This is a genomic window from Allomesorhizobium aridi (assembly GCF_043769475.1).
In the GTDB taxonomy this organism is placed as follows: Bacteria; Pseudomonadota; Alphaproteobacteria; order Rhizobiales; family Rhizobiaceae; genus Allomesorhizobium.
Map to the genome: position 1 here is coordinate 3400594 of NZ_CP171729.1, position 55638 is coordinate 3456231.

Annotated in this window: 61 protein-coding genes, 1 tRNA gene and 2 pseudogenes (2 of these 64 cut by a window edge); 51 read left to right on the plus strand and 13 right to left on the minus strand. The window is 63.4% G+C overall.

The window, feature by feature from the left end:
- Window positions 1-555, plus strand: partial view of a tRNA 2-thiouridine(34) synthase MnmA gene (gene mnmA / locus ACG873_RS18750; protein ID WP_394886624.1) — the final stretch only. Its footprint begins 636 nt before the window's first position; the window shows 555 of its 1191 coding nt (coding positions 637-1191); its start codon lies beyond the left edge, outside the window; it ends in the stop codon at window positions 553-555.
- Window positions 556-568: 13 nt separating this feature from the next.
- Window positions 569-949, plus strand: coding sequence for a YkvA family protein (locus tag ACG873_RS18755; RefSeq protein WP_394886626.1), 381 nt, complete (start codon window positions 569-571; stop codon window positions 947-949).
- Here the strand turns inward: ACG873_RS18755 and ACG873_RS18760 are convergent.
- On the minus strand, window positions 946-1899 hold the full coding sequence (locus ACG873_RS18760; protein ID WP_394886628.1) for a Gfo/Idh/MocA family protein: 954 nt from the start codon (window positions 1897-1899) through the stop codon (window positions 946-948). The two genes, ACG873_RS18755 and ACG873_RS18760, sit on opposite strands and share 4 nt — an antisense overlap.
- A gap of 217 nt (window positions 1900-2116) precedes the next feature.
- Here ACG873_RS18760 and ACG873_RS18765 point away from each other — a divergent pair.
- Window positions 2117-2193, plus strand: a tRNA-Met gene (locus tag ACG873_RS18765).
- A gap of 183 nt (window positions 2194-2376) precedes the next feature.
- On the opposite strand, the gene ACG873_RS18770 is transcribed toward ACG873_RS18765, so the two are convergent.
- The gene (locus ACG873_RS18770; protein ID WP_394886630.1) at window positions 2377-3312 is read right to left on the minus strand and encodes a phytanoyl-CoA dioxygenase family protein; all 936 of its coding nucleotides are present in this window, start codon (window positions 3310-3312) and stop codon (window positions 2377-2379) included.
- A 144-nt stretch (window positions 3313-3456) separates the two neighbouring features.
- On the opposite strand from ACG873_RS18770, the gene ACG873_RS18775 reads away from it, so the two are divergent.
- Window positions 3457-4836, plus strand: a complete 1380-nt coding sequence (locus tag ACG873_RS18775; protein WP_394886632.1) for an FAD-containing oxidoreductase — start codon at window positions 3457-3459, stop codon at window positions 4834-4836.
- A 19-nt stretch (window positions 4837-4855) separates the two neighbouring features.
- Here the strand turns inward: ACG873_RS18775 and ACG873_RS18780 are convergent, their stop codons facing one another.
- Window positions 4856-5545, minus strand: a complete 690-nt coding sequence (locus ACG873_RS18780) for a D-lyxose/D-mannose family sugar isomerase (protein WP_394886634.1) — start codon at window positions 5543-5545, stop codon at window positions 4856-4858.
- 387 nt (window positions 5546-5932) lie between these two features.
- Here ACG873_RS18780 and ACG873_RS18785 point away from each other — a divergent pair, with 387 nt between their 5' ends.
- From ACG873_RS18785 to ACG873_RS18805, 5 genes are all read left to right on the plus strand, one after another.
- Window positions 5933-6646, plus strand: coding sequence for a helix-turn-helix transcriptional regulator (locus ACG873_RS18785; protein ID WP_394886636.1), 714 nt, complete (start codon window positions 5933-5935; stop codon window positions 6644-6646).
- On the plus strand, window positions 6643-7413 hold the full coding sequence (locus ACG873_RS18790) for a helix-turn-helix transcriptional regulator (protein WP_394886638.1): 771 nt from the start codon (window positions 6643-6645) through the stop codon (window positions 7411-7413). Before ACG873_RS18785 ends, ACG873_RS18790 begins: the two co-directional genes overlap by 4 nt.
- Before the next feature lie 713 nt (window positions 7414-8126).
- The gene (locus ACG873_RS18795; RefSeq protein WP_394886640.1) at window positions 8127-9443 is read left to right on the plus strand and encodes a CmpA/NrtA family ABC transporter substrate-binding protein; all 1317 of its coding nucleotides are present in this window, start codon (window positions 8127-8129) and stop codon (window positions 9441-9443) included.
- 69 nt (window positions 9444-9512) lie between these two features.
- Window positions 9513-10409, plus strand: coding sequence for a nitrate ABC transporter permease (ntrB, locus tag ACG873_RS18800; RefSeq protein WP_394886642.1), 897 nt, complete (start codon window positions 9513-9515; stop codon window positions 10407-10409).
- Window positions 10410-10420: 11 nt separating this feature from the next.
- Window positions 10421-11218 carry an ABC transporter ATP-binding protein gene (locus tag ACG873_RS18805; RefSeq protein ID WP_394886644.1) on the plus strand — a complete coding sequence of 266 codons (798 nt, stop codon included), beginning with the start codon at window positions 10421-10423 and terminating at the stop codon, window positions 11216-11218.
- A gap of 317 nt (window positions 11219-11535) precedes the next feature.
- On the opposite strand, the gene ACG873_RS18810 is transcribed toward ACG873_RS18805, so the two are convergent.
- The 6 genes from ACG873_RS18810 to motA form a co-directional block, all read right to left on the minus strand.
- A complete protein-coding gene (locus ACG873_RS18810) occupies window positions 11536-11967 on the minus strand; it encodes a hypothetical protein (protein WP_394886646.1) in 432 nt (143 codons plus the stop codon).
- Window positions 11967-13040: a flagellar biosynthesis protein FlhB gene (gene flhB, locus ACG873_RS18815; protein WP_394886648.1), complete on the minus strand. Its 1074-nt coding sequence runs from the start codon at window positions 13038-13040 to the stop codon at window positions 11967-11969. Before flhB ends, ACG873_RS18810 begins: the two co-directional genes overlap by 1 nt.
- 24 nt (window positions 13041-13064) lie before the next feature.
- A complete protein-coding gene (locus tag ACG873_RS18820; RefSeq protein WP_394893601.1) occupies window positions 13065-14027 on the minus strand; it encodes a FliG C-terminal domain-containing protein in 963 nt (320 codons plus the stop codon).
- A gap of 106 nt (window positions 14028-14133) precedes the next feature.
- The gene (gene fliN / locus ACG873_RS18825; RefSeq protein ID WP_394886650.1) at window positions 14134-14517 is read right to left on the minus strand and encodes a flagellar motor switch protein FliN; all 384 of its coding nucleotides are present in this window, start codon (window positions 14515-14517) and stop codon (window positions 14134-14136) included.
- A 43-nt stretch (window positions 14518-14560) separates the two neighbouring features.
- Window positions 14561-15490, minus strand: coding sequence for a FliM/FliN family flagellar motor switch protein (locus tag ACG873_RS18830; RefSeq protein WP_394893603.1), 930 nt, complete (start codon window positions 15488-15490; stop codon window positions 14561-14563).
- A 31-nt stretch (window positions 15491-15521) separates the two neighbouring features.
- Window positions 15522-16409 carry a flagellar motor stator protein MotA gene (gene motA, locus ACG873_RS18835; protein WP_394886652.1) on the minus strand — a complete coding sequence of 296 codons (888 nt, stop codon included), beginning with the start codon at window positions 16407-16409 and terminating at the stop codon, window positions 15522-15524.
- A 145-nt stretch (window positions 16410-16554) separates the two neighbouring features.
- Between motA and ACG873_RS18840 the strand changes: the two genes are divergently transcribed.
- From ACG873_RS18840 to ACG873_RS18995, 32 genes are all read left to right on the plus strand, one after another.
- Window positions 16555-19008 carry a DUF1217 domain-containing protein gene (locus ACG873_RS18840; protein WP_394886654.1) on the plus strand — a complete coding sequence of 818 codons (2454 nt, stop codon included), beginning with the start codon at window positions 16555-16557 and terminating at the stop codon, window positions 19006-19008.
- 10 nt (window positions 19009-19018) lie between these two features.
- Window positions 19019-19744, plus strand: a complete 726-nt coding sequence (gene flgF / locus ACG873_RS18845; protein ID WP_394886655.1) for a flagellar basal-body rod protein FlgF — start codon at window positions 19019-19021, stop codon at window positions 19742-19744.
- On the plus strand, window positions 19744-21141 hold the full coding sequence (gene fliI / locus ACG873_RS18850; RefSeq protein ID WP_394886657.1) for a flagellar protein export ATPase FliI: 1398 nt from the start codon (window positions 19744-19746) through the stop codon (window positions 21139-21141). The genes flgF and fliI overlap by 1 nt, the downstream gene beginning before the upstream one ends.
- Window positions 21122-21760, plus strand: a complete 639-nt coding sequence (locus ACG873_RS18855) for a hypothetical protein (protein WP_394886659.1) — start codon at window positions 21122-21124, stop codon at window positions 21758-21760. Before fliI ends, ACG873_RS18855 begins: the two co-directional genes overlap by 20 nt.
- A 228-nt stretch (window positions 21761-21988) precedes the next feature.
- Window positions 21989-22369, plus strand: coding sequence for a flagellar basal body rod protein FlgB (flgB, locus tag ACG873_RS18860; RefSeq protein WP_394886660.1), 381 nt, complete (start codon window positions 21989-21991; stop codon window positions 22367-22369).
- A gap of 2 nt (window positions 22370-22371) precedes the next feature.
- The gene (gene flgC / locus ACG873_RS18865; protein WP_165033724.1) at window positions 22372-22788 is read left to right on the plus strand and encodes a flagellar basal body rod protein FlgC; all 417 of its coding nucleotides are present in this window, start codon (window positions 22372-22374) and stop codon (window positions 22786-22788) included.
- Window positions 22788-23111: a flagellar hook-basal body complex protein FliE gene (locus ACG873_RS18870; RefSeq protein WP_394886663.1), complete on the plus strand. Its 324-nt coding sequence runs from the start codon at window positions 22788-22790 to the stop codon at window positions 23109-23111. The genes flgC and ACG873_RS18870 overlap by 1 nt, the downstream gene beginning before the upstream one ends.
- A gap of 13 nt (window positions 23112-23124) precedes the next feature.
- Complete coding sequence (gene flgG, locus ACG873_RS18875; protein WP_394886665.1) at window positions 23125-23913, plus strand: flagellar basal-body rod protein FlgG; 789 nt, start codon at window positions 23125-23127, stop codon at window positions 23911-23913.
- Window positions 23914-23932: 19 nt separating this feature from the next.
- Entirely contained in the window at window positions 23933-24388 is a 456-nt protein-coding gene (flgA, locus tag ACG873_RS18880) for a flagellar basal body P-ring formation chaperone FlgA (RefSeq protein ID WP_394886667.1), read from the plus strand.
- Window positions 24385-25587 (plus strand): flagellar basal body P-ring protein FlgI, encoded by a 1203-nt coding sequence (locus ACG873_RS18885; protein ID WP_394886669.1) that lies wholly within the window; start codon window positions 24385-24387, stop codon window positions 25585-25587. The genes flgA and ACG873_RS18885 overlap by 4 nt, the downstream gene beginning before the upstream one ends.
- Before the next feature lie 8 nt (window positions 25588-25595).
- Window positions 25596-26135, plus strand: coding sequence for a MotE family protein (locus ACG873_RS18890; protein ID WP_394886671.1), 540 nt, complete (start codon window positions 25596-25598; stop codon window positions 26133-26135).
- Window positions 26132-26836 carry a flagellar basal body L-ring protein FlgH gene (gene flgH, locus ACG873_RS18895; RefSeq protein ID WP_394886673.1) on the plus strand — a complete coding sequence of 235 codons (705 nt, stop codon included), beginning with the start codon at window positions 26132-26134 and terminating at the stop codon, window positions 26834-26836. The genes ACG873_RS18890 and flgH overlap by 4 nt, the downstream gene beginning before the upstream one ends.
- A gap of 11 nt (window positions 26837-26847) precedes the next feature.
- The gene (locus tag ACG873_RS18900) at window positions 26848-27336 is read left to right on the plus strand and encodes a flagellar basal body-associated FliL family protein (protein ID WP_394886675.1); all 489 of its coding nucleotides are present in this window, start codon (window positions 26848-26850) and stop codon (window positions 27334-27336) included.
- Entirely contained in the window at window positions 27333-28064 is a 732-nt protein-coding gene (fliP, locus tag ACG873_RS18905; protein ID WP_394886676.1) for a flagellar type III secretion system pore protein FliP, read from the plus strand. Before ACG873_RS18900 ends, fliP begins: the two co-directional genes overlap by 4 nt.
- A gap of 185 nt (window positions 28065-28249) precedes the next feature.
- The gene (locus ACG873_RS18910) at window positions 28250-29236 is read left to right on the plus strand and encodes a flagellin (RefSeq protein WP_394886678.1); all 987 of its coding nucleotides are present in this window, start codon (window positions 28250-28252) and stop codon (window positions 29234-29236) included.
- Between the two features lie 272 nt (window positions 29237-29508).
- Complete coding sequence (locus tag ACG873_RS18915) at window positions 29509-30507, plus strand: flagellin (RefSeq protein WP_394886681.1); 999 nt, start codon at window positions 29509-29511, stop codon at window positions 30505-30507.
- Window positions 30508-30634: 127 nt separating this feature from the next.
- Window positions 30635-32281 (plus strand): flagellar basal-body MS-ring/collar protein FliF, encoded by a 1647-nt coding sequence (gene fliF / locus ACG873_RS18920; RefSeq protein ID WP_394886683.1) that lies wholly within the window; start codon window positions 30635-30637, stop codon window positions 32279-32281.
- Window positions 32281-32916 (plus strand): hypothetical protein, encoded by a 636-nt coding sequence (locus tag ACG873_RS18925; RefSeq protein WP_394886685.1) that lies wholly within the window; start codon window positions 32281-32283, stop codon window positions 32914-32916. Before fliF ends, ACG873_RS18925 begins: the two co-directional genes overlap by 1 nt.
- Entirely contained in the window at window positions 32913-34193 is a 1281-nt protein-coding gene (locus ACG873_RS18930; protein ID WP_394886687.1) for a MotB family protein, read from the plus strand. The genes ACG873_RS18925 and ACG873_RS18930 overlap by 4 nt, the downstream gene beginning before the upstream one ends.
- Entirely contained in the window at window positions 34190-35482 is a 1293-nt protein-coding gene (locus ACG873_RS18935) for a chemotaxis protein (protein WP_394886689.1), read from the plus strand. The genes ACG873_RS18930 and ACG873_RS18935 overlap by 4 nt, the downstream gene beginning before the upstream one ends.
- On the plus strand, window positions 35479-36129 hold the full coding sequence (locus ACG873_RS18940; RefSeq protein WP_394886690.1) for a hypothetical protein: 651 nt from the start codon (window positions 35479-35481) through the stop codon (window positions 36127-36129). The genes ACG873_RS18935 and ACG873_RS18940 overlap by 4 nt, the downstream gene beginning before the upstream one ends.
- Complete coding sequence (locus ACG873_RS18945; RefSeq protein WP_394886691.1) at window positions 36126-36872, plus strand: flagellar hook-length control protein FliK; 747 nt, start codon at window positions 36126-36128, stop codon at window positions 36870-36872. Before ACG873_RS18940 ends, ACG873_RS18945 begins: the two co-directional genes overlap by 4 nt.
- Entirely contained in the window at window positions 36802-37392 is a 591-nt protein-coding gene (locus ACG873_RS18950; RefSeq protein ID WP_394886692.1) for a transglycosylase SLT domain-containing protein, read from the plus strand. Before ACG873_RS18945 ends, ACG873_RS18950 begins: the two co-directional genes overlap by 71 nt.
- 177 nt (window positions 37393-37569) lie before the next feature.
- Window positions 37570-38238 (plus strand): winged helix-turn-helix domain-containing protein, encoded by a 669-nt coding sequence (locus tag ACG873_RS18955; protein ID WP_394886694.1) that lies wholly within the window; start codon window positions 37570-37572, stop codon window positions 38236-38238.
- A gap of 94 nt (window positions 38239-38332) precedes the next feature.
- Window positions 38333-39592, plus strand: a complete 1260-nt coding sequence (locus ACG873_RS18960; protein ID WP_394886696.1) for a flagellar hook protein FlgE — start codon at window positions 38333-38335, stop codon at window positions 39590-39592.
- A gap of 32 nt (window positions 39593-39624) precedes the next feature.
- Complete coding sequence (gene flgK, locus ACG873_RS18965) at window positions 39625-41088, plus strand: flagellar hook-associated protein FlgK (RefSeq protein WP_394886698.1); 1464 nt, start codon at window positions 39625-39627, stop codon at window positions 41086-41088.
- A 10-nt stretch (window positions 41089-41098) separates the two neighbouring features.
- Window positions 41099-42223 (plus strand): flagellar hook-associated family protein, encoded by a 1125-nt coding sequence (locus ACG873_RS18970; protein WP_394893605.1) that lies wholly within the window; start codon window positions 41099-41101, stop codon window positions 42221-42223.
- Window positions 42148-42495, plus strand: a complete 348-nt coding sequence (gene flaF, locus ACG873_RS18975) for a flagellar biosynthesis regulator FlaF (RefSeq protein ID WP_394886700.1) — start codon at window positions 42148-42150, stop codon at window positions 42493-42495. The genes ACG873_RS18970 and flaF overlap by 76 nt, the downstream gene beginning before the upstream one ends.
- Complete coding sequence (gene flbT / locus ACG873_RS18980; protein WP_394886702.1) at window positions 42492-42932, plus strand: flagellar biosynthesis repressor FlbT; 441 nt, start codon at window positions 42492-42494, stop codon at window positions 42930-42932. Before flaF ends, flbT begins: the two co-directional genes overlap by 4 nt.
- A complete protein-coding gene (gene flgD, locus ACG873_RS18985) occupies window positions 42932-43339 on the plus strand; it encodes a flagellar hook assembly protein FlgD (protein WP_394886703.1) in 408 nt (135 codons plus the stop codon). Before flbT ends, flgD begins: the two co-directional genes overlap by 1 nt.
- A 205-nt stretch (window positions 43340-43544) precedes the next feature.
- Window positions 43545-43811, plus strand: coding sequence for a flagellar biosynthesis protein FliQ (fliQ, locus tag ACG873_RS18990; protein WP_394886705.1), 267 nt, complete (start codon window positions 43545-43547; stop codon window positions 43809-43811).
- Between the two features lie 332 nt (window positions 43812-44143).
- Window positions 44144-44368, plus strand: a complete 225-nt coding sequence (locus ACG873_RS18995; RefSeq protein ID WP_394886707.1) for a hypothetical protein — start codon at window positions 44144-44146, stop codon at window positions 44366-44368.
- 70 nt (window positions 44369-44438) lie between these two features.
- Here ACG873_RS18995 and ACG873_RS19000 read toward each other — a convergent pair whose 3' ends face one another.
- Window positions 44439-44618, minus strand: a complete 180-nt coding sequence (locus ACG873_RS19000; RefSeq protein ID WP_394886709.1) for a hypothetical protein — start codon at window positions 44616-44618, stop codon at window positions 44439-44441.
- A 321-nt stretch (window positions 44619-44939) separates the two neighbouring features.
- Here ACG873_RS19000 and ACG873_RS19005 point away from each other — a divergent pair, with 321 nt between their 5' ends.
- The 6 genes and pseudogenes from ACG873_RS19005 (at window position 44940) to ACG873_RS19030 (ending at window position 51853) form a co-directional block, all read left to right on the plus strand.
- The gene (locus tag ACG873_RS19005) at window positions 44940-45248 is read left to right on the plus strand and encodes a DUF1236 domain-containing protein (RefSeq protein WP_394886711.1); all 309 of its coding nucleotides are present in this window, start codon (window positions 44940-44942) and stop codon (window positions 45246-45248) included.
- Window positions 45249-45483: 235 nt separating this feature from the next.
- A complete protein-coding gene (locus tag ACG873_RS19010) occupies window positions 45484-46035 on the plus strand; it encodes a hypothetical protein (RefSeq protein WP_394886713.1) in 552 nt (183 codons plus the stop codon).
- A 1618-nt stretch (window positions 46036-47653) separates the two neighbouring features.
- Window positions 47654-49741, plus strand: coding sequence for a flagellar biosynthesis protein FlhA (flhA, locus tag ACG873_RS19015; protein WP_394886714.1), 2088 nt, complete (start codon window positions 47654-47656; stop codon window positions 49739-49741).
- On the plus strand, window positions 49738-50490 hold the full coding sequence (gene fliR / locus ACG873_RS19020; protein WP_394886716.1) for a flagellar biosynthetic protein FliR: 753 nt from the start codon (window positions 49738-49740) through the stop codon (window positions 50488-50490). Before flhA ends, fliR begins: the two co-directional genes overlap by 4 nt.
- Before the next feature lie 2 nt (window positions 50491-50492).
- Window positions 50493-50876 carry a hypothetical protein gene (locus tag ACG873_RS19025; protein WP_394886718.1) on the plus strand — a complete coding sequence of 128 codons (384 nt, stop codon included), beginning with the start codon at window positions 50493-50495 and terminating at the stop codon, window positions 50874-50876.
- A 263-nt stretch (window positions 50877-51139) separates the two neighbouring features.
- Window positions 51140-51853, plus strand: a pseudogene (locus tag ACG873_RS19030) (DNA helicase).
- A 151-nt stretch (window positions 51854-52004) separates the two neighbouring features.
- Here ACG873_RS19030 and blaOXA read toward each other — a convergent pair.
- The gene (blaOXA, locus tag ACG873_RS19035) at window positions 52005-52811 is read right to left on the minus strand and encodes a class D beta-lactamase (protein ID WP_394893607.1); all 807 of its coding nucleotides are present in this window, start codon (window positions 52809-52811) and stop codon (window positions 52005-52007) included.
- A 179-nt stretch (window positions 52812-52990) separates the two neighbouring features.
- Window positions 52991-53362, minus strand: coding sequence for a VOC family protein (locus ACG873_RS19040; protein ID WP_394886719.1), 372 nt, complete (start codon window positions 53360-53362; stop codon window positions 52991-52993).
- Between the two features lie 150 nt (window positions 53363-53512).
- Here ACG873_RS19040 and ACG873_RS19045 point away from each other — a divergent pair, with 150 nt between their 5' ends.
- The 4 genes from ACG873_RS19045 to ACG873_RS19060 all read left to right on the plus strand — a co-directional run bounded on the left by ACG873_RS19045 (window position 53513) and on the right by ACG873_RS19060 (window position 55446).
- Window positions 53513-54061, plus strand: coding sequence for a rod-binding protein (locus tag ACG873_RS19045; RefSeq protein ID WP_394886721.1), 549 nt, complete (start codon window positions 53513-53515; stop codon window positions 54059-54061).
- A 14-nt stretch (window positions 54062-54075) separates the two neighbouring features.
- Window positions 54076-54492, plus strand: coding sequence for a hypothetical protein (locus ACG873_RS19050; protein WP_394886722.1), 417 nt, complete (start codon window positions 54076-54078; stop codon window positions 54490-54492).
- Window positions 54489-55010 (plus strand): hypothetical protein, encoded by a 522-nt coding sequence (locus tag ACG873_RS19055; RefSeq protein ID WP_394893609.1) that lies wholly within the window; start codon window positions 54489-54491, stop codon window positions 55008-55010. Before ACG873_RS19050 ends, ACG873_RS19055 begins: the two co-directional genes overlap by 4 nt.
- A 154-nt stretch (window positions 55011-55164) precedes the next feature.
- A complete protein-coding gene (locus ACG873_RS19060) occupies window positions 55165-55446 on the plus strand; it encodes an SCP2 sterol-binding domain-containing protein (protein WP_394893611.1) in 282 nt (93 codons plus the stop codon).
- A gap of 39 nt (window positions 55447-55485) precedes the next feature.
- Here the strand turns inward: ACG873_RS19060 and ACG873_RS19065 are convergent.
- Window positions 55486-55638: pseudogene (locus ACG873_RS19065) on the minus strand (GNAT family N-acetyltransferase); it runs 515 nt beyond the window's last position.

The following is a 55638-nucleotide window of genomic DNA, read 5'->3' on the forward strand; positions in this document are numbered from 1 at the left end:
GGCAAGTATTCCGACATCATCGCCAAGCTCAAGCCGACGGCAGCGACGCCGGGCGACATCGTCCACATAGACGGCCGCGTGCTCGGCCGCCATGAAGGCATACTGCGCTATACGGTCGGCCAGCGCCGCGGCCTCGGCGTCGCTTCCGGCGAACCGCTCTATGTGGTGCACCTCGACGCCGAGCGGGCGCGGGTAATTGTCGGTCCGCGCGAGGCGCTCGAAACCCACAAGATCTATCTGCGCAACGTGAACTGGCTCGGCGACGGGCCGATCGGCGCAATTCCCGCCGAGGGACTGGAGCTCTTCGCGAAAGTACGTTCGACGCGGCCGCCGCGCCCGGCAATGCTGCACCATCGCGGCGGCGCGAGCTGGGTGGAACTCGCCGATGGCGAGTCCGGCATCGCGCCCGGCCAGGCCTGCGTGCTCTATACAGACGACGGCAACGATGCGCGCGTTCTGGGCGGCGGCTTCATCGAACGCTCCGAGCGCGCCGCGGAAGCCGAGGCGATGTTGACCCGACTTGCTGCAAAGCCGGCGCACATCGCCGCGGAATAGAGGCGGGCGGCCGATGCTTGCCGCCCTCAAAAGCTGGGCGAAAGGCGTCAGGCGCGATGCGGTCGCTATCTTTCTCGCCGCCCGTGATCCCCGCACCCCTTGGTATGCGAAGGCCTTAGCTGCCCTGGTCGCGGCCTATGCGCTGAGCCCCATCGATCTCATTCCCGATTTCATCCCGGTTCTCGGCTATCTCGACGATCTGCTGATCGTTCCGGCCGGCATCTGGATCGCGGTCAGGCTTGTGCCAGCCGGGCTGATGGAAGAATTCCGTGCGACGGCGGCCAGGCTGGAAACGCAGCCGCGCAGCCGGGCGGGCGCGCTGCTCGTGGTCGCTGCCTGGATTGTCGCGGCCGGCCTGCTGACCTGGTGGTTTTGGCCGCGCAGCGCCAACTAATCGTGGATGACGGCGCCCGCGGTCAATATGCGCAGCACCGCGATCGCTTCCTCGCCGCTGGTGCGCGGCGCTGCCCGCGTCTCGATGCAGTGCAGGAAGTGCTCGAGTTCGCGCGTCAACGGCATGCCTTGCTTGACATGCACATAGGCCGGCTCGTTGGCGGTGAACGCCCACTGGCCGCTGTCCTGCCAGACGGCATGGCGATAGACCGCGAGCTTGCGCTCCCACGGTTCGACATCGTCGAACACCGCCATGGCCTTGGTGCCGACGACGGTCAGCCGGCGCTCGCGATAGGGGTTGAGCCGCGAGGTGAACAGATGGCTTCTCAAGCCATTCGGAAAGCGCATGTGCAGATGCGCGAAATCGGAGAGATGGTCGAGCAGCGCTGCGCCCTCGCCGCGCACCTCGATCGGCGCCGTCCCGGTTATCGCCAGGATCATCGACAGGTCATGCGGCGCTAGATCCCACAACGCGTCGTTCTCGGTGTGAAACTTGCCGAGGCCGAGGCGATGCGAATGGATATACTTCACGTCGCCGAGTTCGCCATTGTCGATCAACTCCTTCATCTTCTCGAAAGCCGGATGGAAGCGCAGCACATGCCCGGTCATGAAGATGCGGCCATGCTTTTCGGCGGCCCGCACGGAGCGCTCGGCGTCCGCCACGGTCAGCGCGATCGGCTTTTCGACCAGCACGTCCTTGCCGTTCTCGACCACGCGGATGGCGGTATCGGCGTGGTATTGCGGCGGCAGCGCTATGATGATCGCGTCGATGTCCTTGCGCGCAAAAAGCGCGTCCGGTTCGATCGCAAGGCAATCCTGCTCGCTGGCGAATCCTTCGGCGCGGGCGCGGTTGGCGTCCGAAACGGCATGGAGGGCGCCAAGCGCCTTGAGGGTGCGGATATGGTTCGAGCCCCAATATCCGCATCCAAGGACTGCAATACGCGGTGTCATCAATTTCATTATGCTCAAGAAATGCGTCGCGCGGAGACATAACGGCGTGACGGCACGAACTCAAGCCCGGCCTCCGACACGATTGATTGCAGGCAAAGGTCCATTTGCGAGGATGGATTGTCGCGCCCGACGCCGCGCTCCGTGCTTGACATGCCTGCCCCAGCGCCACTATATCCCGGCCGACCTTGGCGAACCCACCCTTCGGGCCTTCGCCTGTGGCGGGATAGCTCAGTTGGTTAGAGCACGGGAATCATAATCCTGGGGTCGGTGGTTCGAGTCCACTTCCCGCTACCATCATCTCGATTTCGGTCCTCGTGCGTTCCGGTTCCCTTGCTGGCGCAGCACCACTACCGATCAGCGTGCGGGTAGGACTTTAGGCCGTCAATTGGCCGGCTGGATGCGTCCGCACGGACCATGGCGGATCGAGTTCGGCACTTCCCCGACTGGCTGGGTGCCCCGGCCTGCTTTCGCGCCGATCTAGAGCATATCGTCGAGGGTCCAGTGATTGCTCCAGCGCGCATCTATTTCATCGTCTATGTTCTGGTAACGGATGTCCGTAGACAAGCGAATTCGCCCTTCGGCGCCTCGATTCGTGGTAGACGCATGGATCATGTACGGACTGTGCAGGACCACATCGCCTGCCTCATAGTCGGCCACCAGCCAGCGCGTATTGAAACGGTCGGCCATCTCCGGAAGGTCCTTGGAGACCCAGCCACCCTCGGTCATGTTGCGATTGAACGCGCTTATGCGCTCCTGCGGCGTCAGTTCCGCGTTCTGACGGTTGAACTCGGCTTCCATGGCCGTCCCAATGGCATGAGAGCTCTCGAGATAGCATAGCCCTCCCATGTCGACAGGAATGTCGCCGATCGGTATCCAGGCCGTGACAATCCGGCTCGTGCCGCCGCGGAGGTAGACGAGATCATAATGTGCGGGAGTGACCGCGTCGGTATTCGGCAATGTGAAGCGCATGATTTTGCGTTTGTGCAGATAGGACAGGCCCGACAGAAACTCGTCCATGAAGCCCGAAAGCGCCGGCTGTGCGCAAAATCCTTCGTAAGCGGCCGAACGAACTATGGACATCAAGCGCCTGTCCGCATGCCTGCGATCTGCGCCCTCCGAGGCAGCAATCCCCGCTCGCGGATCGCTGTCGGACTGGAGCAACCCGGCCTCGGCAAGATGCGAGAACACCCATCCGCGGAACTCGACAACGTCCGCACGCTTCAAAAGCCCTTTCAGCAGGACGTATCCCTGGGCTTCAAAGATCGCACGGATTCCTCTCGCACCGATGGCCGGATTGGTCGGCGCAAGATAGCCGAGCCGATTGGGCGCATTTGAGAGAAGCTTTCCGTTTGCTGCGAGATTGATGCCTGGCGCTCTATCCTTGCGGTGAGACGCGGAAGCAACGCTGGACATTTTCGGTCACCCGAGCACGTGAACTCCTCCTCAACCATAACGAGTTCCGGTCGTTTGACCATAGCCTGGACATTCGCTCATGATCGCGCTTCTCGAGGACGCCGTGGCCATCGTCGGCGCATTTCTGATAGTATCGGCAGTCGCATGACCCAAAAATTCGACGCCATCATTATCGGCGCTGGACAGGCGGGGCCTTCGCTGGCCGGCCGCCTCACCGCGTCCGGGATGACGGTCGCGATCGTCGAGCGCAAGTTCCTCGGCGGCACCTGCGTCAACACCGGCTGCATGCCGACCAAGGCAATGGTGGCCAGCGCCTATGCCGCCCATATCGCCCGCCGCGCCGCCGACTACGGCGTGACCCTCGTAGGCCCGGTGGGCGTCGACATGAAGGCGGTGAAGGCACGCAAGGACAAGGTCACGCTCGACGCGCGCGGCAATCTCGAAACCTGGCTGGGCGGCATGGAAAGATGCACGCTCCTGCGCGGCCATGCGCGGTTTGAATCGCCGCGCGAAGTACGCGTCGGCGAAGAGTTGCTCGAGGCCGACCGCATCTTCATCAATGTCGGCGGCAGGGCCTCCGTGCCGGAAATGCCGGGCGTCGACCGGATAAAATACCTCACCAACAGCTCGATGATGGATGTCGACTTCCTGCCCCGGCACCTGGTGGTGATCGGCGGCAGCTATGTCGGCCTCGAATTCGCGCAGATGTTCCGCCGTTTCGGCAGCGAGGTCACGGTGGTCGAGAAAGGCCCGCGCCTGATCGCGCGCGAGGACGAGGATATTTCCGTCGCGGTGAAGGATATCCTGGAGAAGGAAGGCATCGGCATCCGTCTTGATTCCGAATGCATCAGCTTCGAGCCGCGCGGCGAGGAGGTCTGCATCGGAGTGGATTGCAGCTCCGGCGACCGCGAGGTGCTCGGCTCGCACGTGCTGCTGGCGGTTGGCCGAAAACCCAACACCGACGATCTCGGGCTGGACAAGGCAGGCGTCAAGACCGATAGCCGCGGCTACATAACGGTGGACGACGAGTTGCGCACCAGCACTCCCGGCATCTGGGCGCTGGGCGACTGCAACGGCAAAGGCGCATTCACCCACACCTCCTACAACGAATTCGAGATCGTGGCGGCCAATCTGCTCGACGGCGACAGCCGCCGCGTCAGCGACCGCCTGCCCGCCTACGCGCTCTATATCGATCCGCCGCTCGGCCGCGCCGGGATGAGCGAGGCCGAGGCGAGGAAGTCGGGGCGGAAACTCCTCGTTGGCACGCGCCCGATGACGCGGGTCGGCCGCGCCGTCGAGAAGGGCGAGACGCAGGGCTTCATGAAGATCGTCGCCGATGCCGACAGCAAGGAAATCCTCGGCGCCGCGATCCTGGGAACCGGCGGCGACGAGGCCATCCATTGCATATTGGACACCATGTACGCCAAGGCGCCCTACACGACGCTGCAGCGCGCGATGCACATCCACCCCACCGTTTCGGAGCTCATCCCGACCGTGCTCGGCGAGATGAAGCCGGCAGAGTGATGCGGTTGCCTGACCGCCGTCAGCCCTTGCCGTCGATCCAGCGGTCGTAGTCCGAAACCAACAGGCGCAGCGGCGGCTCGTCTTCTTCGATGTTGGAGAAGCGGCCGATCGGATCGGCGAAGATGTTGTCGGTCAGGTCGTCATTGACGGTCGAGACCTCGCCGATCAGCACGTCGCCGCCCTCGCCCCAGAACGCATGCCACACGCCCGGCAGCAGCGTGACGCTCTCGCCCGGATCGAGCTTCAGCAGGCCGCCGGCCGGCAGCTTGCGGATGACGCCGTCGGTCGGCACCACCACCTCGGCCTCGCGGTCGATACCGCCGTCGGCCGCCGGCATGAACAGTTCCAGCACCAGCTTTCCGCCGCCGCGGTTGATGATGTCCTCGGCCTTCACCACGTGCCGGTGCATCGGCGACAACTGGTCCTTGCGCGAGATCATGATCTTTTCGGCGTAGAGCATGCCCGTGCCGCGCGCCAGATCCTCGGCGCGCCCGTTGCGAACGGTGAAAAGGAACAGGCCGAGTTCGTCGAACTTGCCCTGGCCGTAGTCGGTGATGTCCCAGCCGAGGCGGGCGTCGATGATGCCTTCCGGCCTGCGCGACTTCAGTTCCTCCAGCGACCAATAGGCGAAGGGCGGCATGATGTAGCCGAAGGAGCGGATGAAGGCGTCGCCCTCGCGGATGATCTCGTTGATGCGGGAACGTTTCATCGGTTTCTCTCCCTGGTGGCTGTTTCGGCAATGCCTCTTAACGCCGCCAATGGCAAGACCCGTCGCGATGCCCGCCGGACCGCGCTCCGGGACCGCTGCAACCCTATGGTTAAATTTTTAGTAATTTCCGGTTTTATGTCTGATTCGTCTGCGTTAGATTAGACCCGAATCAGCCGGTCCGTGGGGGGCTTGGCAAACCACCAACAAGTCTGACGATCCGGGTTTTTCCGGTGCAGGCGCGGCCGGTTTCGCGTGTTCCCCAGGGATTCGACCGATGGCGCGGTTTCTCCGCGCCTGTGAAGTGTTTTCGTATCAGTTGATGCGTTTCGGGTTCGGCCGCCGGGCATGCCGGCGACCGGCTTTTATATCGATTCGGCAATGGGAATAATGACCAGCCTCGCAGCGCAGATTCCGGACCCGAAGCCGCTCGCCGTCAGGCTGGCTTCGCGGGGCGATCTGACCAGTTTCCTGATGGAGCTGACCAGCGAGATAAACGCCGACAGCTACATGCTCGTCGCCATCGTCCACGACCGCGATCGCAACGATGCGCGCATCGTCGCCTCCAACTGGATCTTCGACGCGATCGAGCTTGCCGGCCACCGTCTGATCGCCAGCCTCGCCCAGAGCCCGCTCGCCGTTTCGCCGGGCATCAGGCCGCGCGGCATCGTCACCGCCGAGGCGCCCGCCCTGCCCAACGTGTTGAGCGCGGAGGAAGCAAAGCTGCTCGACGTGCTCGGCCATGGCGAGATTTTCGCGCTGAAGCTGAATGTCGGCCGCCAGCGCCTGTTCCTGATGTTCTCGGCTGCCGCCGCCGGCCGGATCGAGCCCTCCGACCTGATGCGCGCGCAGATGAAGTGCTGCTACGCGCTTTCGCAGGTGCCGGAGCTGCTGGCTGCGGCAGCGCTCCAGGACCCACTCTCGGATCGCGAGCGCGAATGCCTGTTCTGGGTTTCGGAAGGCAAGACGACCGACGAGGTGGCGGTGATCCTCGGTGTCTCGTCCAACACGGTCAACAGCTACATCACCCACGCCATCCAGAAGTTTTCCGCGCCCAACCGCGCCGCGGCGGTGGCGACCGCGATCAGGAGCGGCATCATATGAAACCGGAAGAGGTCAAGAGCATCGCGCAGTCGCTGTTCGGCGAGCACCGCAATCCGTTCGGCGCCTTCTCGCTGGGTTCCGAAACGCACCACGCCGTCACCATTCCCGACGCCGTGCGGCGCTGCCGCTGGATCGCCATCGACCTCAACGCAGCCGCGTTCGGACTTTTCTTCGTCAGCCCTTCCATCGAGCGGGCGCGCCTGATGCCGTGCTTCGATTCCGATTATCCGCAGGTGTCGGTCCCGACCAAATTCGTGTCCGGCAGCAATGGCGAGGACATTGTCCGCCATGCGCGCATGTCGACGCTCCCCTGCTGGTGGAGCAGCGACGAGTTCGCAGCCTCCGCCGCCGCATTCGCGGCGCTGGATTGCGCGGTCAAAACCGCCGAACTCGTACCGGGCACATCCGGCATCGCCTTTCCGGTCTATGCCGAGCGCGGGCAATGCGGTCTCGCCGTCTTCTACGGTCCGGAAATCGCCCTGCCGGCCGACCAGTTGCACGAGATCCACGCGCGCTGCTTTTCGCTGTTCAGCGCCGTCGCGCGCATCAGGCCGGGCGAATTCGGCAAGGCGCCCTCGATCTCGAAGCGCGAACTGGAATGCCTGAAGCTGACCGCCAACGGCTACACCAGCGAGGATATAGCCCGGCTGCTCAAACTGTCGGTGCACACCGCCAACCAGTATCTCACCAACACCGCGCAGAAGCTGAACGCCGTCAACCGGATGCAGGCCGTGGCCAAGGCGCTGAGGATGGGTCTGATCGAGTAAGGGCTTGTCTCCCGCTTGCAGAGAGGGTTCAACGTCAGACAAGTGCAAAACGACGGCGGTGTTTTTTGGGCTTGTAACAACCGTCACCAATCATAGGAACGTCCGAGTTGGATGGTGAGCGGAAGTCCGACGCGATCGTGCAGGACGACCACGTGCGCCATTCGCGACATTCAGACCCCTTCTCAAGAGCTGCTCTTCGCGCAACGGCTCGAGTCGACCCGATTGCGACTTAGTACGCTCCTTGGCTGTACGAATTGAGCTGATGCGCCGGCCGGCTTGATCGCGCCAGGAGCTGACTTAGGTGCAGATGAAGGGTCCGCCTCCGAGACTGCTATACGGCTTCCGGCCGATCATACCGCTGATCATTTTCGCGCCATCTTTGTGCGCTGCACAATATTTATGCTTTTGGCTATTTGAGATGATCCTTGTTTGGACCGTCCGGGCTCGCAGCCGATCAGACGCTGGCTACTCTCGTCGCTGATTTCATTTAGTATTTTCTAATCCACCTGAACTGGCACGGTTCCTGCTTTGCAGCGATTGGGCCCATGGTCACGGAATAGACGTCCAATGGCGGGCGTCACAGGCAAAGCTGCCGATCAGGAATTCGCGATCCCGGATGAACGGACGCGGAGGCTGGCCGGCAGCTTTTTCTATTTTAACCCCGACACGCAATCGAAACCGCAGCCTCCCACTGCCCCCAACCGGAGACAACGATGACGAAACGGATCGCAACTGCAACGACCTTACCGCAGGCCACTCGCCGCAACTTTCTTAAGCAAGCCGCCGCAACGGCCGCCCTGCTCGCAGCCGCACGCAAATTGCTTCCTTCCGGCGCCTATGCCGCCACTGCAACGCCGGAAGTCACTGCCGCCAAGCTCGGCTTCATCGCGCTCACCGATGCGGCGGCGCTGATCATCGCCAAGGAGAAGGGGCTGTTCGAGAAGCACGGCATGCCCGATGTCGAAGTGCTGAAGCAGGCGTCATGGGGCGCCACCCGCGACAACCTCGTACTCGGCGGCGAGGCCAACGGCATCGACGGCGCCCATATCCTGACGCCGATGCCCTATCTCATGCACACCGGCAAGGTGACGCAGAACAACCAGCCCCTGCCGATGAGCATCGTCGCCCGGCTGAACTATGACTGCCAGGCCATCTCCGTCGCACAGGAATATGCCGAGACCGGCGTTGGCCTCGATTCATCGAAGCTGAAGGAAGTCTTCGCCAGGAAGAAGGCCGAGGGCAAGGAAGTGAAAGCCGCCATGACCTTCCCGGGCGGCACGCACGACCTGTGGATCCGCTATTGGCTCGCCGCCGGCGGCATCGACCCGGACAAGGATGTTTCGACCATCGTCGTGCCGCCCCCGCAGATGGTCGCCAACATGAAAGTCGGCAACATGGACGTCTTCTGCGTCGGCGAGCCGTGGAACGAGCAACTCGTCAACCAGGGCATCGGCTTCACCGCCGCCACCACCGGCGAACTCTGGAAGGGCCATCCGGAAAAGGCGCTCGGCCTGCGCGCCGAGTTCATCGAAAAGAACCCGAATGCGGTCAAGGCCATCCTCATGGCCGTCATGGAGGCCCAGCAATGGTGCGATGCCATGGAAAATAAGGAGGAAATGGCAGGCATTATCGGCAAGCGGCAATGGATGAACGTGCCGACGGCCGACATTATCGGCCGCCTCAAGGGCGACATCAATTACGGCAACGGCCACACTGTCACGGGCACTGACCTCTACATGAAATTCTGGAAGGACGGCGCCTCCTATCCGTTCAAAAGCCACGACGCGTGGTTCCTTGCCGAGAACATCCGCTGGGGCAAATTCGCGCCCGATACCGACATTAAGGCGCTGGTCGATCAGGTGAACCGCGAGGATTTGTGGCGCGAGGCGGCCAAGGAACTGGGTGTCGCGGCGGCCGACATTCCGGCGTCGCCGTCACGCGGCGTCGAGACCTTCTTCGACGGAAAGATCTTCGATCCCGAAAACCCGTCGGCCTATCTCGACAGCCTGTCGATCAAGGCCTCGTCCTGACGCGTGTACTCAGGCTGGCGCCGCTTGCGGCGCCGGCCTGATACCGACCTGCCAAATGGAGCTTTCTGGATGTCCATCCAAGCCGTCAAGGAAACCGAAGTGAAGGCTTTCCCGCAGCCAGCCCGGCAATCCGAAGTCATTCCTTTCGCTCGCAAGGCGGCGAGCCGTTTCAATCCGGCGGCCATCGCGCGAAATATCGCAAACACGCTGGTGCCGCCAACGGTCGTCATCATCGCGATCCTCGCGATCTGGCAAGTGGCCTGCTCATCGCCGGACGCCAGCCTGCCGCCGCCATCCCAAGTGTGGACCGAGGCCTACGATCTCATCGCCTACCCCTTCTTCGACTACGGCTCGCAGGACATCGGCCTTGCCTGGCGCGTGCTGACGTCGCTGCAGCGCGTCGCCATCGGCTTCGGCCTCGCCGCGATCGTCGGCGTGGCGCTCGGCGCGCTGGTCGGCCAGTCGGTCTGGGCGATGCGCGGCCTCGACCCGGTGTTCCAGATACTGCGCACGGTGCCACCGCTCGCTTGGCTGCCGCTGTCGCTAGCCGCCTTTCGCGATTCCAGCCCGTCGGCGATCTTTGTCATTTTCATCACGGCGATCTGGCCGGTGATCATCAACACCGCCGTCGGCGTCCGCAATATCCCCGATGACTACCGCAACATCGCGCGCATCCTCCGGCTCAACCAGGTCGAGTTCTTTGTGAAGATCATGGTGCCGGCCGCCGCGCCCTACATCTTCACCGGCTTGCGGATCGGCATCGGGCTGTCGTGGCTCGCCATCGTGGCAGCCGAGATGCTGACCGGCGGCGTCGGCATCGGCTTCTTCATCTGGGATGCCTGGAACTCCTCCCGGCTGCCCGACATCATCGTGGCGCTCATCTACATCGGCGTGACCGGCTTCGTGCTCGACCGCGTGGTCGCGACGGTCGGCGCTTTCGTCACACGCGGCACGGCCGCGAGCTAAGGGACAGCATCATGAAAGCCTATTTGAAACTCGACCACATCGATAAGCATTTCGAGCGGGGCGGCCAGCGCACGGAAGTGCTCAAGGACATTTCGCTCAGCATCGCCGAGGGCGAGTTCGTCTCGATCATCGGCCATTCCGGCTGCGGCAAGTCCACGCTTCTCAATCTGATCGCCGGACTGACGGACGTTTCGGCCGGAGCCGTGCTGCTGGAGGACAAGGAGGTCAACAGCCCCGGCCCCGACCGCGCGGTGGTGTTCCAGAACCACAGCCTGCTGCCGTGGCTCACCGTCTACGAGAACGTCAAGCTCGGGGTGTCGAAGGTCTTCGGAAGCACGAAGACAAAAGCCGAACGGCATGACTGGATCATGCGCAATCTCGACCTCGTGCAGATGGCACATGCGGTGGACAAGCGGCCCGCCGAAATCTCCGGCGGCATGAAACAGCGCGTCGGCATCGCCCGCGCACTCGCCATGGAGCCTAAAATCCTGCTGCTCGACGAGCCCTTCGGCGCACTCGACGCGCTGACCCGCGCTCATCTGCAGGACGCAGTGATGGATATTCATGCCCGGCTTGGCAACACGATGATCATGATTACTCATGATGTCGACGAGGCCGTGCTGTTGTCGGACCGCATCGTGATGATGACCAATGGCCCGGCCGCCCGTGTCGGCGAGGTGCTGCCTGTTCCGCTGGAGCGGCCGCGCCAGCGCATCGGGCTGGCTTCCGACCGGACCTATCTCCGCTGCCGCGAGGCGGTCCTGAAGTTCCTCTACGAGCGACATCGGTTCGTGGAAGCCGCGGAGTAGCAGGCTAGGACCGAGAGACCCGTCATCATCGGCAACGGCATTGCTCCGCATGCTAGAGCATCTTTTCGAAATGACCGCCGGAAGGTATTTTGTCACGATCTTCGACGCCGAGCCCCTGGCCTATGGGCCGTGGACCGGCGTTTCCTTCTCACCCCGTACTTTGCGGAAAGTCGGATGGTGTCATGTCGACCCTAATTCCAGCATGGTTCCCAATAATAGTGCGCCCCCGGAAGGCCGGTTCGGTGCACGAAAGCTGTCGTATATCGTACGAGGAGCTAAGGTCGGCTCGGGGGTCGAAAGCAGCCCCTTGTGGCGGTTCAGATGGCGCCCGCCGTCTTCCGAATGCGCGCCGCCTCAAGCGCAGCCTCCAGGAACGCCGTGTTGCTCTCGGGGTCTGGGCTGGGCGTGTCGAAAGCCACGTAATTGACCTCGACCGAGGCGTGCAGCGCCGTCAGGGACAACGCGAAATAGACGGTGGCGCCACGCGGCCGAAGTTCGAGGTCGAGCACGATGCGCGGGTTCTCGGTCCAGCCGACATGCGCCTCGCCGCCATGGCCGAGCCGCAGCGTTTCCGGCATGAAAAACAGCTCCGCGGCCGAATCGACAATATCGGAAATGCAGGCGAAATGCTCCAGCCGGATGAAGGCGATGTAGTCGGCCACGTCGACGAGGCGAAGCTCGCTGACCACCTCCTCGATGGCCTTGGCGACGATGATCTCGCGGTTCGGTGCGTGGGGCTGTCGGTTCATCAGTTCGCTTTGCGCTTGTTGCCGTAGACGATCCGCACGAGTTCCGCGACCGCCTGGTAGAATTGGGCAGGAATGACGCTATCGACCGAAACTTGCTTGTACATGGATCGGGCGAGCGCCACGTCCTCGAAGACCGGGATGTTGTGGGCCGCGGCGATTTCGCGGATCTTCAGCGCCACCAGGTCCTGGCCCTTAGCCAGCACCACCGGCGCCGAGTTCTCCTCGCGCACATATCTGAGCGCGATCGAGAAGTGGGTCGGGTTGGCGATGATCAGCGTAGCGCGCGGCACCGCCGTCATCATGCGGCGGCGGGCGCGGTCGCGCGCCAGCGAGCGCAGGCGGCCCTTGACGATCGGATCGCCCTCGGACTGCTTCATCTCGTCCTTGACCTCTTGCCGGGTCATGCGCAGTTCCTGCCGCCAGTGGAACCGCGACCACACGAAGTCGAACGCGGCGATCACGCCCATTACGAAGACGATGGCCACAAGGATGTCGATGGCGATGTCGCGGATGACGAGGCCGAACGCCGCGGGCGGCGTCAACATGCCGGCCAGCAGTTGGCGGTGGCTTTCGCTAAGCGTGAAGATGAGAACGAGAACGACGAAGCCGAGCTTGCCCAGCGATTTCAGGAACTCGACAAAACCCTGGACGCCGAAGACGCGCTTCCACCCGGAGCCGAGCGAGATGCGCGATGCCTGAGGCCGGATGCGCTCGCCGACGAACTGCGGCATGTTCTGCAGCACGGAGGATCCGATGCCGGCCACCACCAGAAGCACCATCATGGCGCCCAGCATCTTGGCGATCTGCATGATGACGCCGCTGTAGAGTTCGATCACGTCGCGCTCGGTGTCCAGCGGCCAGGCCTCCGGCTTCTCCAGGAACATGGACAGGAACACGCCGAGTTCGTTGATGCTCTCGCCGGCGAAGAAGATTGCAAACACCAGGATGGCGACGAAGGAGGCGAGGATCGTCGTTTCCTTCGAACTGGGCGTCTTGCCCTTGTCGATGGTGTCGCGGATCTTCTTTTCGGTCGCTTCTTCGGTTTTGCTGTCCTTGTCGGCGCTCTCAGACATCGGGAGATGATCCGTTCAGCGCGGTCAGGCCGCGACGTCCTGGGCGGCTGCCGTCGGCAGTTCGAAAGCTCCCTCATGCGCCATGCGGATCGCCGTCGAGGCGACGGTGCGGCGCGCCTTGAGAATGTCGGGCATCGGAATGCCTTCCGACCCTTGCGACAGCTCGGCCTCGATCATGCGCCGCGAGCGGGCGCCGATCGCCGACAGCACCGCCTCTGTCATGTCCGGCGGCGCGCCTCTCAGGCACAGCGTCACCAGTTCGGTCGACAGGCCGTCGAACAGCGCGACCCGCGCCTTCTGCGTCATCAGCACGATGTCGTCGAACGAGAACAGCCGCGCGCGCACGCCGTCGAGATCGGCCGCGCCGGATCTTTCCAGGTCCTCCATCACCTCGTCCATCTGCGACTTTTCCATCTCGTTGAGCACGCTGGCGACGCGGCTCTGGCCGGCGGAGGTGTCCTTGGTCGTGCTTTCCGAGAGAACCCGGCTGCGCAACTGGCCCTCGACGATCTTGATCGCGGTTTCCGGGATCGACGTCAGCGCCATCATCCGTTTGATGATCTCGCCGCGCAGATCCTTCTCCAGCGTCAGGAGCACATTGGCCGAAGCCTGCGGCGCGAGCTTGGAGAGGATCAGCGCCGAGGTCTGCGGGTGTTCGGCGGCTATGAATGCGCCGAGCCGCAGCGGATCGGCCTTTTCCAGCTGCGGCCATATCGGAGGCGGCGGCTTGGCGGCGTTCGAAGGCTTGGCGTCGCCCTTGAGCGCCTGCACTTCTTCCGGCGACAGCGTCCCGTTCAGTATGTCGTCCATCTTGTCGGCGGAATCGAGCTGCCCCGCGCCCTCGGTGAACTCCGCCTCGAACTCCGCGACGATCCTTTCGAGATCGCTTTGCGGAATGGTGCGCAGGAGCCTGGCGCCCTCGATCAGCGCCCGCAACTCCTCCTGCTTGAAGAATTTGAGCAGGCGGCTGGCCGAAGGCTTGCCCATCGCCACCAGTATGGCGGCGGCTTTCTGCGCCCGTGTCAGGGTGGCCGGCGTCGTCGTCGTCACGCGTCGGACCTTTCGCGGCTGGCAAAAAGCGGGAGCCGGCGCATCAGGCGGGCTTTGCCGCGCTGATGATCTCGGTCAGGCGTATGCCGAAGCGCGACGGGTCGCTTTCGAGCACCGTGATCTCGCCGCGCGCGATCTTGCGGCCGTTGACCACGACATCGACCGGTTCACCGATGCGCCGGTTGAGCGCGACGGTGGAGCCCTTCTGCAGCGCCATCAGGTCGGAGACCTGCATTTCGGTGCTGCCGAGCACGATCTGCACGTCGACCGGTATGTTCATGATGACCCCGGAGTTGCGCATCGAGGCTTCGTCGCCGCTCTCCGGCCGCTTCTGCTCGTCGTGCAGGACGCCTCGCAGTTCCTCGATGGCCCGGTTCAGTTGTTCTTCCGGCAGGTCCGGTTCGGCCTCTGCGTTTGTCTGGATCATCGATAATCTCCAATTCCTGGGCGTTGCCAGTCGACGCGGCGCGTCACCCTGTCATCAGCCCGTCGATAAATTCCTGCCCGGCATCGGACTGATGTCTTATCCGGACCGTGTAGTTCTGTCCGAGCTTGCCGAACTCGCACACGAACAGCGTCTTCTTGCGCGCCGAGAGCCGCGCCTCCGACTGCGCGCCCTCCTCCAGTTCGATCACCTGGCCGACGCGGAATGCGGCGAGATCGCCGAGCGTCATGCGGGCGAGCGGCATGGTCGCCTCTAGCGACACCGTCGAGCGCATGACCTCCTCGCTGAAGCGCTGGCGCCAGTCGGTAACGGCCGGGCCGCCGGCAGCGGCGTCCGACCCCGTTCGGTGCATCAGAACGCGCTGCGGCATCAGCAGGTGGAGAATTCCGGAGCTCGGACCGAGCGTGAATTTGAACTCGACGCGCACGGCCGGCCCGTCGCGCAGCACCTTGCCCTTGCGCTTTGCTCCCGCAAGGGCGGTCGGCAGCGGAAAGTGGATGTTGAGCGCGCGCGCGCCCCAGCCGTTCACGGAGGTGGCCACTTCCTGGCACATCATCGTCGCTACCTCGATCTCGGTCGGCGAGAGTTCGCGCTCGATCGGCGCCACCGGCATGTCGGGATCGCCGCCGAACAGGGCGCTGACCACGACCGCGATGGCATCGGGATCGACCAGCATGACCAGTGCGTCCGAAGACATTGGCGAGGAGGCGATCGTCATCGCCTGGTTACCGGCGGCGTCGGGCTTCACGTCGCCGAGCCGCATCACGTCGATATTGCCGAGTTCGATGGTGAGCGGCGATGCCAGCATCGCATTGAGATTGTCGGAAAGGATCGGCAGGGCGCGCGCGCCGAGCCCGCGCGCCGCCTCGACGACATGCTGGGTCTCGCCCCGGTCGCCGACGAGGCGCTCCAGGATGAAGGCGCGTGTTTCAGCGGGACTGGCCGGACTCGCCATGGTCACCCGTTGCTCCGATCAACCCGCACCGTCAGGCCGCCTTCTTGGCGGCGTCGCCAGCGGCGGCGGCGGTGTTCATGGTGCTCTGCTCGACCGCGTCGATCGACGGCCGGTCGTAGGACGAGATGGTCTTGCGGCCGAATTCGATCGCCACCTGCGGCAGCGAGCCGTTCATGTAGGCGAGCAGCGTCTGCTTGACGATGACGTAGAGGCGATTGTTCTTGTCCCTGACGATCTTGATCTTGGTGGCGATCGGCCCCACCACCGCATAGGACAGGAAGATGCCGAGGAAGGTGCCGACGAGTGCCGCGCCGATCAGCGCACCGAGGATTTCTGGCGACTGGTCGAGCGCACCCATCGCCTTCACCACGCCGAGCACCGCCGCCACGATGCCGAGCGCGGGCAGGCCGTCCGCGACCGCGACCAGCGCATGGTAGGATTTCAGCTTGTCGGAGCGGATGGTGTGGATCTCCTCGTCCATCAGCGCCTCGATCTCGTGGCTCCGCGCGTTGCCGATGATGATCAGCCGGCAATAGTCGCAGATGAAATGCGTCAGGTCGTGCCGCTTCAGCACAGTCGGGAATGCCTGGAACACCGTCGATTCGTTCGGATTGTCGATGTGCGCTTCGACCTCGCTGCGCGATTTTGTGCGCAGTTCGCGCATCAGGCTGTGCAGCACGCCGAGCGTTTCGAGGTAGTCGCGCTCTTTCGGCGTCGCCTGCCGGAAGGCTTCCATGCAGGCTTTGCCGGTATCCTTCACGGTCGCCATTGGATTGGCGACCAGAAAGGTTCCGAACGCCGCGCCGCCGATAATGACGAATTCCCAGGGCTGCATGAGCACGTCGATGTGACCGCCCATGGCCATGAAGCCGCCAAGCACGCAGCCCATCGTCACCACTAGTCCGATCAGTATGCCCACAGTCAGTCCTTCCGCATTCCAACCTGTCGGAAGGCAATACAGGCCCTGCCTTGTGTGAGGCTTGAAAGGGACGGCGGCGGCGATTCAGTTTCGCGCAAGCATTGAGGCGTAGCTTCGCCGGATAGTTTTGGCCGGAGGCCCGCCCGTGCTCAGTACCTACATGAGCTACCAGCTCATCGCCAAAGACATCGACAAGTCCCTCGACCGCATCGAAAACCAGCCGACGGTGGATCGCGAGACCAAATACTACCTCGAGAACATCACCAAGGTGAAAACGATCGACGAGTTCGTCAAGAACGATCGCCTGTTTCGCTTTGCGATGAAGGCGCACGGGCTCGAAGACATGGCCTACGCCAAGGCCTTCATGGTCAAGGCTCTCAAGGAAGGCATCTCCAGCCCGGAGAGCTTTGCCAACAAGCTGACCGACAAGCGTTACGCCGAATTCGTCAAGAGCTTCAACTTCGCCGCGCATGGCGAACTGGCGACCACCTACAATCGCGCGCAGTCCGACGTGCCGAAGAACTTCATATACCAGACGGAGTTGACCACCGGTCAGGCCAACTACGCCCTGGTCGAGGAGGAGACCTCATATTTCCTCGAGAACATCGGCAATGTGAAGTCGGTGGACGACTTCATGGCCAATGAACGCCTGCTGCGATACGCCCTCACTGCCAACGATCTCTATCTCGGCGACTACGCGACGGAAGGGGACCCGACAGGTGCGGGCTATGTGCGCACCATGCTCGAAGGCGGTGTGACCGATCCGCTAAGTCCGGCCAACAAACTTGGCGACAAACGCTTCGCCAACTTTGTCGGCGCCTTCAACTTCGTCGAGTACGGCGCCAACACAACGTCCCGTCTGGCCGTGCAGATGGGCACGCCCCAGTCTTACATCAACGAATCCGAACTGGTGCTCTTCAAGGGAGTACCGGAGACGCAGCGCGCGGAGGTCGCATACTTCACCGCCAATATTGGCAAGATCACCACGCCAGGCCAATTGATCTCAGACAAGCGCCTTCTCACCTTCGCCCTGGCCGCTTATGGTCTCGACGCCAAGAACGAGCCTCCGGAGCGCATCTTGCAGATGCTGACCGGTGGTGTCAGCGATCCGCAAAGTCCGGCCAATCAGCTTGCCGACAAGCGCTACGCCGCCTTTGTTTCGGCCTTCAACTTCGCCGAATACGGGTCCGCCGCCACGACACGCGATGAGGCGACCCAGGTCACGCCAATGCGTTACCTGGAAGCACAGACGGATCCAGAAAGCGCGTACTTCCGCGCCAACATTTCCACCGTGAAATCGGTCGGCGACCTGCTGGGCAACGAACGGCTCATCACCTATGCGATGAAGGCATACGGGCTGGACGCCAGGACCGAGTCCCGCGTTCTCGTCCGCGACATGCTGCTGGGAGGGATTACCGACCCGCAGAGCCTGGCCAATACATCGAGCGACAAACGCTGGGCCGCGTTCGTGTCGGTTTTTGACTTTGCCCAGCACGGCGCCGACGCGACATCGCGCGCCGCCGTCACCGACCAGACGCCGAAGCTCTATGTCGAGAATCTCGACCCGGAGACCGCCTATTTCCGGGCCAACATCGGCAAGGTGACGACGATCGAGAACCTGCTCGCCGACGACCGGCTGCTCAGCTATGCCATGGCCGCCTATGGCCTCGACGCTTCGACGCAGAGCAACGATACGATCCGAAAGATGCTCGTGGGCGGCGTTGATAGCCCTACCAGTCCGGCAAACCTGCTCGCCGACAAGAGCTACGCACGTTTCGCCTCTGCGTTCGATTTCAAGACGCACGGCGCGAACACGACATCGCGCGCCGCCGTGCTCGAAGCCACGCCGACGCGCTATGACACCATGCGCGATCTTGGCCTCGTCAAATTGCCTGCCGCCTACGTCAAGGCGGAGACCGACTATTACAAGGCCAATGTCGGCAAGCTCACATCGATCGATGACCTGATGGCTGACACGCGGCTGTTGAACTACGCCTTGGCCTCCTATGGTTTCGATCCTGCTGACGAGAGCCCGGCAAAGATCCGCGAGATGCTCGAGGGCGGCATCAAGGAAGACGACAGTCCGGCCAACAAATCCGGTGACAGCCGCTGGGTCGCCTTCGTGTCGGCGTTCAACTTCGTCGAGCACGGAGAACAGGCAACCAGCTTCAGCCTCGCACTGAAGCCGACCGTCGACAAATATATGCGTCAGACGATCGAGGAAAACGCCGGCAACACCAACGAAGGCGTGCGGCTCGCGCTCTATTTCGAACGCAAGGCGGAAACCCTTACATCCTTCTATGAAATCCTCGCCGACCCGGCGCTGGCACGGGTCGTGCGAACGGCCCTTTCCCTGCCGGATTCGTTCGCCTCTGCCGATATCGACAAGCAGGTGCAACTCTTCGAGAGCAAGCTCAACATCGAGGATTTTTCCGATCCCAAGGAGTTGGGCAAGTTTCTTACCCGCTTCACCAGCCTGTGGGAGGTCGGCAACCCGTCATCGAGCGCGCAGACCTCGCTCAGCGTGCTGTTCAGCCAGCCGGTCGAATACGGCATCTCGACCAACACTTTGTTCGCCATCCAGGCGATGAAACGCTGAGGTCCGGGCTATGCAGGATGGTCTCTACGTCGCCCTTTCCTCCCAGATCGCGCTGGAACGCCGGCTGAATACGATCGCCGACAATGTCGCCAACGCCTCGACCGTCGGGTTCCGCGCCACAGGTGTCAAGTTCGAGGACGTGGTGTCGGGACTTGGCCAGGACGCCGTGTCCTTCGCCTCGGCCGGCGATACCTATCTGTCGGCCAAGTCCGGCTCGCTGCGCGAGACCGGCAACCCGTTCGACTTCGCTATCCAGGGCGACGCCTGGTTCGGCATAGAGACCCCGGCCGGCACGGTCATGACGCGGGATGGCCGCTTCTCGATGCTCGACACCGGTCAATTGGTGACGATCGAAGGCTATCCGGTGCTCGACGCCGGCGGCGCGCCGCTGCAACTCGACCCGCGCAACGGCCCGCCGCAATCGGGCGCCGACGGCGTTTTGCGGCAGGATGGCCAACTCGTCGGCGCGATCGGCCTGTTCGAATTCGAACCCGGCCCGAATTTCACCCGCTTCGGCAATTCCGGCATCGTGCCTGCCGGCCAGCCCGAACCGGTGGTGGACCGCGTCGATATCGGCGTGGCGCAGGGCTTCCTCGAGGATTCCAACGTCAACCCGATGCTCGAAATGACGCGTCTGATCGCCGTGCAGCGCGCCTTCGAGAATATCGCAGCCGCGATGCGCAGCACCGAGCAGACATTCGCCAACGCCATCGAAACGCTCGGCTCCAAGGCCTGATGACTGCGCATCCGCCTGCCTGGATCGACCGGCCACCCCAAGACACGGCGCTGACCGCACTGGAGCGCACCTGGCGGCGCTTTGCCGACGACCGCACGCTCATCCGGCGCGGCGGACGCATCACCGAAGTATCGCAGACGCAGTACCGCGTACGCGGAATTTCCGACGCCGCCCGGCTGGGCGACATTGTCGAGCATCGCAGCCAAGCCGGCACGCGGCGCGGCGAAATCGTCCAGATCGGGCCGGAGGAAGTGCTGGTCGCGCCCTTCGAGCGGACGGCCGATGCAGGCGTCGGCGACGCCGTGTTCAACCGCGGTCCGTTTACGGTGACGCCTCATACCTCGTGGCGTGGCCGCGCGGTCGATTCGCTCGGCCGAGCCATTGACGGTGGCGCGCCGCTGATTGCCGGCGAGCCTCTGGATGCAGCGGAAGCGACGCCGCCATCGGCGCTCTCCCGCCAGCGCGTCGGCACCTCCTTCCTCACCGGCGTCCGCGTCATCGACATCTTCACGCCGATCTGCTTCGGGCAGCGGCTCGGCATTTTCGCCGGTTCCGGCGTCGGAAAGTCGACACTGCTCGCAATGCTCGCCGGAGCCGACGCATTCGACACCGTCGTCGTCGCGCTGGTCGGCGAACGCGGCCGCGAAGTGCGCGAATTCCTGGAAGACACGGTCGGCGAAAAGAGCATGGCGAAGACCATCGCCGTGGTCGCGACCAGCGACGAAAGCGCCATGATGCGCAAGCGCGCGCCCGACACCGCCATGCGCGTCGCCGAGCATTTTCGCCAGCGCGGCGACCGCGTGCTTCTGGTGCTCGATTCCATCACCCGCTTCGCCCACGCGCTGCGCGAAGTGGCGATCGGGGCAGGCGAGCCGCCGATCGCGCGCGGCTATCCGGCGTCGGTATTCACCGATCTGCCGAAGTTGCTGGAACGCGCAGGGCCGGGCCTCGACGGCTCCGGATCGATCACCGCCATCATCTCGGTGCTGGTCGACGGCGACGACCATAACGACCCTGTCGCCGATTCCGTGCGCGGCATTCTCGACGGCCATGTCGTGCTCGATCGGTCGATCGCCGAGCAGGGCCGCTATCCTCCGGTCAACCCGCTGTCCTCGATCTCGCGGCTGGCTTCCAAGGCGTGGAGCAACGAGCAGCGCGCGCTGGTGACGCGGCTTAAATCTATGATCTCCCGCTTCGAGGACACGCGGGACATCCGGCTGCTCGGAGCCTACCAGCCCGGGGCCGACGCCGAACTCGACATGGCCGTGCGCCAGGTTCCGCTGATTTACGAGGCGCTGACGCAAACACCCGCCGACCGCCCCTCGCCCGACCCGTTCGCCGATCTCGCCCGCCATCTGAGAGCCAAGGACAAGCCCAATGCAGCTCAAGGAGATTGACAACGCCCTGCGCGGCAAATTGCAGGCGCAGGCGGCGGCCGAAAAGCCGGCGCGGCGTTCGCTCATGCCCCGGCTGTTCCGCCGGCGCGCAGCCGTCGCGCCCGGACTGACGCCGCAATCGCGGGACCGCCGCGGCGACCTCGTCATCGCCGGCCTCGGCCTCGCGCTTGGTCTCGGTTGCGCGCTGTTTCCCTGGTACATCTTCTTCAACCAGGACAAGTTCGGCATTCGCGCCCTGAAATTCGAAGGGCAGCGCGAGCGCGAAACAGGCGCGATCTATCTCGGCTCGCAGCCCGACCGCATCGGCGCGCCGATGACGGTCGAGGACATCCCGCCGATGAAGCTCGACCTGTTCGCGACAGGCACCCTGCCCGAAAACGACGGCGAGCGCGGGGGCGTGCCGGGTTTGAGCGAACAGCCTTTCCCGTCCGAAATCGCCGCCTTCCGCCTCGTTCACGTCGCCAACGGCCGCGCCATGATCGAGGACGACACCGGCCTCTGGGTGGTGCAGCGCGGCTCGCGCCTGCCCGACAACAGCCGCGTCGCCGGCATCGAGCAGCGCGACGGCAAATGGGTTCTGGTCACCAGCGCCGACAAGGTGATCGAACTGTCCAAGTAGCGAGAGTCCGACGGCGGCTTGCTAGGGTGTGTTGAGATTCAGGTCAGGCCGAGCCTGATAATGGTGGATTTCGAGAACCGGAACGGAGCGTACATTCGGGTACGTGAGTACCGGAAGCGCAGAAAGCCGCCATTTGCAGGCCGGCATCACCTGAATCTCAATCCACCCTAGCGCAAGGCCCGCGCAAGACTGGCTGCCTATCGTGTGGAAATCTGCCCGGAGATTTCTATGCAGCCCGTCAACCTCTTTGATCTCGCCTCGCAGCAGTCGCAATGGCTGGCCGTGCGCCAGTCCGCGATCGCCGGCAACGTCGCCAATGTGAATACGCCCGGCTACGGCGCGTTCGATGTCGAGCCTTTCGAAAAGGTGCTCGACAACACGCGCGTGGCCCTGAACGCTACCCATGAGGGACACCTCAGCGGCGGCGCGACGGAGGCCGGCTATGCTGTGCGGCAGGGCGAGCAGGAGATCTCGGCCATGCCGTCCGGCAACACCGTGGTGCTCGAAAACGAATTGATGAAGGCCGGCGAGGTCAGCCGCTCCCTCGAGCTCAACACGGCGATCGTCAAGGCGTTTCACCGCATGATGATGACCAGCGTGAGGGGCTGACGGTGGATCCGCTTTCGACAGCCCTGAAGGTTGCAGCCTCCGGCCTCGGCGCCCAGTCGGAGCGGCTGCGCGTGGTCTCGGAAAACCTCGCCAACGCCCAATCGACCGGCGACACGCCGGGCGCCGAGCCCTATCGCCGCAAGACCATCACCTTCGCCGCCGAGCTAGACCGCGCCAGCGGCGGCTCGCTGGTCGACGTGACCGCGATCAACCGCGATCCGTCCGCCTTTCCGGTCGAATATTCGCCCGGTCACGAGGCCGCCGACGAGAACGGCTACGTGATGATGCCCAACGTCAACGTGCTGATCGAAATGGCCGACATGACCGAGGCAAACCGCTCCTATGAAGCCAACTTGCAGGTCATCAAGCAGGCGCGTTCGCTGATTTCGATGACCATAGACCTGATGAGGAGCCAATAATGATCACAGGCGTCAGCGCGGTCGTTCCGCAGCTTCAGATCGGCAACACGGACGGCGATGGCGGGCTCCTCTCCGGCAGTCCCGCCCCGGCGGCGGCCGATGCCGGCTCGTCTTTCGCCGCGATGCTGACGCGCGCTGCCGGCGACGCGATCGGCACGCTCCAGCAGGCCGAGCAGGTTTCCGTCCAGGCATTGCAGGGCGAGGCCGATATACGCCAAGTGGTCGACGCGGTGATGAGCGCCGAGCAGTCGCTGCAGGCGGCGGTGGCGATCCGCGACAAGATCGTGACCGCCTATCTCGAAGTCAGCCGCATGGCGATCTGAGGAGAATGAGACCATGAAGGCACTCGCAATCGCCGCCACCGGCATGAACGCCCAGCAGACCAATCTGGAAGTCATCGCCAACAACATCGCCAACATCAACACCACCGGCTTCAAGCGCGCTCGGGCCGAGTTTTCCGATCTGCTCTACCAGGTCGACCGCTTGCAGGGCGTACCCAACCGCGCCAATTCCAGCCTGGTGCCGGAAGGCGTGAGCATCGGCCTCGGCGTCAAGACCAGCGCGGTGCGCAACGTCCACGTCCAGGGCGGCCTGACCAGCACCGGCAACAAGTTCGACCTCGCGCTGACCGGCAATGGCTGGTTCCAGATCGAAGGCGCAGACGGCCAGACGCTCTACACCCGCGCCGGCTCGTTCAACACCAACGCCACCGGCCAGCTGGTGACGGTCGACGGCTTTCCGGTTCAGCCAGCGATCACGGTTCCGGTCGACGCACTCGAAGTCATCGTCAACAAGACCGGACAGGTGTTCGCCCGCCTCGACGGCCAGGTAGAGCTGCAGGAACTCGGCCAGTTGACGCTGGCGAGCTTCGCCAACGAGGCCGGCCTCGCGCCGCTGGGCGACAATCTGTTCCAGGAAACGCCTGCTTCGGGCGCCGCCAATATCGGCGTGCCCGGCGATCTCGGCTTCGCCACCATCCAGCAGGGCTACCTCGAAAATTCCAACGTCGATCCGGTCAAGGAAATCACCGAGCTGATCTCGGCGCAGCGCGCCTACGAGATGAACTCCAAGGTCATCCAGGCGGCCGATGAGATGGCGGCCGTCGTCTCCAAGAACATCAGGTAGGCAGATGTCGGCTCGGGCAATGCGCGGTCTGGTTCAAGCGGCGGCGGCCATCATGGCGCTGTGCTGCGCCTTGCCGGCGCTGGCGCAGGAGACCGTGCTCATCCCCAACCGCGTCATCTACCCCGGCGAGACCGTCGCCGCCGAGGCGCTCAAGGAAGTCACGCTGAAACCCGGCAAGCAGGCGCCCGAAGCGGTTGCCGTTTCGCTAGCGGAGCTCGACGGCAAGATCGCCAGGCGCACGCTCCTGCCCGGCCGCTACGTCCCGCTGAATTCACTGCGCGAGGCGTACCTCGTCGAGCAAGGCGCGGCCGTCGAGGTGGTTTTCGTCTCCGGCGTGCTGACGATCTCGGCGAGCGCGGTCACCCTTGAGCCCGGCTCCGCCGGCGATCTGGTCAAGGTCCGCAACATCGACAGCGGCAAGATTCTCTCCGGCACGGTCATGGCCGACGGATCGATCCGGATCGGCGCAATATGATCCGTCGGCTGCTCATTCTGGCTGTCGCAGCCGCCCTAGGCGTTCAGGCCGCTTTGGCGGACGGGCTGATCCGCAAGGACGGCCTGGGCGGAGCCGGCGCGAATGGCGACAGTGCCAGCTACGAGCAGCGCGACCTCTACCCCGGCCAGAACCTCGTTCCCTCGCGCATCAAGGATATCGCCCAGCTCCAGAGCGCGCGCGACAACCAGCTTGTCGGATACGGCCTGGTGATCGGCCTGCAAGGCTCGGGCGACAGCCTGCGCAACTCGCCTTTCACCGAACAGTCGATCCGCGCTATGCTCGAAAATCTCGGCATCGCCAGCGAGGGCGGCCGGGCGCGGGCCAAGAACGTCGCGGCGGTTATCGTCACCGCCAATTTGCCGCCCTTCGTCCAGTCCGGCGCGCGCATCGATGTCAGCGTCTCGTCGCTCGGCGACGCGGTATCGCTCGGCGGTGGCGTGCTGGTGATGACGCCACTGAAGGCCGCCGACGGCGAAATCTACGCGGTCGCGCAGGGGCCGGTGTTCATTTCCGGCTTCAACGCACAGGGCGAAGCCGAGCAGATCACGCAGGGTGTGCCGACCTCGGGCCGCGTGCCCAATGGCGCGATCATCGAACGCCAGGTCGAAGCCGCGTTCGGCGACGTCGGCACGCTGACCCTGCAGCTCCGCAACGCCGATTTCTCGACGGCGGTCAGGATCACCGACGCGATCAACGACTATGCACTGGAGCGCTTCGGCAAGCGCGTGGCGCGCGAGCAGGATTCGCGCACCGTCATCATCCAGAAACCGCAAAAGATCTCCGCCGCCCGCTTCTACGCCGAGCTCGAAAACCTGGTCGTCGAATCCGACATGCCGGCGCGCGTCGTGGTCGACGAGCGGACCGGCACCATCGTGATCGGCAACGAGGTCAGGATCTCGCGCGTCGCCATCAGCCACGGCACGCTGACGGTCCGCATCACCGAGATGCCGAGGGTCATCCAGCCCGAGCCGTTCTCCCGGGGCCGCACTGAGGTCGAGCCATTCACCGCCATCGAAACGGACCAGCCGGACGGGCGCGTCGCCATTCTCGACGGCCCCAATCTCGAAACGCTGGTTTCCGGGCTGAACCGGCTCGGCGTCAAGCCCGACGGCATCATCGCCATCCTCCAGGGCATCAAATCCGCCGGCGCCCTGCAGGCCGAACTCGTACTTCAATAGGTGACGCGATGCCGGCCAAATTTCATCTCCTGACCCCGCCAAGGCGCATCGCCCGCAAGACGCTTGCCGCCGCAACGCTGGCGACGCTGCTCGCCGCCGGCGGTCCCGCCGCGACCGAGACAGGGCCGGCCGGCCTGCCCGCGGCCGAGACCGACAGCGAGATCCAGCGCTTCTGCTCGAGCATCGCCGACGCCGCGCGCGACCGCCGCTATGCGCTCCAGAAGATGGAAATGGAGACGCTGCAGAAGGAAGTCGACAAGCGCATCGCGCTGCTCGAGGAGAAGCGCGTCGAATACGAAAGCTGGATGAAGCGGCGCGAGACTTTCCTGGCGCAGGCCGAAGACAACGTCGTCAAGATCTACGCCACGATGAAGCCGGACGCAGCCGCCGAGCGGCTCGCCCAGCTCGATGCGCACCTCGCGGCCGGCATATTGATGAAGCTCGATTCGCGCCGCGCCGGCGTCATCCTGAACGAGATGGAAAGCAAGGCGGCGGCCGCCCTCACCGGCATCATGGCGAGCGCTGCCCGAAGGGAAGACCCGACATGATCCGCAAACTCTTGCTGGCCATCGCCGCGGCGACACTCGCCGGCTGTGGTTCCAATCTGAAGGAGATCGGCCAGCCGCCGGCCTTATCGGCGGTCGGCTCCGGCGTCGCTTCCGGAACCCAGTCGGTCTACGAATATCCCGAAACGCCGGCCCAGCCGGTCAAGCGCTTTTCGCTTTGGAACGACCGCCAGAGCCGGCTCTTCACCGACCCGCGCGCGCTGTCGCCCGGCGACCTCCTGACGGTCGAGATCGAGATCAACGACCGGGCGAAGTTCAAGAACAGATCCGACCGCAGCCGGACATCGACCAAGTCGCTCGGCGGCGCGCTGGAATATGAATGGGACGGGATCGGCTCAGGCGGCACCGCCGACGCGAACATCGGCTCAACCTCGGCCTCGGCGGGAACAGGCGAGACCACGCGTTCCGAGACGATAGAGCTCTCGGTTGCCGCAATCGTTACCGACGTGATGCCGAACGGCAATCTGATGATCAACGGCTCGCAGGAAGTGCGGGTCAACGCTGAGCTCAGGATACTGACGATCGCCGGCATCGTGCGCCCGGTCGATATCGGGCCCAACAACACGATCTCCTATAAGCGCATCGCCGAGGCCCGCATTTCCTATGGCGGCCGGGGACGTCTGACCGAGGTGCAGCAGCCGCCTTACGGCCAACAGTTCCTCGATCAGGTCCTTCCGTTCTAGGGGAACAGGCGATGGCGATTACCGATCAGGCTCCGACACCGCCGAAAGGCCCATCGCTGCTGGTGCAGATGGCGGTGCTGCTTGGCATGACGGCCGCAGCGATCGTCCTGGGCTGGGCCTCCGGAATCTACCTGAACGGCAGCAGCGAACCTGCGGAGCCGGTAGCCCACGCCACTGAAGCCCACGGCGAAGCAGCCCCGGAAGGCGCGGAGGGGGCGCGAACGGTCGTCCCGCTCGCCTCCATCACCACCAATCTGGCCGCCCCCGAGCAGGTATGGATTCGCCTTGAGGCGTCGGTCGTGCTTGACGAGCCACAGCCGCAGGAACTGATCGAGACAATCCATCAGGATCTGCTCGCCTATCTCCGCACGGTAAAGCTGCACCAGGTCGAGGGCGCCAGCGGCTTCCAGCATCTGAAGGCCGATCTGGAAGAGCGCGCAAAAATCCGCAGCGACGGCCACGTCAAGCAGTTCCTGATCAGGACTCTGCTGTTCGAATGAAAAAACTTCTCGCCACCCTAGTCTGGCTCGCGGCGTCGGCTTCGACTGCCGAGGCGCAGCAGCTCGACCTCGGCGCCATCGGCCAGGCCGACGGCACGACCGTCGGCTACATCATCCAGATGTTCGGCCTGCTGACCATCCTGTCGGTCGCGCCGGGCCTGCTCATCATGGTGACGAGCTTCACCCGCTTCGTCATCGCCTTCTCGATTCTGAGGGCCGGCATCGGCCTGCAGACGACGCCGGCCAACCTGATCCTGATCAGCCTGTCGCTGTTCATGACCTTCTACGTGATGGCGCCGACCTTCGACCAGGCATGGAACAACGGCGTCAGGCCGCTGATGGACAACGAGATCACCCAGGCCGAGGCGCTGGAGCGGATTTCCGATCCGTTCCGGACCTTCATGGTCGCCCATGTGCGCGACAAGGACTTTGACCTCTTCGCCGACCTTGCACGGGAACGCGGCCAGACGGTGGCCGAGGAGACGGTCGACCTGCGCATCCTCGTTCCGGCCTTCATGATCTCCGAGATCAGGCGTGGCTTCGAGATCGGCTTCCTGATCGTGCTGCCCTTCCTCGTCATCGACCTGATCGTGGCGACCATCACCATGGCAATGGGCATGATGATGCTGCCGCCGACCGTGGTTTCGCTGCCGTTCAAGCTCCTGTTCTTCGTCCTGATCGACGGCTGGAACCTTTTGGTGGGCTCGCTGGTGCGCTCGTTCACCTGACGACGTGTCAGGACGCAAAATTACTCTTCATTAACCATGACGCTTATCCCTTTCGAAGGGAGTGTCGGTCATTGTGCCTGGCATGGCGGGTGGTCACGTCTCAGGCGACCATTGGCATGATGCCGCACCGTCATACCGGCCGATCCGGTATGCAAAAAGTTCCCGTGTAAAAGGTACGAGTACCCATGGCCAGCATCATGACCAACGCTTCGGCGTTGACCGCTCTCCAGAGCTTGAATTCAACCAACAAACAGCTCGAAACCACGCAGTCGCGCATCTCGACCGGCTACCGCGTCGCTACTGCTTCGGACAACGCCGCCTACTGGTCGATCGCCACGACGATGCGTTCGGACAACGCCGCGCTGTCGACCGTGCAGGATGCTCTCGGCCTCGGCGCTTCCAAGGTCGACACCGCCTACACCGGCATGAACAAGGCGATCGACACCGTCAACCAGATCAAGACCAAGCTGGTCGCGGCCAGTGGCTCGACGGACGCCGACAAGGCCAAGTACCAGATCGAGATCAAGGCTCTGCAGGACCAGCTCAAGGCCTATGCTGACGCCGCGACCTTCTCCGGCACCAACATGCTGTCGGTGACCACCGACGCCGCTGCAACCACGGCGGTCGACGTCAAGGTCGTTTCCGCCTTCAACCGGACCGCTGCCGGCGCGGCCTCGATCTCGACCATCGACATCAATGTCGAGGGTATCAAGCTCTATGAAGCCGGCACCAACGTGGGCGTCAACAAGGGCATCCTCGACTCCAATCGCACGTCGGCAGGCGTCGAAGGTGCTGCTTCGGCCCCGACTCTGGGTGCTGTTGCGGCGGGTACCGACACCTACACCGTTTCGACGATGCAGCTGACCAACGGCACGCTTTTCGCCAGCGACACCCAGATCGGCGCCATGCTCGGCGTCGTCGAAAGCGCGCTGAAGGACATGACCACGGCCGCCACCAACCTCGGCGCCGCCAAGAGCCGCATCGACCTTCAGAAGACGTTTACGTCCAGCCTGATGGACTCGATCGACCGCGGCGTCGGCCAGCTCGTCGATGCCGACATGAACAAGGAATCGACCCGCCTCCAGGCACTGCAGGTTCAGCAGCAGCTCGGCATCCAGGCGCTGTCGATCGCCAACGGCAACTCGCAGTCGATCCTGTCGCTCTTCCGCTAAGCTCCGCATCCCGGGTCGACCGGGAACCGGAACCACTTATGAATCGGGCCGCGCTTCCAGCGCGGCCCGATTTGCTTTTGTGAGCTGCCGTCGCTCCACAACAGGAGATTAACAGCCCCCGACCCGCTTAACACAGCGTTAACCATAGCTCTGTATCTATTGTTAACCATACGCTATGGCGGAGGACCGTTCCGGTCTAAGGCATGACGCCGATCCGCCGGCCGGTCAGATCGGGCATGCGCCAGCATGCCAATTCAAAGGGGATGAGTTTCGTGGCAAGCATAATGACCAACGCCTCGGCACTGACGGCACTGCAGAGCCTGAGCGCCACCAACCGCGCGATGGAAACCACGCAGGCGCGCATTTCGACGGGCTACCGCGTCGCCGAGGCGAGCGACAACGCCGCCTACTGGTCGATCGCAACCACGATGCGCTCCGACAACGCCGCTCTATCGACCGTGCAGGATGCGCTTGGTCTCGGCGCCTCCAAGGTCGACACCGCCTATACCGCCATGAGCAAGGCGGTAGAAACCGTCAACGACATCAAGGTCAAGGTCGTCGCCGCCTATGGCGCCAGCCCGGCTGACAAGGAAAAGATCCAGACCGAAATTTCCGCCCTGCAGGTTCAGCTCAAGAGCTACGCCGACTCGGCCACCTTCAGCGGCTCGAACTGGATGTCGGTCAACGCCACCGTCGCCGGCGGGCACACCGCGGCCGGCGTGCACAATGACGCGAAGATCGTTTCCTCCTTCAACCGTGATGCCTCGGGCACGGTGACGCTCGGCACGATCTCCATCAACGTCCAATCCATCAAGCTCTATGACGCCGGCGCCACCACGAACGAGACCAAGGGCATCCTCGAAGGTGTCCGGCTGGGCACCACCGGTGTGCGCGAAGACACCGCCCTCACGCCGGCCGCCAACGTCGCCATCGCCGCCACCGACGGCTACGCGGTCTCGACGCTGACCGTGAAGGGCTATTCGGACGCGCAGATTACCCAGATGCTGAAAGTGGTCGATATTGCCCTGGCGGAACTGACTACCGCAGCCACCCAGCTCGGCTCCGCCAAGAAGCAGGTCGACCTGCAGAAGCAGTTCACCACCAGCCTGATGGACTCGATCGATCGCGGCGTCGGACAGCTCGTCGACGCCGACATGAACAAGGAATCGACCCGCCTGCAGGCGCTTCAGGTGCAGCAGCAGCTCGGCATCCAGTCGCTGTCGATCGCCAACAGCAATTCGCAGAGCATCCTGGCCCTCTTCCAGAACTGACGCCGGCAAGCCTCGGGTTTTCATTCGAAACCGGGCCGCGCTCCTTGGGGACGCGGCCCGGTTTCATTTTCGCACAAGCTTCGCCGTCTAGTGTTCCTGCGGACCATCATGCGGGAGCGACCAATCCGTGCCGGAGCAGATCCAGAACATCATCTCGAACCTGCAGAGCTTCGGCCCGCGCCGGCTGGCGATCATGGCCGGCGTCGCGGCGCTCGTCCTTGCCATCATCGGCGTCGCTTCCATCTATTTGAACCGCCCCGCCTACGAGACGCTCTATGTCGGGCTGGAGCGCTCCGACGTGAACCAGATCGGCCTGGTGCTTGGCGAAGCCGGCATCGGCTTCGACGTTGCCGCGGACGGCACGGCCGTACTGGTCCCGGCCGGAAACACGGCCGCGGCGCGCATGCTGCTTGCCGAAAAGGGCCTGCCCACCAGCGCCAATGCCGGATACGAGCTGTTCGACAATGTCGGCTCGCTGGGCCTCACCTCGTTCATGCAGCAGGTGACTCGGGTGCGCGCGCTGGAAGGCGAGATCGCCCGCACCATCCAGTCGATCAACGGCATCAAGGCGGCGCGCGTCCATCTGGTCATGTCCGAGCGCGCCAATTTCCGCCGCGACGAGCAGCAGCCTTCCGCCTCGGTCATCATCCGCGCCTCGGGCGTCGATGCGGTCAAGAGCGCCATGTCGATCCGCTATCTGGTCGCCGCGGCCGTTCCCGGCCTCGACGCGAGCAAGGTGACGGTGCTCGATTCCTCCGGCACGCTGCTTGCCGCCGGCGACGATCCCAACAACAACAACGCCAGCCGCTCCTTCGGCGTAGAGCGCACGGTCGAAACCCAGATCGAGGAAAACATCCGCCGCGCGCTGACCCCCTATCTCGGCCCGGAGAATTTCCGCGCCAGCGTCAGGGCCGAGGTCAACACCGACACCAGGCAGACCGAGGAGACCATTTTCGATCCGGAATCGCGGGTCGAGCGGTCGGTCCAGATCGTCCGCGCCAACGAGAACGCAAATCGCCAGACCGCCGCCGCTCCGGCAACCGTCGAGCAGAACCTGCCCGAGGCCGTGGACGCGCCGGCAGAGGGCGGCCCGCAATCTTCCGAGCAGAGCGAGCGCAAGGAGGAAACCACCAATTACGAGATGAACTCCAAGCGTATCGCCACGGTCAGCAACGGCTATACCGTCACCAAGATGTCGATCGCCGTGGTCGTCAACCAGCAGCGCCTCGCCGCCATTCTCGGCAAGGACGCGACGCCCGAGCTGGTTGCGGCGCGCATCGAGGAAATCCGTAAGGTGGTCGCCTCCGCGACGGGCATGAACGAGGCGCGCGGCGACGTCATCAACGTCTCGTCGGTGGAATTCATCGACGGCCTCGACGGCGTCGAGATCGCCGAACCCGGCCTGCTCGACAAGGCCGGCCAGCATGTCGGCACCATGATCAACGCAAGCGCCTTCGTGGTCGTCGTTTTCCTCGTCATCTTCTTCGGGCTGCGGCCACTCGCGGCCTCGCTCGGCAAACCGGCGCCGGCGGCGATCGCCGGGCCGAGCTTCGACGCGGTGCAGCGGTCCCTGCCCCTGCCGGATGCCGATCAGGCGGCCCAGGCCGCGTCAGCCGGCGCCTTGCCCGGCGCGCGCGCGCAAAATCCGCTCGACGATCTTCGCCAGAAGATACGGCCGGCGCCGCAGGAGCGCCTTGCCCGCATGGTCGATCTGAATGAGGAACGCACCGCCCAGATACTGCGCAAATGGGCGCATCAGGAAGCGGTCAGCTGATGGCCGCGCTGGCGCTCTTCGACGTTCTCACCGATTTCGGCAAGCGCCCGAACCGGGCCGGCGCGCCTTCTGAGCTGCCGCGATCGGATGCGCCGAGTGGATTTTCCGCTCCAGCGGCGCCCCCGCCAAACCTCTCCGAGATGGTCGCCGAGGAAGTCGCGCGCGCCGAACTCGCCCTCGAACAGCGGCTTTCGCTGGCGCATGAAGCGGCGCTCGAGGCCGAGCGCCAGGCGCATGCCGCCGAGATCGAAGCGCTCATGCACCGTTTCGGTGAGGAAGCGGGCCACACGATCGTGGCGCGGGTAGCCGAAATGGAAGGCCGCGTCAGCGATCTCGCGACGTCCGCCGCGGCGCGCATATTGGGTGGGTTGCTGACCGACGACCTGTGCAAGCGCTCGCTGGACAGCCTCGCCCGCTCCATCCGCGCCGCAATCGGCGACGCCGAGGCGGTGCGCATTCAGGTGCGCGGCCCGCAGTCGCTGTTCGAGACGTTGCAGCAGGCGCTCGGCGACCGCGCCGGCAGCTTCGACTTCGTCGAGGCGCCTGGCCTCGACCTGACCGTCTCCATCGACGGCAATCTGTTCGAGACCCGGCTGTCGGAATGGTCCGGCGCCGTGCAGGAGATCCTGTCTTGAGTTCAGTGGAAATAGGCGACGTCAAGCACGAGATCGTCATCGTCCGGCGCATGCACAGCGACGACGAGGACGCCCATCACGGCGGCGTATGGAAGATCGCCTTCGCCGATTTCATGACGGCGATGATGTGCTTCTTCCTGGTGATGTGGCTGATCAACGCCTCCAACGAGCAGATCCGGGCATCGGTCGCGAGCTATTTCAATCCGGTCAAGCTGATCGACCGCAACTCCAGCCGCAAGGGCCTGGAGGACATCGGCGACGGCCCGCATTTTTCCGGCAACGCGCCCGAGAGCCCGGAAGTATCCGCCGAGAAGGCCGGCAATGGCGGGCAGGCGACCGCCGGACAAAATGATAAGCTCCACTCGGCCAAGGACGAGAACGAAGCCGCCGCCCATTCCGACCAGAATCTCTTCGCCGACCCCTATGCCGTGCTGGCCGAGATAGCCACCAACACCGATGCCCGGCAGAACATCAGCAGCAAGGGCGATGGCGGCGCCGAGGAAGCCGGGCCGGCGACCGGCGCCTCGGGGGGCGAATCCTACCGCGATCCGTTCGCGCCCGATTTCTGGTCGCAGCAGATGGCGACTCCCGCTCCCGCCGATGCGAGCGCCGAGCGGCCCGAGGAGAAGGGCGAAGCCGAAGCGGACGATCCGGCCGCCGACCTGACGGCACCGAGCGTCAACGCCCCTTCTGCCCGCGATGGAGCCAACGACAATTCGGCCGAAGCCCTGCGCGAGCAGGCGAAGCCGGACCCGGTCGAAGCTCTGCTCGACGCGGCCAAACCTGAAGCTGCCAAGGGCGCACCGACCAAAGCCACGCTAGAGGCGGCCGAGCAGATAAGGCAGGAGCTTGCGGCAGCCTTCGAACCCGGCGACCCCTTGCTGGAAGGCATTTCCGTCACGGCTACCGACGAAGGCATCGTGATTTCGGTCACTGACCAGCTCGATTTCGGCATGTTCGAGATCGGCTCGGCCGTGCCCCGGCGCGAACTGGTGCTGGCTATGGAAAAGATCAGCAAGGCGATCAGCGCGCAGAAGGGCACGCTCGTCATCAGCGGCCATACGGATGCCAGGCCGTTCAAGGGCGAGGCCTACGACAATTGGCGCCTCTCCACGGCCCGCGCTCACTCCGCCTACTACATGCTCGTGCGCGGAGGCCTGGACGAGCAGCGGATCAAGGAAGTCGCGGGCTTCGCCGACCGCAAGCTGAAGGAATCCCGCGAACCGATGGCGGCCGCGAACCGTCGCATCGAGATCCTGCTGGAAAACGGCGAATGAGGATTGGGGCTGCACTCCGCGGCGCTGTCGGGCTTGCGCTCGCCGTGGGCTTGCAGCCCGCGGACGCGCTTGCGGCCGGCGGCAGCGATTTGCAGCCGTTCCAGATGGTCCGGTCGCTTCAGCTCGTGCAGGACCGCATCGCCGACGGCGATCACGCCGCCCTGCCCATGCAGCGCAAGCTGCTCGAGATGATCGACGCCAAGCTGCGCGAAGGCGACCGCGAGCAGCTCGGCGACCCGCGTAATTTCCGGGCCATGCTCGTCTACGCCATGAGCGGCGGCAATCCGGCCACGATCGAGGCGGTGATGGCGCGGCTCGATCTCGACGACACCGAAAAAGGCATCGGCGCCGGCGTCCTGAACTATCTGACCGGCCGCCCGAAGGCAGCCCAGGCGGCGCTCGCGTCGGTCGACCCCATGCAGGCGCCGGCCGAACTCGGCGCGTTCGTGGCGCTGGTGAAGGGATCGCTGGTCGCGCTGGAGCATCCCAAGCCGGCGCTGGCGCTGTTCGATCAGGCTCGCCTGCTGGGGCCGGGCACGCTGGTCGAGGAAGCGGCCCTTCGCCGGACGGTCGGCATTTGCGGCACGATCGGCGACCCGGAGCGCTTCCTGGCCGCCTCGGCCCAATATGTCCGGGGTTATCTCCGCTCGCCCTATGCAAGCCAGTTCGCCGATTCGTTCGTGTCCGGCGTCGTCGCACTCCATGCCTCGATCGATCTCGAACGGGTCGAAAGGATCGTGGCAATGATGGACCCGGAACAGCAGCAGGTCGTCTATCTGCGCGTCGCGCGCCGCGCCGCCATCGATGGACTGAAGGAGCTTTCGGCCTTTGCCTCGGAGAAAGCCGAACGCAAGACCCCCGGCAGACGGCAGGAGGAGGACCCCCGCGCCCTTCTCTATTCCAGCCTCGCCTCGATAACGTCGGTCTCGATCGAGGAGGTACAGGCCAAGATCGAACGAATCGACCGGGCGAGATTGTCGCCGGACGACCGGAGGCTTCTCGACGCGGTGCGCGCGGTCGCGGCGGAAGTCATTGCCGAGCCTCCCGCTCCCAATCCCAAGGTCGTCATGCTGCCGGCCGGGGAGGCTGACTCGCCGGCCGTCGTGCCGGTAACCGGCGCCGATCCTGCTCGCGCTGGCGGCGTACTGGTGGCAGCGCCGCAGCCCACCCCCGCCATAGGCAAGACCGGCGAGGCCGTCTCGCCCGAGGATCCAGCCAATGTGCTGGTTACGGAAACGCGCAAGAAACTCGACGCGATCGACAAACTTCTTGGGGAAGCCGCCAAATGACCACCAGCGTCAAGCAAGCCGGGACGGCGCTGCCGGAGCGGGCGAAAGCCGACGCGCCGCGCCAGAACGGCAAGGGCGGCGAGACCGGCTTTGCCGAGGCGGTGAAGTTCGGAGCGCCCGGCAAACAGACGCGCCCTTCCACCACGGAAGCAGCCGACGATTTGCGCCGGCCCCGTTTGAACGTCGCGTTCAATGTCCCCGACCGGACCGCTGGCGAACCGCATGCAGCCGGAGCAACCGACGCACGTCGCCAGTGGGAACTCCCTGTCGGCCACAGGGACGCCGATGGCAGTATAGATCCCAAATTAGAGTCTGCGGAACAACAGGAAGCTCCGGAAGAGCGAACCGCGACCGCATCGGAAACGATGCCGATCGCGTTCAGGCCGCCGCTTCCGCCGATGGTTTTGCTGGGCTTTGGCCGGCCAGAGGCTGGCGCGGCATCCGATGGCGATCTTAATTCGCTGACCGCACCTGCTTTCTTGCAGGCAGGCACCGCATCGCCGCCGCCCAGCGGCCCGAACAAACCAGGTGCCGTGCCGGTCGAAGCTGCGGCGGTCGCGCAACTCGCGGCTGAACGGTGGACGAAGGCCGCCGGCAAGGAAGGCGAATCAAGCCTGTACCAGCCTCGCTCGGAGATCTCGCCATGAAGCCGCCGGCCGGGGCTCACTCCGGCGCAGCCTCGACCAACGAGACCGCTAAGCCGGTAGCTGCCGAATCCGCGACAGGCTTGGACGTCACCACCGCAAGCATCACGATCGCCCGTGATTCGTTACGCGAAAATGCTCCTGATGCACCCATTCAGCCCGGTCGCGTCACTGTCCTTGCCCAGCAGAACATCCCCGCGCCCGCAGCACCGGCAACGACGGCCGCTCCCCTTTTAGCGGCCATTGCGGCGGACGGATCGTGGCGGGAACTTGCCGCCACGGCCGATCTGCGCTTGTCGGCGGATCAGAACGCCGTCGCTTCGACGCACTCCCTCAAGGTTCAGTTGCATCCGGCGGAGCTCGGAGTGGTCACCGCCAGCCTGCGTTTTGCGGGGGACCAGCTGACCATCGAATTGCAGGTTGAATCGATCGAGGCGCAGCAGCGTCTGAGCGCCGACTCCGAGGCTATCGTGAAGTCGCTGCGGGCACTCGGATTGGAAGTCGACCGCATCACCATCCAGCAATCAGCAGTTGTACAGGCACCGAATACCCGAGCCGATACAAACGCAGGCCAGAGCGGTCAGCAGGCGTCGGACCGGCAGTCTTTCAATGCGGCGGGTTCCGGCGGCGGCAACGGCCAGGCCGGCGGCCAGCAATCCGGAAGGAGCACCAGCAATGGCGCGCAAGCCTCTCAGAACGTCGCGTCCGGCGGTGTGGATCGGACTGGCGGCGGCCTTTACATCTAGCGTCGTCGGCATACGGTCGGCGGCCGCCCAGAACCCCTGCGAACCCGAAATCCTCCGCGCCGCCGACCGTTATGGCGTGCCCGCCGGTATCCTCTATGCCGTTGGCCTGACCGAGACCGGACGGAAAGGCAGCCTGCAGCCCAATGCCTTGAACATAGAAGGAAAAGCCGTCTTTCCGGCGACTGCAGGAGAGGCTGTTGCGACATTCGAAAGCGCTCGCAGGGGCGGCGCGAAGCTCATCGATCTCGGCTGCATGCAGATCAACCATCATTACCATTCGGAGAATTTCCGCGACGTCGAGGAGATGCTCGATCCGCGCCGCAACGTCGATTATGCGGCGCGATTTCTGGCGCGGCTGCATCAGCGCCACCAGACCTGGTCGATGGCGGTAGCCCGCTATCACGCCGGTCCCGACAACGACCCGGCGCAGAAGCGTTACGTCTGCCGCGTCATCGCCAACATGGTCGCAACGGGCTTCGGCAAGTGGACCGAAAACGCCAGGGCCTTCTGCAACCGATAGGCGCAATTCACCGCTTACCCCACAACCACGCCGGTTCTCGCCCGGAAACTTCCGGCGCAACCCTGGCTGCTCCAGACTCCCAAGAAACTAGCTACAAGAAATGACGGTTGTTCAGGAATAACGTCAACCGCTACCCCTTTCCTCACTGAAATTGCAGATGATTCGGAGGGCGGGCCGATGATCGTTATCGTGGACGAGCGAAAGCTCGTCACTGAGGGATACAACTCACTTTTCGACCGAGAAGGCGTCGCAAGCGCAGGCTTCGCGTCGGGCGAATTCGACGAATGGGTCGAAAGCGCAGCCGACGAGGACGTCAAATCAGTGCGGGCGTTTTTGATCGGAGATTGTGGCGAAGATACGGTCTCTCCGCGCAAAATTCGTGGCAGGACCGGCGCGCCGGTCATTGCGCTCAGCGACCACCACTCACTCGAGAACACGCTCAGGCTCTTCGAATCCGGCGTTGACGACGTGATCCGCAAGCCAGTGCACATCCGCGAGATCCTGGCGCGCATATCGGCGATCCGCCGCCGCGTCCAGGAAGAGGCGAGCTTCACCGAAATTGGCGCGATGCGCATTTTCCTCGACGGCCGCGACCCGGAAATTGCCGGGCAGCCGCTGCCCCTGCCGCGCCGCGAGCGCCGCATCCTCGAATATCTGGCGAGCAATCGCGGCCGCCGCGTTACCAAGACCCAGGTGTTCAATGCCATCTACGGCATCTTCGACGAAGAGGTCGAGGAGAACGTCGTCGAGAGCCACATCAGCAAGCTTCGCAAGAAGCTGCGCGAGAAGCTCGGCTTCGATCCGATCGATTCGAAACGCTTCCTCGGCTACCGGCTGGTCGGCTGATGGCCGGCTTCGGCAGGCTGCTAACCGCCAGCCTCGCGCAAGTCAAAAGCGCTAGCGTTGTGACCTGCGGCCTGGAAATCGAGGAGATGGTTCGATGAGCCTTTATGGAATGATGCGCACCGGCGTTTCGGGCATGAACGCCCAGGCCAACCGGCTCTCTGCCGTCGCCGACAACATCGCCAATTCGAGCACGACCGGCTACAAGCGCGCCACCACCGAATTCGCCTCGCTGGTGCTGCCCAGCACCAACGGCAACTACGCCTCCGGCGGCGTCACCACCTCGATCCGCAATTCGATCAGCCAGCAGGGCGACCTGAAATTCACCACGTCGGGCAGCGACCTGGCAATCAGCGGCAACGGCTTCTTCGTCGTCCAGGGTGCCAACGGCACGCCGGTGCTGACCCGGGCCGGCTCCTTCGTCCCCGATGGCCAGGGCCGGCTGGTCAATGCCGCCGGCTATCAGCTCCTCGGCTACAGCTTCGCCAACGGCGAGCCGAGCGCGGCCGCAAACGGCTTCGGCGGCCTGGAACCGGTGACGCTCGCGCAGAACGAGCTCGTCGCCTCGCCGACCACCACCGGCGTCTTCACCGCCAATCTGCCGGCCGGCGCCGACATCGTTCCGGCCGCCAACCGTCCGTCGGCCAATGCGGCGACCGCCACCTATTCGGCCAAGTCCTCGCTGATGACCTACGACAATCTCGGCGGCGAGGTCCTGCTCGACGTGTACTTCACAAAGACCGGCGCAAACACCTGGGAAGTCGCGGTCTTCAATCAGGCGAACGCCGCCCCCAATACCTCATTCCCCTATACCGCGCCGGCGTTGGCCACCCAGACGCTGAGCTTCAATGCGACGGACGGCAAGCTGACCGGGCTCAGCGCCACCGACATTACGGTTGCGATCCCTGGCGGCCTGTCGCTCGATCTGGATCTCGCCAAGACGACGCAGCTGGCGGAGACGTACACACTGCTCGACGCCAAGGTGAACGGCAATGCGCCGAGCGCCATCGAGGGCATCGAAATAAGCCAGGACGGCACCGTCTTTGCAAATTACGAAAACGGCTCGTCGCGGGCGCTCTACCGCATTCCGCTCGCCAGCGTCCCAAGCCCCGACCAACTGACCGTGCTGACGGGCAACGTCTTTACCGAAGGTCCGGAATCCGGCGCGGTGCAGATCGGCTTCGCCAACGAGGCCGGGCGCGGCAGCGTGATGTCGGGCGCGCTGGAAAACGCCAACGTCGACGTCGCCGAAGAACTGACCAACATGATCGAGTCGCAGCGCAGCTACACCGCCAACTCGAAGGTGTTCCAGACCGGCGCCGACCTCATGGACATCCTGGTTAACCTGAAGAGGTAAGCCGCAAGGCGAGAGCCTGATTGAGATAAAGCATGTCGCTGTCCACTGCACTAAGCATCGCACAACAGTCAATTCTGAATACCGGACGTCAGACAAGCGTCGTTTCTCGCAATGTCCTGGACAGCCAGAACCCCGATTACACGCGCCGCTCGGCCGTGGTGTCGAGTTCGGCGCCTGGCGCCCGCGTCGTCGAGATCCACCGCGCGACCAACGAGCAGCTCTTCCGCCAGAACCTTTCGGCGCAGTCCGCCTGGAGCGGCCAGAGCGCGCTCTACTACGGCATGGAGCAGCTTGGCCTGGCAGTGAACGGCGTCGACAACGCCACCTCGCCGGCTAATGCGATCGGCGAATTGCAGAAGGCGCTGCAGCTCTACTCCGCCACGCCGTCGAACGGCAATCTCGCGGCGAACGCGATCAACGCCGCCCGCCAGGTGGTCCGCGGCCTGAACGAAGCCTCCACCACCATCCAGACCTTCCGGGTCCAGACCGACCAGGAGATCGCGACCGCCGTCAACGAGCTGAACACGCTGCTCGCCGACTTCCAGGCTGCCAACAACAACGTCATCAACGGCACCCGCGCCGGCCGCGACGCCTCGGACGCGCTGGACCAGCGCGACGCCATCCTGAAGAAGATCGCCGACTACGTTCCGGTCTCCAGCTTCAAGCGCGGCGACAACGACATGGTGCTGATGACCATGGACGGCACGACGCTGTTCGAGGCCGTGCCGCGCACTGTCAGCTTCCAGCAGTCGACGGCCTACGCGGCCGGCATGACCGGCAACGCCGTCTATGTCGACGGCGTGCCGATCGCCACAGCCACCGGCGGCAACACCAATGCATCCGGCAAGCTCGCCGGCTTGGTACAGCTTCGCGACAGCGTTTCCTCGACGATGCAGAGCCAGCTCGACGAGATCGCGCGCGGCCTGATTACCGCATTCGCCGAGACCGACCAGACCGGCGGTGTCGCCCCCGATGCGCCGGGGCTTTTCACCTGGCCGGGAGCGCCGGGCATGCCGCCGGCCGGAACGCTGGTCGACGGCCTCGCCGGAACCATCCGCCTCAACGCCGCGATGGACCCTGACGCCGGCGGCAACCCGCAATTGCTGCGCGACGGCGGCGCCAACGGCGTGGCCTATGTCGCCAACACCACCGGCGGCGCCTCCTATGCTGAACTGCTGATCGCCTACGGCGACCGTCTCGAACAGCCGATCGCCTTCGACAATGCCGCCGGCAATGGCGCGAATTCCAGCCTGGTCAACTATTCCACCAGTTCCATAGGCTGGTTCGAAGGCCTACGGAAAGAGGCGTTCGGGGCGGCCGAATCCAAGGAGGCGCTGGCGGTGCGCACCGCCGAGGCGCTGTCCAACGAGACCGGCGTCAACGTGGACATGGAAATGTCGCTGCTGCTCGATCTCGAACATTCCTACGAGGCTTCCGCCCGCCTGATAAAGGCGGTCGACGAGATGCTGGCCGCGCTTCTGGCGGCGGTGAGGTAGCGCGATGAAGATGTCATTCGTCTCCTCCGCCGCCGTATCGCAGGCGATGCGCTATTCGCTGGTCCGCTCGCAGGGCGACCTCGTCAACGCGCAGAAGGAGGTCTCGACCGGCAAGGTCGCCGACGCCGGCCTGGCGCTCGGCGCGCGCACCGCATCGTCCATCTCGTTTGCGCGCGACTTCGAACGGCTGAACGGCATCGTCGATTCCAACGGCCTGGTCTCGTCGCGCCTGTCCGCCACGCAGAAGGCCCTTGACCAGGTCACCCTGGCCGCTCAGGATTTCCTCGCCACGCTCACCTCCGCCTCGTCCGGCGACGCGCTCTCCGATGTCACCCAGGCGAGCGGCCAGGCCACGCTCGAGGCACTCACCGCGCTGCTCAACAGCAGCTTCAACGGCGAGCACCTCTTCGCCGGCACCAACACCGACGTGAAGCCGCTCGACGATTTCACCGCGCCGGGCTCCACGGCCAAGGCGGCGTTCGATGCGGCCTTCCTCGCCCATTTCGGCTTCGCGCAGAACGATCCGGCAGCAAGCGCCATCACCAAGCCGGATATGGAGGCGTTCCTCACCTCCGTCGAGCCGCAATTCACCGGCGCCGGCTGGCAGGCCAACTGGTCGAACGCCACCGACCAGGCGATCGTCAGCCGCATCGCGCTCAACGAGACGGCGGTGACGTCGGTCAGCGCCAACAATGACGGCGTGCGCAAGCTCGCCATGGCCGCCGCGACGATCAGCGATCTCCTGTCGAGCGAAGTCAGCCTCGCGGGCCAATCGGCCGCAATCGCGCGGGCGGTCACGTTGGTGGGCGAGGCGATCAGTGATCTCGGCACGCTGCGGGCCGAGACCGGCATCACCGAAAAGCGGGTGGCGGACGCAAGCCAGCGCATAAAACTGCAGTCGGACCTGTTCGAGCGGCAGATCCTCAACCTCGAAGGCGTCGATCCCTACGAGGCCTCGACCCGTGTCGCCGACCTGCTCGCCCACATCGAGACGTCATACGCACTCACCGCGCGCATACAGCAACTGAGCTTCCTGGAGATTCCTGGGGTAGGGGCACAATGTATCAATTTTCCTATGCCGACATTCAGACCGAATCAGTGGCCGACGCCAAGGACCGCGAGCGGCAGTTGCTGACCCGATCGATCGATCTCCTGACCACGGCAAGCTCGGTGGGCACCGACTCGATGGAAGCGATCGAGGCGCTTCACTTCACCAACCGCGTCTGGACCTCCTTCGTCGAGGATCTCGGCAATCCCGAAAACGCCCTGCCCAAGGAGCTGCGTGCCAACCTGATCTCGATCGGCTTGTGGCTGCTGCGCGAGACCGAGGAGGTGCGCCAGGGCCGCTCCGACAATTTCGAGGGGCTGATCGAGGTCTCGCAGATCATCCGGGACGGCATCCAATGAAGAACACGCTGAAACTTTCGCTGAAGCCCAACGAGAAGATTTATCTCAACGGCGCCGTCATCAGCGTCGACCGCAAGGTGACGATCGAGCTTCTGAACGACGTGCAGTTCCTGCTGCAGAACCACGTGCTGCAGCCGGGCGAGGCCTCGACCCCGCTGCGCCAGCTCTATTTCATGCTGCAGGTGATGCTGATGGAACCGGCCGGCGCGGTCCAGGCGCGCGACATGTTCCGCAGGTCGCTGCCGCTGCTTCTGGCGAGCTTCGACGACCAGCATATCTGCGCCACCCTGAAGCAAGTCGACCGGCTGGTCGGCGAAGGCCATGTCTACGAGGCGCTGAAGGCGATCCGCGGGCTCTATCCGCTCGAGGCGCAGGCGCTCGGCGTCGCCAACGCCATGCCGGAAGCGCCCCGCCCCATCGCCGTCGGAGAAAACTGATGAACGTCCAGATGAACACTCAGGCGCCGTCGAACACCAACGCGACGGACCAGACCTCGAAGACGGCGGTCGACTACCAGTCCTTCCTGAAGCTGCTGGTCGCCGAGATGAAGAACCAGGATCCGACCAACCCGATGGATTCGACGCAATATGTGGCGCAGCTCGCCGCGTTCTCGCAGGTCGAGCAGTCGGTGCAGATCAACACCAAGCTCGACCAGCTCCTGCAGTCCTCGACGCTGGCGCAGGCCGACGCCCTGATCGGGCGCACCGTCACCTCCGCCGACGGAAAGATCACCGGCAGGGTGGCCGAAGTCCGGCTCTTGTCCGACGGCATCGTCGCAGTGCTGGAAGGCGGCAAGGAAATCACCATGGGCCCCGGCGTAAAGATCGCGCCCAGCGCGTCATGAGGAGCAGACCTATTGTAGGCCCATTGTCTCGCCGCCTGGCGGGTGTTGAGATTCAGGTCAGGCCGTGCCGGATCGAAGAGGGCGCGCAGCGACCAAAATGGCGAGTTTCGAGAACCGGAACGGAGCGTACGTTTAAGTACGTGAGTACCGGAAGCGCAGAAATCGCCATTTGCAGGCCGGCATCACCTGAATATGAACACACCCCATGAACGAGGCCGACGCCCTCGACATTGTCAAGTTCGCCATCTGGACGGTGCTGACCGCGTCGGGTCCGGCGGTCGCCGTCGCCATGCTGGTCGGCGTCGCCATCGCGCTGGTCCAGGCGCTGACCCAGATCCAGGAAATCACGCTCACCTTCGTCCCGAAAATCGTCGCCATCATGCTGGTGGTGGCGTTCACCGGCCCGTTCATCGGCAGCCAGATCTCGGCCTTCACCAATGTGATCTTCGAGCGGATCGAGACCGGGTTTTAAAGCCAGTTTTCCCGGCACGCTGAGCTAATTGTTGTCCGCGTTGCGCCCATTTCCAGACATTCCCGATGTTTTCAGGAGCGGACCTGCGCGGGCCGCTTAATTCTCCGTCACTGATAGCCAGAATCGTCAGCTTTACACCTTCCAGTTCAGCATGGCGGTCGATCGGCCCGCTCGGACAAAGTTTTGGAAGCGCGGACGCGCCAGGAGGCTGAGCGGGGTGTCTAGCGCGTCTTCCCGACAGGGAGTATGGTCCGTTCTATCGTCGGCGATAGCAATTGGTGATCCGGCGATGAGAGGGGACGCTCTCCGCCATTTTTGGAGCGTGCCCGCTTATGCCAAGTCTCGAACGTGCCGCGGCCTTGGGTGTCTATTCCCCCGAACAACTTGCCGCCCTGAGAGCCATTTTCCAAGAGGCATGCGCCTCATTGGAGCTCGACCCCGATTCGCCTGAAGCCGACAGCATGGCGGCGAAGATCCTCACCGCCTTCAGACTAGGCTATGTCGACAAAGAGACAATGCTGGCATCGCTCCTCGGGACGCCGAATGAGCATCCATAGGTGGGCCCCGTGCCAGCCAACCAGGAACGCTCGACACCTCTGGTTGGCCGTGATCGAGGGCGCGTGATGATCAGGCCTCGGTGTATCTCTCCCTGATATAAACAAGAGCTTCGTCGAGAGAGTTGAACGGCTTCATACGCCCGGTAATCCCACCGTGCTCTCCATGCAGCACCTGGACGCGCCAGCCATCCTCCTGGCGGATTAGTTTGATTGTGGAGCCCACCGCCAGTGTGTGTGTGCCAGTCTCCATCCGCGCCTCCTAGTGTCAGCATACCAGAGATAGGCTGCGCCAGTTCGAGGGCAATGAACGGAGGGGAGGGTAAATCCTGGGCTCCCTGAGCGTGGTGGGAACTTTCTTCGCGTCCAGAATATGTCGAATTCATAGCAGATCTGGTTTTCGAGGGAACGCGCCGGTCGGCCAGGGCCCCTTTCGAGTTCCATAAGAACTTCCTAAAGGAACAAATTTTGTCGAGCAGAGTTTTGAGCAGCTTCGCCGGGCGGAAGTGCTTGTTCTCGGCTTGCTTCGACCGCAATGCGACGCTCCAACAGTCGTTTATGTACGGAGGAAATTATGAGAATGCATCTTTCCGGCATCGCGGCCGGGCTCCTGCTTCTGGGTAGTGTCGGCATGGCAACTGCTCAGACCGTCGTAATCGCTCCTGAACAGGAGACCGTCATTCGGGAATACGTGACGAAACAGAAAGTAGCGTCGGTCGAGCTGCCTGCCGATGTCAAGATTGAAGTCGGAGCGACTCTGCCGGAGACGGTCGAGTTGCACAAAATCGACGCTCCCGACGTCGAGTATAGTTACGTCGTGGCCGGCGGACAGACAATTCTGGTCGAGCCAGAGACGCGAAAGATCGTGCATATCATGAAGTGACCCTTGGATTGATTCACATTTTAGCTTCAGCCGAGCCGTCGGCTCGGCTGAGTTCTCCGCGAGCGGGAGCCGCAAAGCATTGGTCGTTTAGAGCGCGTTTCTCTCCAGAAATGCGCTGTTCACGCCTTATTACAAGCTGTGACATCAGTTGAAATCTTTTTTGGCAACCATTCCGTAGGCGAGACTTTTTCCGGGCCTCATGCTCATTAGAGCAAGCTAATAAGGGAGAAGAAAAATGCCCAGAAAACTCGTAGCCTACTCGGCAATTGCCATAGCTCTTGGATTTGGACTCACCGCCCCGAGCCATGCTCAAACAGAAGGCGTGGAAGGCGCCGTCGGAGGAGTCACAGGTGCCATAGGAGGTGCCACCGAGGGCGTGACCGGCAGGGCCGGAGATGTGACCGCAGACCAGGGAGGCCAGAATCGGAACGTCGGCGCCGGCCAGGTTGCAGGTGCTCAGCAAGGTCGTCAGGCGGCTGGTCAGGCGAACTTCGGCAATCTCATTGCCGCGCTGAACAACGTCAGCGTTCAAGCGCAGAATGTCAGAGCCCTTGAGAACGTGAATGTCGTCGATGTGGTCGATGTGAACAACGTCGCGTCGGGCAACAATGTCCAGATCCTGAACAATGCGCTCAACAAGAATGATGTCGATATCAATGTGCTGCGGGACGCCATCAACGACAACAAGGTCTTGAACAACGCGCTTCAGAACGCCAACGTCAATGTCAACGATGTGGTCGCTGTTAACGTGCTGAGCGGAGGCGACATCGTCGTCTTCACCCGGTAAGGGCCCGTTCTAAACGGGTCAGCGTCTGGCGCAGAAGGCAAAAAAGAAAAAGCCGGCCTTGCGTCGGCTGAAATAGGACGGGCTTAGGGGTTTGGCATGGGATAGCCCGTCTATGCTGCCAAACGTCTGAGAACGACTTCGGTTCTTCTCTGACCCGGTAAAACCTCCAGCGCATGGAATTTGCACCACATTGGAACCTAATTTGCCCAATGATTGTTGATAGTTACTCGGCGCTGTTGGGGAACAGGCAGAGCGGGCAGATCGCCGGATGAAACGTCCCTTCCTTCTGTCGATCTGCCCTCCACCATACGTTTCCGGTGAGATCGGATCGCTAGGGCTGCCGATCGTTCAGGGGAACAAGCCGAAGACCTGTCCAGTTTCGCCTGCAAACCCGTCTCAGATCATTGCGGATCTCCGCACTGTCCAGAACGTCAGCGGCCTCGGGATAGCCTTCGTTCTTCAAGGCTGAAATGATGGTTCGCGGGTCCACGTGGCACCCGCTAGAAGCCAATTCGTAAGCACGGGTGTAGATATAGTCTTTGCGCTTGTCGTCCATCAGTGCCTGCCCGCGCGCTGCTTCTGACCAGCGGTTGGGGGCCCGACCCGCCGGCATTCCTTTAGGCTTTTTAAACTCTAGCTCAATACAGCCCCAACGACGGTCACCGTGATCCAAAGGCCAATGATCGGCGCGAGCAACCAGCGCGCTTCATAGAGACTTCTATCCATTAGAACCTCCTAATATTTCGGCATCAACGAGCGCTGGTCGCAAAGTGTTCCCTAACGTCCCGTAACGGCTGCAATGAAACGAACGGTTAGGCCGCCGACGCGCGTAAACTCCGCCCGTAAATGTCTGGATTAGGTCGGAGCGCTGGTTCGGCCGAATGTCCAGTTTCTGAAAGGAAAATCGGCCCCGGAGGTCCGGCAAGGTCACGACCTGCCATTAGCGGCCGTGAACGTTTTTGGACCTGGCAAGGCTCCAAACAAAAAAACTTATCCACCCCCTCCACACCTCCCTTATTCTCATCGGCAGTTTCTCCCGCGGGAACGCCGGTCGCGACGGTGATCTGTGGGGAGGAACCGGCGCCTCCGGTGGCGGGCTAACGTAGCCTGCCGCCCGGGGAGGCTCCGTCCAAGGGTTCCCCTCGGGACAATACGGTCCCGGCGTGCTGGACGAGCACACAGGCGGGACCGGCAAAGGCGGTGGCGAAGCCACCGCCGAGAGGGCGTAAGGCCGAAAGGCCGAAGCGTCGTCACAGCCGGTCGCGCGCAGCGGAGCGGGCGGGGACAGAAATCGCCGGCGGGGCGCGAGATTCGCGCCACGTTACTTATAGTTAGGAGGCACGGCCTCGCGCCCCGCTTCCCGACCACCTCCTCATCCTGAGCTTGTCGAAGGATGGCGAGCGTTCTTTGACAATGGCCAGGCCGGAAACGCAGCGTGGCAAGGGAGAGGTGCGTGCCGGGGACGGTTTACTTTCCTTCCGCAGAAAGGCGGCGGCACTCGACGGGTTCGCGCAAGCGAAAAAGGCCGCCTCCCACCTTCGCGCAAGCTTGGCCGCCTACCCTGCCATCGCCGGTCCGCGCGTTTGCCGCCCGGCTGTCGGACGGGCGTGGACAGAAAATGGCTATTTCGGAAACTTTTCCCGCAGGGAACCCCGCCAAGAACGGCCGCGACATCTTCTTCGCGCTCGGCATCGTCGTCATCCTGGCGGTGCTGTTCCTGCCGATCCCGGCCTTCATGATCGACATCGGCCTCGCCTTCTCCATCGCGCTGTCGGTGCTGATCCTGATGGTGGCGCTGTGGATCCAGCGGCCGCTCGACTTCTCGTCCTTCCCGACGATCCTGCTGATCGCGACGATGCTCAGGCTTTCGCTCAACATCGCCACCACCCGGATGATCCTGTCGGAGGGCAATGAGGGCACGCACGCCGCCGGCTACGTCATCAGCGGCTTCGCCCGCCTGGTGATGTCGGGCGATTTCGTAATCGGCCTTATCGTTTTCCTGATCCTGATCGTGGTCAATTTCATCGTCATCACCAAGGGCGCGAGCCGCATCGCCGAGGTCGGCGCGCGTTTCACGCTCGACGCCATCCCCGGCAAGCAGATGTCGATCGACGCCGACCTTTCGGCCGGCATGATCGACGACAAGACCGCGCAGCATCGCCGCCGCGAGCTGGAGGAGGAAAGCTCCTTCTTCGGCTCGATGGATGGCGCCTCCAAATTCGTGCGCGGCGACGCCATCGCCGGCATCATCATCACCGCCATCAACATCGTCGGCGGCATCGCCATCGGCTATTTCCGCCACGACATGGGCATGGCCGAAGCCTCCGACGTGTTCATAAAGCTCTCGGTCGGCGACGGCCTCGTCACCCAGATCCCGGCGCTGATCGTCTCGCTGGCGGCAGGCCTTCTGGTCTCCAAGGGCGGCACGCGCGGCTCCACCAACCAGGCGGTATTCGGGCAGCTCGGCGCCTATCCGCGCGCGCTCTATGTCGCGGCGGTGTTGCTCGTGGTGCTCGGCCTGATGCCCGGCCTGCCGATGTTCCCTTTCGTGGCGCTCGCCGCTTCGATGGCCGCAGTCGGCTACGTCATCCCGATGCAGCACAACCGGCGCATCGCCGAGGCAAACGCCGCTGACGAAGAGGAGAAGGCCGTCAAGGAGCATGAGGAGAAGAACTCGGTCAAGGCTTCGCTCAAGACCGCCGAGATCGAACTCCTGATCGGCAAGCAGCTCTCGGCCAAGCTCCTGGTCTCGCATCAGGAATTGGCCTTCCGCATGGCCAAGATGCGCAAGAAGTTCGCTTCGCAATACGGCTTCGTCGTGCCGGAGGTGCGCCTGACCGATGACCTGACGATCCCGGGCAAGAGCTACCAGATCAAGATCCACGGCACCGTCGTCGCCGAATACCAGATGCGCGTCGGCGAGATCATGGTGCTGCTCGGTGCGCGCGAGATGCCCGCGATCCCCGGCGAGGAGGTGCGCGAGCCGGCCTTCGGCATGCGCGCCTATTCGGTGCCGGAAATGTTCGGCGAGGATCTTAAGCGCGAGCAGTTCACCTTCGCCGACAACATGTCGGTTCTGCTCACTCACCTCTCGGAAGTCATCCGCAACAACCTGCCGCAGCTTCTGTCCTACAAGGACATGAAGGCGCTGCTCGAGCGCCAGGACGCCGAATACCGCAAGCTCGCCGACGAGATCTGCACCTCGCACATCTCTTATCCCGGCCTGCAGGCGGTGCTGAAGCTCCTGCTTGCCGAGCGCGTATCGATCCGTAACCTGCACCTGATCATCGAGGCGATCGCCGAGATCGCGCCGCATGTGCGCCGCACCGAGCAGATCGTCGAACACGTCCGCATCCGCATGGCGCAGCAGATCTGCGGCGACCTCTCCGAAGGAGGCGTGCTCAAGGTGCTGCGGCTCGGCAACCGCTGGGATCTGGCCTTCCACCAGAGCCTCAAGCGCGACGCCAAGGGCGAGATCCGCGAATTCGACATCGATCCGCGCCAGCTGGAGGAATTCGGCCAGGACGCCACCAAGGCGATCCGCACCTATATCGACGCCGGCGAGCGCTTCGTCATCGTCACCGCGCCGGACGCCCGCCCCTATGTCCGCATGATCGTCGAGCGGCTGTTCTCGACGCTTCCGGTGCTCAGCCATGTGGAAATCGCCAAGGGCGTCGAGATCCGCGTCCTCGGGACGATTTCGTGAGCGCAACGGCCGAGGCGATCGTGCTTGCGGCTTTCGTTGCCTTCTGCCGCGTCGGCGGCTGCTTTCTCCTCATGCCGGGGCTCGCCAGCGTCCGCGTCCCAGTGCAGATCAGGCTGTTCGTCGCCATCGCCGCGACCGGCGCTCTGCTCGTCCATCTGTGGGACCAGATCCTGCCGCTCATCGACCGGCGGCCGCAGGTCCTCGCGCCCATGATCGTCTCCGAACTGATGATCGGCGCGCTGATCGGCCTGATGGCGCGGCTCTACATGATGGCGCTGCAGTTCATCGGCGCCGGCGTCGCCATGCTGATCGGCTATGGCGGCATGGCCGGCGCCGGCGTCGAGGAGGCGGAGCCGCAGGCAGCCCTCGCCTCGATCATCTCGTTCTCGGCGCTGCTTCTGCTCTTCGTGTTCGATTTCCACCACGAGATCATCCGCGCGCTCGTCGCCTCCTATTCGGTCGCGCCGCTCAACGTCTTCTTCAACCCGCAGGCCGCCCTCGTCGATATCGCCGACACGCTGTCGGAGGCGTTCTTCATGGTGCTGAGGCTCGGCAGCCCATTCGTCGCCTATGCGATCCTGGTCAACCTGACGATCGGCTTCGTCAACAAGCTGGTGCCGCAGATTCCGGTCTATTTCATCTCGCTGCCCTTCGTCATCGCCGGCGGCCTGATCATCTTCTATTTCGCCGCAGGCTCGATGCTCGCTTTGTTCGCCGACGGCTTCATGGCAACCGCGCTGGGACGCTGACGATGACCACCCGCAAGGAACGGCTGCGTAAGCTGGTGACGGTGCAGGAGCAATTGAAGGCGCTGCACGAGACCCGCCATGCCGGTTTTTTGTCCGCCGCCGCGGCGGCCGGTCAGGAGGCGTCGGAGCTTGCCGCCCGCTTCGACGCGGAGGAATCCATGTCCATCCTGTTTCCGGAAGTCTACAACCGCCGCATCGGCCAGGCGCTTGCCCGCCAGGAGAAGAATATCGCGATGGCCCGCGAAGAGGCCGGCCGCATCGCCACCGCCACCGCCCGCACCAACATGGTCGAGCGCGCTTACCGCGACATCCGCAGGCAAGACGACCGCGACAATGCCGACCGCGAGCGGCTCGAAATCATCGAGCGCAAGCGGCAGGGCGAATAGAACGCGAACGGTCAATGCGCATTGTTCACAAGGGCTCTCGAACTCGCCTGTCGACCCTGAGCTGACTTTATTGCGTTGGTGCTGGACGCAGCCAATTTTCCCTCGGCAAGAACCGGGTTATGATTTGATTCGGCGCAGCCCACGCCTCCCCCCTCCGTCCGGGAAAGCATAATTCATGCGGGGCCATGTGATTATCGAACCGACTGTTCGAGCACCAAGCATAAGGAGGGATTGCGAAAATTGCTCGCGATAGGAGGTTTTCGATGAAACTGTCTGCGCCTGTTTATAATTTGAAACGCAAAGCCAAACTCTTATCCCGCGAAGAAAAAGATTCCACTTCACATAGCGCTTGACCGAACTGCCGCCAAAGAAGGCTTCAGCAGTTGGAGTTTGCTTGCGGCCAAAGTATCTCGGGCCGTGCCCGTTAGCGAACTATTTGCGAGGTTGAGTCCCGGAGATTTGGTGCTGGTCGGCGCGCGGCCGGGTCAAGGCAAAACCTTGATGAGCCTCGGACTGGCCGTGGAGGCGATGAAATCCGGCAATCGGAGTGTTTTCTTCACGCTTGAATACACCGAGCAGGATATTCTGAATCGTTCCCATGTGATCGGGGCGGAACTGGCGCATTTCGGCGGGTTGTTCGAATTCGACAATTCCGACGCCATAAGCGCCGATCACATCGTAAAGAAATTGAGTCAGCGCCGCGCGGCACGCTGGTGGTCATAGACTATCTCCAGTTACTCGATCAGAAGCGTGAAAACCCGGAACTGATGCCTCAGGTTCGCAAGCTGAAGTCGTTTGCCCGGGATAGAGGACTGATCCTCGTCTTTATTTCTCAGATTGATCGATCATACGATCCTTCGAAGAAGCCGTGTCCCGATATCAGCGACGTGCGGTTGCCGAACCCGCTGGATTTGTCGCTGTTCGACAAGACGTGCTTCTTGAACAACGGCGAAATTCGTTTCCAGGCAGCGAGCTAACGAGTCCAATTCGGCCTAATTCCATGCCGCGGGCGGTTAGGTCGCCCGCGACATGACGACCGCGACAGCCGATCGCGAGCGGCTCGAAATCATCGAGCGCAAGCGGCAGGGCGAATAGCGGAAGCCTGTGTAGCGGATTGTGCTGCGGGCGCTAGCGCACCAGGGAATCCGCAAGCGAGGGCAATTCCTTCAGGAAGGATTCGCGAACGCGGATTCCTCCGCCGGTCCCCTTTTTCTCGCTCTGCTCAAGGCGAGCGAAGACAATGGTGCGGTCGCCTTTCGATGCCCATCCGACAAACCAGCCATAGGCACGCGCACGATCGAAGCTGCCATCGGCCTTCCTGGGAAAGGCCGAGCCCGTCTTGCCATGAACATTCAAGCCATTGGGCAGCGGTGTCATCTCGACGGATTCATACAGTTTGTCGAAGGCGTCCGGTGCGACCGGCAGCGTCCGATTGACGAGTTTTCGCAGAAAAATCACCTGCTCCTCGGGTGAAATCTTCAGCGAGGAAGATATCCACGCGCGATCCAGGCCATTGCTTTTGCCCGGGTCGCCGGTGAAGTCGGCATTGCCGAATCCGAATTCCGACGCGTAGCGCTCAAGACGCTTTTCACCAAGCTCATGCGCGAGCACTTGGGAGAACCATACGACCGAATATTTCAACCATCTCGCGGGGTCGGTCGGTTGCCTCCACACATCGCCACGCCAATCGGCGTAACCTTCTTTGAAAGGCAGCGTCGGCGAATGCGCGTCCTTCAGAAAACCCGAGTCGAAACCCATTGCCGCAAAGGCGATCTTGGTTGTCGAAGCGGGCGTCACGCGGGTTTTGCAATCACCTGTTTCCAGGAGAACCTTGCCATCCGCTGCATCCGCAACGATCGTGCAGATCGTTTTCGCGTGGACCGGGTTGGACATCGCCAATGTGAGGACAAACAGGATAGCCAAAGCGAGCTTCATCGAAATCGTAACTCTTTTATTAAACAACCAGACATCCATTGATGTCGCCCGACTTAACAAACTGTAAACAACGGTGGTTCAAGGCGCTGCCTTCCCCCGCAAACGCGGCAGGCCTGCGCCATTTTGCAGACACTCCGGAATTCGCTTTCCGACCCCAAAGCGGCCTTTCGCAATTCCGGCTAAAGCTGATTGCTCACCTCAACCAGATTGCCGTCCGGATCATTGAAATAGATCGACAGGATTTTGCCCATCGCCCCGGCCCGCTCGCCCGGCCCATCGACAATCTCTACATCCTGGCGTTTGAGGTGCAGGACAACCGCGTCCAGAGGGGTGTCGGTAAGCAAGCAAAAATTTCCGCTACCCGGGACGGTGTGGCGAGCGATGCTTGGCGATAAACGGGCATCCTGAAGGCTGATCTTGTTCGTGCCAAAATGCAACGACCACTTGCCAGGCCGCTCTTCCCGCGCCTCCATGTTCAGCACGAGCTCGTAGAAGCGGCGGGTGGCTGCAACGTCGTTGACGCAGAGCACGATGTGGTCAAGCGCGCGCATTTTCATGCCGCCATTATATAGGCTTCCGCGGACCAAGCGCGAGACACCGCACATGCTCCGCTCCACCATAAATACAGCTCTTCCCCTCGCAAGCCTGCCACAAGCTTGTTGAGCCATCCTGCGGGTCAGGAAAACTGACAAGGATCGGCTGTGGCGATCTCCCCACCGAGTGACATCGTTCTGGACGTGGCGCGGGCCGTCGAGCCGGCCGGCGTCGAGGCAGCGCGCGCCCAGTTGGCGCGGCGCGGCGGCGCCGTCGGTGGAGCGGCGGCGGCTTTTTCGCTCGGTGACATGCGCAGTTCATCCGCGCCGGAAGCGGAGCGGGGCAAATCTCCGGATACGTTCAAGCGCTTCGAAGCGATGGTGCTCGAAACCTTCATCCAGAACATGCTGCCGAAGAACGCCGAAAACGTCTACGGCAAGGGTGTCGCCGGCGATATGTGGAAATCCATGCTGGCGGGAAAGCTGGCCGACGCCATGGCCGAACGCGGCGGCATCGGTATTTCGGACCGCATCCTTGGCGATCATTATGTCGAGGGCGAGAAGACGCGGCCGGTCGGTCCCGTTTCGAGCGGACCGGACCGGACCGAGGCCGACCAGCAGGCGATGCTGTCGACGGCGCTGGTGCAGGAGATGCAGCGCAACGTCGCCCGCTCGCTATCTGAAGACCAGGCCAACCCTACCGAAACGAAATCCTGAGTACGGGAACAACGATGTCGGACTACACGCAATTTGTCCAGAACCTGCCGGCCCGCACCACCGCGCCGGAGCCCACCCCTGCGAGGCCGGGAAACTTTTCAGCGCTCATCGGACGTATCGAGGAGGCTGTCGAGGAGGAGACGGTTGCGATCCGCACCGACCTCGGTTTCGACATCAAATCGTCGAACGCCCGCAAGAGCCGCTATCTCTACGAACTCACCCGCGCCATGAAGGGCGTCGGTGAAAGCGATTTCCTGGCCGAGCACCGCGACGGCATCAAGCGGCTGCGCGAAAAGCTCGCCTCCAACGAGGCCGCCATCCGCGCCCATCTGAACGCGGTCAGCGAGGTTGCCAATCTGATGCAGAACGCCATCCAGCGCTCCGAAACTGACGGCACCTACTCGGCCGGCGAATTCGGGTGGGCGCGTTGATAAAATTCATCGCCGCGGCGATCTGGATCTGCGTCGTCACCATCGGCGCCGTCGTCTATTCGTTCCAGACGTCCGGCGCCAATGCGGACGCGAAAGGCCCGGCGCTGTTCGGCGGCCTCGACTACGTCAAGACCGACGTGATCTCGGTCCCGATCCTCAGGAACTCCCGCATCGACGGCTATTTCCTTGCGCGCCTGGTTTATGTGGTGGATCCGGCGAAGCTCAAGCTGCTTTCCGTTCCGGCCGAGGCGATCCTGGTGGATGAGGTGTATTCCTACCTCTATTCCAATCCGCAGCTCGATTTCTCCGTCAACGAGACGCTCGACCTGGAGACATTCCGGGCCGGCATCCGCGATGCCATCAATGCCCGCGTGCAGGAGACGCTGGTCGACGACATACTGGTCGAGCAGATCGACTTCCTTTCCAAGGACGATATCCGCGACAACTCGGTGCGCCGCCGCACGAAGGCCATCGACGCGGAGAAAGCATCTCAGCCCACCCCGCCGCCGGCCCACTAAGGCTTTGAACCTGCTCGTGATCCTTCCCGAAACCGATTCCGGTTGTCGGGCCCTGTGTTGACGCACAGTCGATTCTCGCCCGCCACTTGCGTTGACGTAAACGTAAATGCAAGGCTATAGGGGAGCGAAAAGCGCGATGGACAAGGAGCAGATCATGGGCGTTCAGGAAATTGCCGACAAGATGAAGGCGCAGGTTGAAGGCTCCGGCTTCGACCGCTCGGTCAAGTTCGATACCGGCGCGGACGGCGTGATCGTCATCGACGGCGCCACCATATCGACCACCGATGCGCCGACCGACTGCACCATCAAGCTCGCGTTGGAAGATCTGGAATCCCTGGTTGCCGGCGACCTCAGCCCCACGACCGCATTCATGACCGGCAAGATCAAGGTCGAAGGCGACATGTCGGTCGCCATGGCGCTCAGCCAGATCATCTGAACCCGCTGGCGGCGACCCTGTCGGGATGCCGCCTATGTGCTACGCCGCGAGTTGCATCCGGCCGGAGCTGAGTTTCCGGCCAGCAGCCCGCAAGGTTCCGGCCGCCTCGTCCAACGCCCCTTCGCGGAGTTCGAGCGCCAGAAGGCGGTGCTGCTCATATGGGCCGGGCATCGCCAGCCGGCCGGTCTTTTC

Bases quoted from the DNA above. Each gene is read 5' to 3' on its own strand.
- ACG873_RS18755 (WP_394886626.1), top strand. From the start codon at position 569: ATGCTTGCCGCCCTCAAAAGCTGGGCGAAAGGCGTCAGGCGCGATGCG.
- ACG873_RS18760 (WP_394886628.1), bottom strand. From the start codon at position 1,899: ATGACACCGCGTATTGCAGTCCTTGGATGCGGATATTGGGGCTCGAAC.
- ACG873_RS18770 (WP_394886630.1), bottom strand. From the start codon at position 3,312: ATGTCCAGCGTTGCTTCCGCGTCTCACCGCAAGGATAGAGCGCCAGGC.
- ACG873_RS18775 (WP_394886632.1), top strand. From the start codon at position 3,457: ATGACCCAAAAATTCGACGCCATCATTATCGGCGCTGGACAGGCGGGG.
- ACG873_RS18780 (WP_394886634.1), bottom strand. From the start codon at position 5,545: ATGAAACGTTCCCGCATCAACGAGATCATCCGCGAGGGCGACGCCTTC.
- ACG873_RS18785 (WP_394886636.1), top strand. From the start codon at position 5,933: ATGACCAGCCTCGCAGCGCAGATTCCGGACCCGAAGCCGCTCGCCGTC.
- ACG873_RS18790 (WP_394886638.1), top strand. From the start codon at position 6,643: ATGAAACCGGAAGAGGTCAAGAGCATCGCGCAGTCGCTGTTCGGCGAG.
- ACG873_RS18795 (WP_394886640.1), top strand. From the start codon at position 8,127: ATGACGAAACGGATCGCAACTGCAACGACCTTACCGCAGGCCACTCGC.
- ntrB (WP_394886642.1), top strand. From the start codon at position 9,513: ATGTCCATCCAAGCCGTCAAGGAAACCGAAGTGAAGGCTTTCCCGCAG.
- ACG873_RS18805 (WP_394886644.1), top strand. From the start codon at position 10,421: ATGAAAGCCTATTTGAAACTCGACCACATCGATAAGCATTTCGAGCGG.
- ACG873_RS18810 (WP_394886646.1), bottom strand. From the start codon at position 11,967: ATGAACCGACAGCCCCACGCACCGAACCGCGAGATCATCGTCGCCAAG.
- flhB (WP_394886648.1), bottom strand. From the start codon at position 13,040: ATGTCTGAGAGCGCCGACAAGGACAGCAAAACCGAAGAAGCGACCGAA.
- ACG873_RS18820 (WP_394893601.1), bottom strand. From the start codon at position 14,027: ATGGGCAAGCCTTCGGCCAGCCGCCTGCTCAAATTCTTCAAGCAGGAG.
- fliN (WP_394886650.1), bottom strand. From the start codon at position 14,517: ATGATCCAGACAAACGCAGAGGCCGAACCGGACCTGCCGGAAGAACAA.
- ACG873_RS18830 (WP_394893603.1), bottom strand. From the start codon at position 15,490: ATGGCGAGTCCGGCCAGTCCCGCTGAAACACGCGCCTTCATCCTGGAG.
- flgF (WP_394886655.1), top strand. From the start codon at position 19,019: ATGCAGGATGGTCTCTACGTCGCCCTTTCCTCCCAGATCGCGCTGGAA.
- fliI (WP_394886657.1), top strand. From the start codon at position 19,744: ATGACTGCGCATCCGCCTGCCTGGATCGACCGGCCACCCCAAGACACG.
- ACG873_RS18855 (WP_394886659.1), top strand. From the start codon at position 21,122: ATGCAGCTCAAGGAGATTGACAACGCCCTGCGCGGCAAATTGCAGGCG.
- flgB (WP_394886660.1), top strand. From the start codon at position 21,989: ATGCAGCCCGTCAACCTCTTTGATCTCGCCTCGCAGCAGTCGCAATGG.
- ACG873_RS18870 (WP_394886663.1), top strand. From the start codon at position 22,788: ATGATCACAGGCGTCAGCGCGGTCGTTCCGCAGCTTCAGATCGGCAAC.
- flgG (WP_394886665.1), top strand. From the start codon at position 23,125: ATGAAGGCACTCGCAATCGCCGCCACCGGCATGAACGCCCAGCAGACC.
- flgA (WP_394886667.1), top strand. From the start codon at position 23,933: ATGCGCGGTCTGGTTCAAGCGGCGGCGGCCATCATGGCGCTGTGCTGC.
- ACG873_RS18885 (WP_394886669.1), top strand. From the start codon at position 24,385: ATGATCCGTCGGCTGCTCATTCTGGCTGTCGCAGCCGCCCTAGGCGTT.
- ACG873_RS18890 (WP_394886671.1), top strand. From the start codon at position 25,596: ATGCCGGCCAAATTTCATCTCCTGACCCCGCCAAGGCGCATCGCCCGC.
- flgH (WP_394886673.1), top strand. From the start codon at position 26,132: ATGATCCGCAAACTCTTGCTGGCCATCGCCGCGGCGACACTCGCCGGC.
- ACG873_RS18900 (WP_394886675.1), top strand. From the start codon at position 26,848: ATGGCGATTACCGATCAGGCTCCGACACCGCCGAAAGGCCCATCGCTG.
- fliP (WP_394886676.1), top strand. From the start codon at position 27,333: ATGAAAAAACTTCTCGCCACCCTAGTCTGGCTCGCGGCGTCGGCTTCG.
- ACG873_RS18910 (WP_394886678.1), top strand. From the start codon at position 28,250: ATGGCCAGCATCATGACCAACGCTTCGGCGTTGACCGCTCTCCAGAGC.
- ACG873_RS18925 (WP_394886685.1), top strand. From the start codon at position 32,281: ATGGCCGCGCTGGCGCTCTTCGACGTTCTCACCGATTTCGGCAAGCGC.
- ACG873_RS18935 (WP_394886689.1), top strand. From the start codon at position 34,190: ATGAGGATTGGGGCTGCACTCCGCGGCGCTGTCGGGCTTGCGCTCGCC.
- ACG873_RS18940 (WP_394886690.1), top strand. From the start codon at position 35,479: ATGACCACCAGCGTCAAGCAAGCCGGGACGGCGCTGCCGGAGCGGGCG.
- ACG873_RS18945 (WP_394886691.1), top strand. From the start codon at position 36,126: ATGAAGCCGCCGGCCGGGGCTCACTCCGGCGCAGCCTCGACCAACGAG.
- ACG873_RS18950 (WP_394886692.1), top strand. From the start codon at position 36,802: ATGGCGCGCAAGCCTCTCAGAACGTCGCGTCCGGCGGTGTGGATCGGA.
- ACG873_RS18955 (WP_394886694.1), top strand. From the start codon at position 37,570: ATGATCGTTATCGTGGACGAGCGAAAGCTCGTCACTGAGGGATACAAC.
- ACG873_RS18960 (WP_394886696.1), top strand. From the start codon at position 38,333: ATGAGCCTTTATGGAATGATGCGCACCGGCGTTTCGGGCATGAACGCC.
- flgK (WP_394886698.1), top strand. From the start codon at position 39,625: ATGTCGCTGTCCACTGCACTAAGCATCGCACAACAGTCAATTCTGAAT.
- ACG873_RS18970 (WP_394893605.1), top strand. From the start codon at position 41,099: ATGTCATTCGTCTCCTCCGCCGCCGTATCGCAGGCGATGCGCTATTCG.
- flaF (WP_394886700.1), top strand. From the start codon at position 42,148: ATGTATCAATTTTCCTATGCCGACATTCAGACCGAATCAGTGGCCGAC.
- flbT (WP_394886702.1), top strand. From the start codon at position 42,492: ATGAAGAACACGCTGAAACTTTCGCTGAAGCCCAACGAGAAGATTTAT.
- flgD (WP_394886703.1), top strand. From the start codon at position 42,932: ATGAACGTCCAGATGAACACTCAGGCGCCGTCGAACACCAACGCGACG.
- fliQ (WP_394886705.1), top strand. From the start codon at position 43,545: ATGAACGAGGCCGACGCCCTCGACATTGTCAAGTTCGCCATCTGGACG.
- ACG873_RS18995 (WP_394886707.1), top strand. From the start codon at position 44,144: ATGCCAAGTCTCGAACGTGCCGCGGCCTTGGGTGTCTATTCCCCCGAA.
- ACG873_RS19000 (WP_394886709.1), bottom strand. From the start codon at position 44,618: ATGGAGACTGGCACACACACACTGGCGGTGGGCTCCACAATCAAACTA.
- ACG873_RS19005 (WP_394886711.1), top strand. From the start codon at position 44,940: ATGAGAATGCATCTTTCCGGCATCGCGGCCGGGCTCCTGCTTCTGGGT.
- ACG873_RS19010 (WP_394886713.1), top strand. From the start codon at position 45,484: ATGCCCAGAAAACTCGTAGCCTACTCGGCAATTGCCATAGCTCTTGGA.
- flhA (WP_394886714.1), top strand. From the start codon at position 47,654: ATGGCTATTTCGGAAACTTTTCCCGCAGGGAACCCCGCCAAGAACGGC.
- ACG873_RS19025 (WP_394886718.1), top strand. From the start codon at position 50,493: ATGACCACCCGCAAGGAACGGCTGCGTAAGCTGGTGACGGTGCAGGAG.
- blaOXA (WP_394893607.1), bottom strand. From the start codon at position 52,811: ATGAAGCTCGCTTTGGCTATCCTGTTTGTCCTCACATTGGCGATGTCC.
- ACG873_RS19040 (WP_394886719.1), bottom strand. From the start codon at position 53,362: ATGCGCGCGCTTGACCACATCGTGCTCTGCGTCAACGACGTTGCAGCC.
- ACG873_RS19050 (WP_394886722.1), top strand. From the start codon at position 54,076: ATGTCGGACTACACGCAATTTGTCCAGAACCTGCCGGCCCGCACCACC.
- ACG873_RS19060 (WP_394893611.1), top strand. From the start codon at position 55,165: ATGGGCGTTCAGGAAATTGCCGACAAGATGAAGGCGCAGGTTGAAGGC.